Annotated in this window: 41 protein-coding genes (2 of these 41 cut by a window edge); 26 read left to right on the forward strand and 15 right to left on the reverse strand. The window is 51.0% G+C overall.

Annotated elements, in window-relative coordinates:
- From D4L85_RS24900 to D4L85_RS24910, 3 genes are all read right to left on the reverse strand, one after another.
- Nucleotides 1–1,003, reverse strand: the 5' portion of a protein-coding gene (locus D4L85_RS24900) for a hypothetical protein (protein WP_160143983.1). Its footprint begins 809 nt before the window's first position; only the first 1,003 of its 1,812 coding nucleotides appear in the window; the start codon lies at nucleotides 1,001–1,003; its stop codon lies off the left edge, out of view.
- Between the two features lie 127 nt (nucleotides 1,004–1,130).
- The gene (locus D4L85_RS24905) at nucleotides 1,131–2,558 is read right to left on the reverse strand and encodes a M56 family metallopeptidase (RefSeq protein ID WP_119756856.1); all 1,428 of its coding nucleotides are present in this window, start codon (nucleotides 2,556–2,558) and stop codon (nucleotides 1,131–1,133) included.
- Nucleotides 2,555–2,926, reverse strand: coding sequence for a BlaI/MecI/CopY family transcriptional regulator (locus D4L85_RS24910; RefSeq protein WP_119756857.1), 372 nt, complete (start codon nucleotides 2,924–2,926; stop codon nucleotides 2,555–2,557). The genes D4L85_RS24905 and D4L85_RS24910 overlap by 4 nt, the downstream gene beginning before the upstream one ends.
- 346 nt (nucleotides 2,927–3,272) lie before the next feature.
- On the opposite strand from D4L85_RS24910, the gene D4L85_RS24915 reads away from it, so the two are divergent.
- The 7 genes from D4L85_RS24915 (at nucleotide 3,273) to D4L85_RS24955 (ending at nucleotide 11,370) form a co-directional block, all read left to right on the forward strand.
- Nucleotides 3,273–3,467: a T9SS type B sorting domain-containing protein gene (locus D4L85_RS24915; protein ID WP_236849089.1), complete on the forward strand. Its 195-nt coding sequence runs from the start codon at nucleotides 3,273–3,275 to the stop codon at nucleotides 3,465–3,467.
- Nucleotides 3,468–3,884: 417 nt separating this feature from the next.
- Nucleotides 3,885–4,868 carry an NAD(P)H-dependent flavin oxidoreductase gene (locus D4L85_RS24925; protein ID WP_119756860.1) on the forward strand — a complete coding sequence of 328 codons (984 nt, stop codon included), beginning with the start codon at nucleotides 3,885–3,887 and terminating at the stop codon, nucleotides 4,866–4,868.
- A gap of 306 nt (nucleotides 4,869–5,174) precedes the next feature.
- The gene (locus D4L85_RS24935) at nucleotides 5,175–6,830 is read left to right on the forward strand and encodes a glutamine--tRNA ligase/YqeY domain fusion protein (RefSeq protein WP_119756861.1); all 1,656 of its coding nucleotides are present in this window, start codon (nucleotides 5,175–5,177) and stop codon (nucleotides 6,828–6,830) included.
- A gap of 22 nt (nucleotides 6,831–6,852) precedes the next feature.
- On the forward strand, nucleotides 6,853–8,766 hold the full coding sequence (locus D4L85_RS24940) for a tetratricopeptide repeat-containing sensor histidine kinase (protein ID WP_119756862.1): 1,914 nt from the start codon (nucleotides 6,853–6,855) through the stop codon (nucleotides 8,764–8,766).
- Between the two features lie 13 nt (nucleotides 8,767–8,779).
- Nucleotides 8,780–9,517 carry a LytR/AlgR family response regulator transcription factor gene (locus D4L85_RS24945; protein ID WP_119756863.1) on the forward strand — a complete coding sequence of 246 codons (738 nt, stop codon included), beginning with the start codon at nucleotides 8,780–8,782 and terminating at the stop codon, nucleotides 9,515–9,517.
- A gap of 211 nt (nucleotides 9,518–9,728) precedes the next feature.
- The gene (locus D4L85_RS24950) at nucleotides 9,729–10,295 is read left to right on the forward strand and encodes a LemA family protein (RefSeq protein ID WP_119758937.1); all 567 of its coding nucleotides are present in this window, start codon (nucleotides 9,729–9,731) and stop codon (nucleotides 10,293–10,295) included.
- Between the two features lie 142 nt (nucleotides 10,296–10,437).
- A complete protein-coding gene (locus tag D4L85_RS24955) occupies nucleotides 10,438–11,370 on the forward strand; it encodes a DUF1266 domain-containing protein (protein ID WP_119756864.1) in 933 nt (310 codons plus the stop codon).
- A 175-nt stretch (nucleotides 11,371–11,545) separates the two neighbouring features.
- Here the strand turns inward: D4L85_RS24955 and D4L85_RS24960 are convergent, their stop codons facing one another.
- The gene (locus tag D4L85_RS24960; RefSeq protein WP_119756865.1) at nucleotides 11,546–12,553 is read right to left on the reverse strand and encodes a WD40/YVTN/BNR-like repeat-containing protein; all 1,008 of its coding nucleotides are present in this window, start codon (nucleotides 12,551–12,553) and stop codon (nucleotides 11,546–11,548) included.
- Nucleotides 12,554–13,129: 576 nt separating this feature from the next.
- Here D4L85_RS24960 and D4L85_RS24965 point away from each other — a divergent pair.
- Nucleotides 13,130–13,651: a GNAT family N-acetyltransferase gene (locus D4L85_RS24965; protein ID WP_119756866.1), complete on the forward strand. Its 522-nt coding sequence runs from the start codon at nucleotides 13,130–13,132 to the stop codon at nucleotides 13,649–13,651.
- A 174-nt stretch (nucleotides 13,652–13,825) separates the two neighbouring features.
- On the opposite strand, the gene mnmE is transcribed toward D4L85_RS24965, so the two are convergent.
- From mnmE to D4L85_RS24985, 4 genes are all read right to left on the reverse strand, one after another.
- The gene (mnmE, locus tag D4L85_RS24970) at nucleotides 13,826–15,193 is read right to left on the reverse strand and encodes a tRNA uridine-5-carboxymethylaminomethyl(34) synthesis GTPase MnmE (RefSeq protein WP_119756867.1); all 1,368 of its coding nucleotides are present in this window, start codon (nucleotides 15,191–15,193) and stop codon (nucleotides 13,826–13,828) included.
- A gap of 47 nt (nucleotides 15,194–15,240) precedes the next feature.
- Entirely contained in the window at nucleotides 15,241–17,127 is a 1,887-nt protein-coding gene (locus D4L85_RS24975; protein WP_119756868.1) for an Nramp family divalent metal transporter, read from the reverse strand.
- 9 nt (nucleotides 17,128–17,136) lie between these two features.
- Nucleotides 17,137–17,790: a metal-dependent transcriptional regulator gene (locus D4L85_RS24980; protein WP_119756869.1), complete on the reverse strand. Its 654-nt coding sequence runs from the start codon at nucleotides 17,788–17,790 to the stop codon at nucleotides 17,137–17,139.
- A 95-nt stretch (nucleotides 17,791–17,885) separates the two neighbouring features.
- Nucleotides 17,886–19,010 (reverse strand): glycosyltransferase family protein, encoded by a 1,125-nt coding sequence (locus D4L85_RS24985; protein WP_119756870.1) that lies wholly within the window; start codon nucleotides 19,008–19,010, stop codon nucleotides 17,886–17,888.
- Between the two features lie 29 nt (nucleotides 19,011–19,039).
- On the opposite strand from D4L85_RS24985, the gene D4L85_RS24990 reads away from it, so the two are divergent.
- Together D4L85_RS24990 and D4L85_RS24995 are read left to right on the forward strand one after the other, a co-directional pair.
- Entirely contained in the window at nucleotides 19,040–19,852 is an 813-nt protein-coding gene (locus tag D4L85_RS24990) for a 2,3,4,5-tetrahydropyridine-2,6-dicarboxylate N-succinyltransferase (RefSeq protein ID WP_119756871.1), read from the forward strand.
- A 93-nt stretch (nucleotides 19,853–19,945) separates the two neighbouring features.
- Nucleotides 19,946–20,767 carry a DUF3108 domain-containing protein gene (locus D4L85_RS24995; RefSeq protein ID WP_119756872.1) on the forward strand — a complete coding sequence of 274 codons (822 nt, stop codon included), beginning with the start codon at nucleotides 19,946–19,948 and terminating at the stop codon, nucleotides 20,765–20,767.
- Between the two features lie 29 nt (nucleotides 20,768–20,796).
- Here the strand turns inward: D4L85_RS24995 and D4L85_RS25000 are convergent, their stop codons facing one another.
- Nucleotides 20,797–21,204, reverse strand: coding sequence for a response regulator (locus tag D4L85_RS25000; protein ID WP_119756873.1), 408 nt, complete (start codon nucleotides 21,202–21,204; stop codon nucleotides 20,797–20,799).
- Nucleotides 21,194–24,328 (reverse strand): PAS domain-containing protein, encoded by a 3,135-nt coding sequence (locus D4L85_RS25005; RefSeq protein WP_119756874.1) that lies wholly within the window; start codon nucleotides 24,326–24,328, stop codon nucleotides 21,194–21,196. Before D4L85_RS25005 ends, D4L85_RS25000 begins: the two co-directional genes overlap by 11 nt.
- 125 nt (nucleotides 24,329–24,453) lie before the next feature.
- Between D4L85_RS25005 and mscL the strand changes: the two genes are divergently transcribed.
- From mscL to D4L85_RS25065, 11 genes are all read left to right on the forward strand, one after another.
- Nucleotides 24,454–24,894: a large conductance mechanosensitive channel protein MscL gene (gene mscL, locus D4L85_RS25010; protein ID WP_119756875.1), complete on the forward strand. Its 441-nt coding sequence runs from the start codon at nucleotides 24,454–24,456 to the stop codon at nucleotides 24,892–24,894.
- A 261-nt stretch (nucleotides 24,895–25,155) separates the two neighbouring features.
- Complete coding sequence (locus D4L85_RS25015) at nucleotides 25,156–25,803, forward strand: hypothetical protein (protein ID WP_160143984.1); 648 nt, start codon at nucleotides 25,156–25,158, stop codon at nucleotides 25,801–25,803.
- 1,186 nt (nucleotides 25,804–26,989) lie between these two features.
- Nucleotides 26,990–31,150 (forward strand): two-component regulator propeller domain-containing protein, encoded by a 4,161-nt coding sequence (locus D4L85_RS25030; RefSeq protein ID WP_119756879.1) that lies wholly within the window; start codon nucleotides 26,990–26,992, stop codon nucleotides 31,148–31,150.
- Between the two features lie 457 nt (nucleotides 31,151–31,607).
- A complete protein-coding gene (locus D4L85_RS25035) occupies nucleotides 31,608–34,835 on the forward strand; it encodes a SusC/RagA family TonB-linked outer membrane protein (RefSeq protein ID WP_119756880.1) in 3,228 nt (1,075 codons plus the stop codon).
- A gap of 10 nt (nucleotides 34,836–34,845) precedes the next feature.
- Nucleotides 34,846–36,354 carry a RagB/SusD family nutrient uptake outer membrane protein gene (locus tag D4L85_RS25040; RefSeq protein ID WP_119756881.1) on the forward strand — a complete coding sequence of 503 codons (1,509 nt, stop codon included), beginning with the start codon at nucleotides 34,846–34,848 and terminating at the stop codon, nucleotides 36,352–36,354.
- 238 nt (nucleotides 36,355–36,592) lie between these two features.
- Complete coding sequence (locus tag D4L85_RS25045; protein ID WP_119756882.1) at nucleotides 36,593–39,154, forward strand: glycoside hydrolase family 95 protein; 2,562 nt, start codon at nucleotides 36,593–36,595, stop codon at nucleotides 39,152–39,154.
- Nucleotides 39,155–39,179: 25 nt separating this feature from the next.
- On the forward strand, nucleotides 39,180–41,147 hold the full coding sequence (locus D4L85_RS25050; RefSeq protein ID WP_119756883.1) for a glycoside hydrolase family 97 protein: 1,968 nt from the start codon (nucleotides 39,180–39,182) through the stop codon (nucleotides 41,145–41,147).
- Between the two features lie 12 nt (nucleotides 41,148–41,159).
- Nucleotides 41,160–42,359 carry an alginate lyase family protein gene (locus D4L85_RS25055; protein ID WP_174236171.1) on the forward strand — a complete coding sequence of 400 codons (1,200 nt, stop codon included), beginning with the start codon at nucleotides 41,160–41,162 and terminating at the stop codon, nucleotides 42,357–42,359.
- A gap of 5 nt (nucleotides 42,360–42,364) precedes the next feature.
- Complete coding sequence (locus tag D4L85_RS34845; protein WP_228450974.1) at nucleotides 42,365–42,736, forward strand: hypothetical protein; 372 nt, start codon at nucleotides 42,365–42,367, stop codon at nucleotides 42,734–42,736.
- A complete protein-coding gene (locus D4L85_RS25060; protein WP_228450618.1) occupies nucleotides 42,630–43,571 on the forward strand; it encodes a glycoside hydrolase family 88 protein in 942 nt (313 codons plus the stop codon). The genes D4L85_RS34845 and D4L85_RS25060 overlap by 107 nt, the downstream gene beginning before the upstream one ends.
- A gap of 30 nt (nucleotides 43,572–43,601) precedes the next feature.
- The gene (locus tag D4L85_RS25065; protein ID WP_119756884.1) at nucleotides 43,602–44,738 is read left to right on the forward strand and encodes a glycoside hydrolase family 88/105 protein; all 1,137 of its coding nucleotides are present in this window, start codon (nucleotides 43,602–43,604) and stop codon (nucleotides 44,736–44,738) included.
- Between the two features lie 526 nt (nucleotides 44,739–45,264).
- Here D4L85_RS25065 and D4L85_RS25070 read toward each other — a convergent pair.
- Entirely contained in the window at nucleotides 45,265–46,689 is a 1,425-nt protein-coding gene (locus tag D4L85_RS25070) for an alpha-L-fucosidase (protein WP_119756885.1), read from the reverse strand.
- Nucleotides 46,690–47,120: 431 nt separating this feature from the next.
- On the opposite strand from D4L85_RS25070, the gene D4L85_RS25075 reads away from it, so the two are divergent.
- Nucleotides 47,121–47,615, forward strand: a complete 495-nt coding sequence (locus tag D4L85_RS25075; RefSeq protein ID WP_472266244.1) for a PH domain-containing protein — start codon at nucleotides 47,121–47,123, stop codon at nucleotides 47,613–47,615.
- A gap of 11 nt (nucleotides 47,616–47,626) precedes the next feature.
- On the opposite strand, the gene D4L85_RS25080 is transcribed toward D4L85_RS25075, so the two are convergent.
- The 3 genes from D4L85_RS25080 to D4L85_RS25090 form a co-directional block, all read right to left on the reverse strand.
- Nucleotides 47,627–48,517 (reverse strand): 3-hydroxybutyryl-CoA dehydrogenase, encoded by an 891-nt coding sequence (locus D4L85_RS25080; RefSeq protein WP_119756887.1) that lies wholly within the window; start codon nucleotides 48,515–48,517, stop codon nucleotides 47,627–47,629.
- A 65-nt stretch (nucleotides 48,518–48,582) separates the two neighbouring features.
- Nucleotides 48,583–48,957: a hypothetical protein gene (locus D4L85_RS25085; protein ID WP_119756888.1), complete on the reverse strand. Its 375-nt coding sequence runs from the start codon at nucleotides 48,955–48,957 to the stop codon at nucleotides 48,583–48,585.
- Nucleotides 48,935–50,185, reverse strand: a complete 1,251-nt coding sequence (locus D4L85_RS25090; protein ID WP_119756889.1) for a sterol desaturase family protein — start codon at nucleotides 50,183–50,185, stop codon at nucleotides 48,935–48,937. The genes D4L85_RS25085 and D4L85_RS25090 overlap by 23 nt, the downstream gene beginning before the upstream one ends.
- Nucleotides 50,186–50,224: 39 nt before the next feature.
- Between D4L85_RS25090 and D4L85_RS25095 the strand changes: the two genes are divergently transcribed.
- The 4 genes from D4L85_RS25095 (at nucleotide 50,225) to D4L85_RS25110 (ending at nucleotide 56,563) form a co-directional block, all read left to right on the forward strand.
- Complete coding sequence (locus D4L85_RS25095) at nucleotides 50,225–50,659, forward strand: hypothetical protein (protein WP_119756890.1); 435 nt, start codon at nucleotides 50,225–50,227, stop codon at nucleotides 50,657–50,659.
- A 266-nt stretch (nucleotides 50,660–50,925) separates the two neighbouring features.
- A complete protein-coding gene (locus tag D4L85_RS25100; protein ID WP_119758939.1) occupies nucleotides 50,926–52,800 on the forward strand; it encodes a DNA topoisomerase IV subunit B in 1,875 nt (624 codons plus the stop codon).
- Nucleotides 52,801–52,847: 47 nt separating this feature from the next.
- Entirely contained in the window at nucleotides 52,848–55,739 is a 2,892-nt protein-coding gene (locus D4L85_RS25105; RefSeq protein ID WP_119756891.1) for a DNA gyrase/topoisomerase IV subunit A, read from the forward strand.
- Between the two features lie 155 nt (nucleotides 55,740–55,894).
- Nucleotides 55,895–56,563, forward strand: coding sequence for an OmpA family protein (locus D4L85_RS25110; protein ID WP_119756892.1), 669 nt, complete (start codon nucleotides 55,895–55,897; stop codon nucleotides 56,561–56,563).
- A 66-nt stretch (nucleotides 56,564–56,629) separates the two neighbouring features.
- On the opposite strand, the gene D4L85_RS25115 is transcribed toward D4L85_RS25110, so the two are convergent.
- Nucleotides 56,630–57,671: the 3' portion of a lactonase family protein gene (locus D4L85_RS25115; protein WP_119756893.1), read on the reverse strand. Its footprint extends 143 nt past the window's final position; the window shows 1,042 of its 1,185 coding nt (coding positions 144–1,185); the start codon falls outside the window, past its right edge — the gene reads right to left on this strand; the stop codon is at nucleotides 56,630–56,632.

The following is a 57,671-nucleotide window of genomic DNA, read 5'->3' on the forward strand; positions in this document are numbered from 1 at the left end:
TATCCCCGATCCCGGTGACGTTGCCTCCGATCGGCCCATCGCTCGGGCTGCTGGCCTCCTGGTTGTCGATGCGGAAATCCGAATAGTAGGCGAGAAAATCGAATTTGTCTCCGAGCGCCTGAATGACCGTGCAGGAAAGGTCCTGCGGTCGCGGAGGCATCAGATAATGAAACGCCTCACACAACGCAGCGAGCGAACCGCTCTTCGGGGTCAGACTGGACAGGTCAATGGATTGAACACGCTCACCCGCCGATAAGCTTGGGTAGATCCCCACGATGCCGTCTTTCGCTTCCATGGTCTTGTACGACATCTCGATTGAGCCGTCGCGGTGCAGGACAGCCTGAAACAGATTGGTCGTGGGGAACCAGGAGAAATCCAAATAGCCTCCGAATGGTTCGGTGAGATCCCATGTGATGACGACGCGATCAGCCAACTCCCGCACGTAGCGCGGGCCGGACATCCTGGGCTTCAGAAACACGCAGATGGCGGGTGCACGTTCGCCCAGCCTGGGGGCCACGTCAGCGAGACGGTCAAATCGTCCAACGGCGGCAGCGATTCCGCCATCAGGGCGACCGTACGCATCGACATCACCCACGCTCGGTGGCGGACCGAATCGAATGGATCCCGCCGTCCCCACGGAAAACGAACTCCACCGTTGCCCTGAAAACGGAAACGTGAACCGCTGAAGCCTGACGTCGGCACCGGTGAGTTCCACACCGTAGTGGGCGTCCCAACGTAAAGTCTCATTCGTCACACGATAGCGGGAACCGGCTGGACTAAATCGCAGCGTGCGGCCGACGAGATCAAACAGGTTCGGTTGCCCGAGCGTTGCGCTGTCCAACTCGATCACGATCAAATCGCCTGCTACCGATACCTGACCGATGGAATGTCCGGGTGTCTCCTGTCCTGCACAGGGGGAGAGCGCATTCACCATCAATCCGCACACGAGGAGCAAAGCGCGCAAGGCAACAGTTGTCCTGAGTTTAGTGCGGCGTGGGGTCATAGGATTTGTGTTGCTGGGATGCGTTGAGTTAGGAGGAACGTAAACACCGTGCTCCAAAGATTGCTAAAAAACAAATTCTCCTTACGCAATCACAAGGAGAATTATTAGAGAACGGTCTTTCCTGGTATTATTTTTCTTCGACCGTAAATTCAATATTGATCTTCCTGAGGTCTTCCAGCGGCTGCATGTTTAAACCTACTTTATCTTCTTTAAACAGCTTTGATTTCTTCAGGTTCTCCTGTGATTGAATGAGTTTCGACCGGCTGAATTTATCTCCTTTTTCGAGCTCGATCATTTTCAGAATTTCCGCAGTCGTGATTGATGAATTTCCTTTGACGATGATATCGTTGATATAAGCAACATCACCTTCGTGGATCTTCATGTTAAGCATCACTTTATTTTCAGTAACAACTTCTTCGGTATCTATTCTGAAAAAAACATATCCAAGATCCATATAAAGACCACCGATGTCTTGTCTTTTAGGATTGTATGATAAATTCCTTTCCAATTGTTTTTTATCATAAATATCCCCGGGTTTGATCGCCAGAATGTCGGTCAGATATTCATCCGTAAAAACCCTGTTGCCTTCCCAGGTTATTCCCGCGACGATTAATTTCTGCTCTGATACATTTGTCAGCTGACCTTGTTCAGAACGCTCTGTAAAAGAAAATACCGTCATCAGCAGCGCTAACAATGGTATGATGGCTACAAATCTTACTGCTTTCATTTTGTTTTGTTTTTTAATGTATAACATATTGATTCTTCTTTTTAAGTCTGCTACTGAAAACGGGTGAACGAACCGTTCTGCCTCATAATGATGAGACAACCGGACAATTAGTTTCGAGTACGCATCCGGATCCTGCATGGTATTCATCACCGCTTTGTCCGCCAGGTATTCGTGCACCTGGCATAGCGAAGTTTTTAATTTCTTCAGGAAAGGATTAAACCAACACACAATGCCTGCGATCTCCATCAATAAGAGATCATAGGAGTGTTTCTGCCGGATATGGGCCAGCTCATGCAGAAGCACTGTATTGTATTCATCCTGCTTTAGTGAATGCTTATTTTCATTAATAAATATGCATGTCATGAAAGAGAAAAAGGCAGGTCCGTTTTTTAGACGAACGATCCGGTAATCCTCTTCACGCACCATTTCGTTACTTTTTATAAGCATGTGAATTTTCCACAGACTGCGCAGCAATTTGTAGGATACAAAAAGACATCCGATGAGGTAAATCGTGAGCAGCGCAGGAAATAGAAGATCAACCAAGTCATGGGGTGATACGGCAAGGTCAGTGGTCTCTGATCTCACCGCGGTGCCATTTCCTTGACTGATCAAGGCAAGGAAAGACAGGCTCGCACCAAGGGCATGATCCGAAGGTTGCCATACGCCAATACGGAGCAGCGGGATGATGAAACTTATCACCGTGGCACTGAGCAAATAAATCCTGCTGAAATCAAAATAGGTGAGGTTTGAATACAATGCGCGATAAAGCAAATAAAAAACAGTATGGCAAATGGCAACCTGCAAAAGATACAATATGATAGCGTTCATTTCTTGCGGGTTTTAAGGTCTTGAATAAATTTTGAAATATCGTTTAACTCATCTTCGGACAACTCCTTTTCCTCCACCATAAAAGAAACTACATTTTCGAGTGATCCGTCAAAGTAATTCGTAATGAAACTCTTCAGCGCAAATTTTTTATAGGCCAGTTTAGAAACGGCAGGTGTATACTCATAGATCTTACCATACGCTTTATGCGTCACAAATCCTTTCTCTTCCAGGATCCTGACGATAGAAGAAATGGTCGTGTAGGGTGGCTTCGGATCAGGAAGCTGATCGATGATGTCATTCACAAAACCTTTTTTCATGGCCCAAAAAATGTCCATGATCCTTTCTTCTCTTTTTGTTAACAGCTCCATGTCACGAATGTGTAACTTATTTTTGAGTTATACAACTAAACATTTAATTATATAACGTATTGATGCGTAGTTTTTTGGCCATTTGATGCCTGAAAGGTAAATTCATCAGTCCAAAAACTGTGAATTCAGGCTAAATTTGAGGTTTTGAATATCGCTTTGGGAAAATCAGGGGGTTGAACTCCGGTGCGGTTTCTAATGGAGCCGCAGTCAAAACAACCCATTAAAAATTTGGCTGGGTGCGGGGGGAAGTCCGGCTTCTGTGTATCGTGCAGCCAACTGAAGTACCGCACAGGACACCTTATTCGTTCCGAATATTTTTACACCTAATGGAGACGATAAAAATCCTGTGTTCAAGGTAGAGACCACAGCAACCATAAATTCACTCGCCATCTACAATCGCTACGGCGACCAAATATTCCAGACTTCCACCGGGCAATGGGATGGAGGCGACGCTTCTTCAGGAGTATACTACTGGCGTCTGGTCTATGAAGGATGCGATAGCGAAAAAGAATTGAAAGGCTGGGTGCATTTGATCCGATGAGGCTGGCTGTGATGTTGAACTACAAGATCTTAACAATCTTCCCCAAACACCCAGAAGAATCCATTTAGTATTCATGGTCAGGTCATTTACATCAACCGCTCGGCGAATATTGTCATTGCGTATTTTTCAAGTCAGCCACAGGCGTCGTCGGTAGCGGGATACAAGCATTTCGTGTCGAAGTTGAATGCGTGCCGGGAATTGGCAAAGATCAAATAGTACGAACACAGAACTAAAAGGTAACCCTGCCTTTGCCGGATCGAATTGCCAAACGAATAATTCTTTACTATTTCAGAAAGAAGGAGCTCCAGCGTATGATCTTGATTGCGCTTAGAATGACGATGCGTGGCCCCGAAAAAGAATTCATGATCAAGAGCCATGGAGATCGCTAACATAGCGTGGCTTTGCTATATTTGACAAATGACAACCCTTGACAAGCTGCTGGGAATCCGGTATCCCATCATTTTAGCACCGATGTTCCTCATCTCGAATAGCCGAATGATTATTGCCGCATTGCGTAGTGGCGTAACGGCGGCATTTCCGGCGCTTAATTATAGGACGGATGAGGAGCTTAGAGCAGCCATTCGCGAGATCAGGCACGCATCAGATAAACCATTTGGTGTGAATCTCATTGTAAATCGCTCCAATCTTAAGTACAAATCACAACTCAAGACGTTGCTGGAGTTAAAAATTGATTTCATTATAACTTCCCTGGGTAGCCCCCAGGAAGTAATTGAGCAATGCAAGCCGTTGGGAATAAAAGTCTTTTGTGATGTTGTTGACTTGAAATACGCGAAAAAAGTTGAGGCGATGGGTGCAGACGCCTTGATTGCGGTAAACAACAGGGCAGGAGGACATGCAGGAGCCATTTCGCCTTATGAGCTTATAACACTGTTAAAGAATAACTGCAGCATTCCAATAATTTCCGCCGGTGGTGTTGCCACAGGGAAAGATCTTAAACAAGTGCTCGATTGGGGTGCAGCGGGAGCATCGATCGGAACTATTTTTATCGCTTGCGAAGAATCGGAGATCACACCTGAATACAAACAGGCGATGATCGATTATGGCGAAAAAGACATTGTCATGACAACGAAGCTCTCTGGCTCACCGCTCACGGTCATTAACACACCCTACGTTCAACAGCTCGGTACAAAAGCTAATCTTTTGGAGTTGATCCTCAATAACAACAAAACCTTAAAGAAGTATGCTAAAATGCTCATCGCTTTCCGTGGGATGAAAGCGGTTGAAAAAGCTGCGTTCGGAGCTACCTATAAAACGGTGTGGTGCGCTGGCCCTGCCATTGAACACGTAAAGCGCGTACAGCCGATAGCGGACATTATAAATACGATCACACGACAATTTGATGAAGTTTCCAATGAGACACCTAACGTGTTGCATCGCTAAAGCTAGTGCCTATGAGGCATAGGGTTTACGTCATTGAGATCTCGCGAAAAGTTTTTACTGAAAACACGAAGTTCCGGGTTGCCAATCCACAATTCAACAGAGTACTGGAATGTCTTTAAATCTGCTCAATACAGAATATCAACACGTTAGATTGGGTGCGCAACAAACTGCCGCCAAAAATAACCTAAGCATCGTTGGGAAGATATAAACAAGCCCGAAATAGACGAAAAAATCCCAAGTTACGTGGCCCCCAGCCTGTTTAATTAAGGTACAATATTCTATCTTAGCGACCTTTTAGAATTCCATATGGCCGAAGAAAAGAGTTTGAACTTCCTGGAAGAGATCGTAGAGTCCGACTTGAAGAATGGAAAATACAAGAACATTGCTACGCGATTCCCGCCGGAGCCCAATGGCTACCTGCATTTGGGCCACGCCAAGAGCATTTGCCTGAACTTTGGTCTCGCGTTGAAGTATGGCGGCAAAACAAACCTGCGTTTTGATGATACTAACCCCGTAACCGAGGAAACCGAATATGTGGAGAGCATTAAAGGGGACGTGAAGTGGTTGGGATTTAATTGGTCCGAAGAACTATATGCATCCGATTACTTCGACCAACTGTACACCTATGCTCACAGCTTGATCGATAAGGGACTGGCCTATGTAGATGATAGCACAAGCGAAGAGATGGCAGCCCAGAAAGGAACGCCTACTCAGCCGGGAACAGACAGCCCTTATCGGGGTCGATCGATTGAGGAAAACAAGAGGCTTTTCACCGAGATGAAGGATGGTAAGCACCCGGATGGATCAAAAGTCCTTCGCGCCAGAATAGACATGTCGCACACCAACATGCTCATGCGCGATCCGGTGATCTACCGCGTCAAACACGCCCATCATCACCGGACAGGTGACAAGTGGTGCATTTATCCCATGTACGATTTTGCCCACGGCCAAAGTGATTCGATCGAGCAGATTACGCACAGCATTTGCACGCTTGAGTTTGTTCCGCATCGTGAATTGTATGACTGGCTTATAGCCAAACTCGACATATACCCTTCGCATCAGTATGAGTTCGCCAGACTCAACATGACCTACACCATGATGAGTAAGCGCAAGCTTTTACAATTGGTGAATGAGAAGCATGTAAACGGTTGGGACGATCCTCGCATGCCAACGTTAAGTGCTGCACGCAGGAGAGGCTACACGCCCGAGGCTATCCGCGATTTTTGCGATCGAATTGGAGTGGCCAAACGCGACAATCTGATTGATATTGGTTTGCTTGAGTTCTGTTTGCGAGAACACTTGAACAAGATCGCCGAGCGAAGAATGGTGGTGTTCGATCCATTGAAAGTGGTCATCACCAATTATCCCGAGGGGAAATCTGAATTACTCAGGAGCGAGAATTTGCCGGAAGGAGATTCGACCCGCGAGCTTCCTTTTGGGCGAGAACTCTGGATTGAACGCGACGACTTTATGGAGGTGCCCGCGAAGAAATATTTCCGCCTTGCGCCAGGCCAAATGGTGCGTTTAAAGAGCGCGTTCATTGTCAAGTGCGAAGAGTTCATCAAAGATGCGAATGGAACGGTAACAGAGTTGCGTTGCACTTACGTGCCCGAAAGTCGCAGCGGTTCCGATACATCAGGAATTAATGTGAAGGGCGTCATTCATTGGGTGAGCGCGCAGCATGCAGTACCCGCAGAAATTCGCTTGTATGATCGCCTTTTTGTAACAGAGGACATGAATGCCATCGAAGATGATTTCACAAATCACCTTAATCCGAATTCATTGCAGATCTTGAAAACTGTTTATGCTGAACCCGAACTTGCCAAATCAAAAACAGGTGAGCATTTCCAGTTTTTGCGCATGGGATATTTCTGCCTCGACCCTGATGCTACTTCGAATAAATTGATCTTTAACCGCACCGTGACGTTAAGGGATACGTGGACGAAAGGAGCGGGGAAGTAATGGCGTTTGAACGAATTCTTGCATGAACCGCCTCGTCGCTAGAGCATACCTCGTCGCCCCGGCTCTCGGATGCCTACTGATGATCAGTCTTTTCTCCTGCCATAATCTTGACGAGAAAAAAGTGCCTGTACAGGATCGTGTGGTGTCTGAACACGACTACGTACAGGCTTTCCTGGCGATAGACACACTGCCCACGCCAAAGCGTTTAGAACAGATCAGCTTGATGCTGAAAGAATTCGACTCAACGGAATACGGGGGCAATCCATACTGCAACTACCTTCAGGGCTATAGCCTGCAACTCGAGGGCAAGCCCGACAGCGCATTGATCTACTACCGGAACATGAAGACCGATGAGCTTTCCGCGCTCTTCATACTAAAGGAATATGCCATTCTGTCCAATACAACGAACGAAGCCATCATCGCCGATTCGGAGCTCATGGCTACCGTCCTGCACTTGATCGCGAACGCTGAAAAAACCAACAACCCATTCACCTACAAATTGTATGATCTCCTTGCCAGATTCTACTACAGAAATCAGAACGGTGAAAAGGCCGCAGCGTACACTCATCTTTACTACAAAAACCATCCGTTCAAAGATCAGATTACGGTCAGGCAGCGTTATCACGCCCTCCTGTTTATACTCGCGGTGAGAGACACAGACACCAAGGCCATGCGCGTGCACCTCGACAGTTGTCGTAAGCTGGCCTTGCTGATCAACGACAGCCTCACACTCATGCGCACCTACGAGGGTGAATCGCAGCTGCAGGCACTCACCGGCCACTACACCGAGGCCGTACAGGGCTATCGAAAATATTTTCAGTATTTGAAACGGAAGGGACTTCTCGACATTGTCGCGTTCAACAACATGGCCAAAATCGTACTGGATAATAATGAGCCCGACTCGGCGGTTCATTATTTCAAGGAAGCCATACGATGGGCAAAAGAAAATGTTCCCACGGCCGACCTCTTAGGAGTTTACGGCGGACTCAATGAAACGTACTGGAGCATGGGAGATTGTCAAAATGCACACATTGCCCTCGACTCCGTATTGAAGATATATGCCCGCAACACCGAAGCCATTCAGGCTACGAAAATAGAACAGATCCACACGCGCTACGAAACGGAAAAGAAGGACCAGGCCATAGCCGCTCTGCAGACTACCAATGCCTTGAACGAAAAGATCATCACCCAGCAACGGTGGATCTTTGCCGCCGCAGGCCTGCTGCTCCTCATCGTGCTGTTGTTTATGTACAACCTATATCGCCGCCGCCTGCTCACCAAGAAGCATGAAAATCTTTTGCTGGAAAACAAACGCATGGCACTCGAGCAGAAAACCCGGCAGATGCAACTCAACCCCCACTTCATCTACAACGCCATCGCTAACTTGCAGGGACTTATTGGCGGTGGAAAAAAACAGGAGGCCAACGCCTACCTGGTATCGTTCTCACAGTTGATGCGCAATGTCCTGGAGCTGAACCGCCATGAGATGATCTCCCTGGAGGACGAGATCACATCCCTGAAGAACTACATCGAGCTGCAACAGATGCGCTTTGCCAATATGTTCGACTACCGCATTGATGTTCAGAACCTCGACACCGAAGCCATCATGATCCCGCCCATGCTCCTTCAACCCTTCGTGGAAAACGCCATCGAACACGGCTTCAAGAACATTGGCTATAAAGGTCAGCTGCAGATTTCCTTCCGCATGGAGGCGCAGCAATTACACATCGGCATCGGCGACAACGGTGTGGGCATCGAAGAGCAAGTGAAGACCCATTCCGGGAAGACCTCGCTATCGCGGATCATCACCCAGGAGCGCCTCGATATTCTGTTTAACGCCACCCACCGGAAAGCCTGGTTTGAAACACAGCCCAATGCGGCATGGGGTGGAAAAGGAACTGAAGTAAACATCTCCATACCTGTGCCTGTGGCCTGATAACCCAAACGCCATGAAAGTTTATATTCTCGAAGACGAAGTAAATATCCGCGAATACATCCTGTCGCTGGCAGGGGATATACCCTATCTGCAGGTGGTGGGCTACGCCGCCGAGATAGCCACAGCACAGAAAGAGATCCAGAAGCTGAAACCCGACCTCATCCTGGCCGACATCGAGCTGAAAGACGGTACCTGCTTCACCCTCTTCAATACCATAAAAACAGACGCCCACATTATCTTTATCACCGCCTACAACCAGTACGCCATCGATGCCCTTAACCTTGGAGCATTCGCTTATCTGCTGAAGCCCCTCGACACTGCCGCCTTCAACAACACGATAGACAGATGCTACAAAAAAATAGAAGCCTATCGTTTAACAAAACAACAACTGGAAATCACCGATAGCCACTACCAGAAAAAAGATACGCCGCGAAGAATCGTCCTCAAAAACTTCGACTTCATCCAGATCGTCGCCATGGAAGACATCGTTTACTGCCAAAGCGACAAAGGATACACCACGTTCCATCTCCGGGACGGCAGCAAGATCATCATGTCCAAAGTTCTGAAAGAATATGAAGCCCTTCTCCCCGAAGACACCTTCATTCGCTGCCACCAATCCTACATGGTAAACGTCAACTACATCAGCCGCTATTACAAAGAAGGCGAGCTTCTCCTCACAAACACCCACAAAATCCCTGTCTCGGATCGTAAAAAATCCATCGTTATAGACTATATCGAAAAACTGGCCTAGAAGCGCGAACAGAAAGTAGCAGAACGTGAGAAGGGCAGGAGACAAATGACTCCCCTTCCTCAGCGCATATCCCACAGCACCCCGCGAATATCAACCCATCCCCCGCGGATATCAATCTCCTGCATTTGACCTCATTCTGTCCCTTACTTTTACTTCACAATTGCATCGGAAGTACAAAATACTTCGAGCGAACCTCTGGAAAAAAAACGGCATGCATTACATACTCTACATCGCCCTCATCGGAACGCCTGTCGTGTTGATGGTCTATGGAATCACCATGTTCAATAGCCTCTCCAGAAAGCGCGCCCAAATCCAAAACGCCATATCGTCTGTCGACGCCCTGTTCATCGAGCGTGCAGACCTGTTGCCAAACCTCATCGCCTCCGTCAAACAATACATGGTGTTTGAACGTGAGACCCTGGAGAAGATCACCGAGCTCAGGCAACCCACCGCCACACACGCCGGCAATCCGTATCTGAGGCCCGAAGAAGGTAGCTCCATCCTGCGACAGATCATGATTCAGGCAGAGAGCTACCCTGAGCTGAGGGCAGGAAGTCAGTTTACCAAACTGCAACACAGCTTCCAGGAATGCGAGGAACAGATCGCCGCGGGAAGACGCTTCCTGAGCGCGTCTATTACCGATTACAATACAAGCACGGTGGTGTTTCCGTGGAACATCGCCGCCAAGGTATTCGGCTTCAAGCCCCATCAGTGGCAGTACGCCAGCAAGGCGCAACGGCAAAACGTGGACGCGCAGGACCTCTTTCGAAAATCTTAATCCGTCATATTATAAACAACTATAAACATAACCGTCACGCAGGGAGACCACAATATTTACCAACTCATCCCACTGAACTAAGTCAACGTAGCGTCTTTTTGTTACGTACTGGCCGTTTACATCTAATAAAAACACCATTACCATGTCTGAAGAGAAAGAAGAACCGATCAACCCGATGATGGAAGAAATGAAAAAGCAATGGGCTGCGATGGGCATCGACCCGAACCAGATGCTTTCCTATATGAACAATGCCATGGGCATGCAGCAGAACATTCAGGACCAGTTCAATCAAGCCATGGGCAGCAACCCCTTCCTGCAGAATCTGATGGGTATGGCGGGCGGTCAGGCTCCTGCTGGCGACATGCTGAATATGTTCGACGACAGTCCTGAGGTAAAAGAAGACTCTGATCTTGCGCCTGCCGAGCTCAAGGCTGTGCTCTGCGGAGCAAACATCGCATACGCGAATACCCAATACCTCAACACGCTCTCTACCTATGGCCCTGTCGAAGATATTCTTGAAGGCCTGGAAAATGCCTGGAGCATAAGCTCGCGCGAAGATCTACTGGGAACGCTCGACTGGCTGGACAAGAATGGCCACAAGGCATATTTCGATATCATCTGGACCAAGCTCAGTACGCTGCCGAAGGCCGAGTGGCGCGCCGGTATCAAAAGTCTCGAGCTGCAGGCCATGGCCGACACCAACATCGAGCCTGAGCGCCTCATGACCTATGCTACCCACATCCTGGAAGGGTATCCCGGCCTGCTCAGCCACGGAATTTTTGCCAAGGCAAAAACTCCTGATGTCACCGCCTGGGATCTCACCCGCGCCATTAACCTGTGCCGCTTTGGCTTCGACGTAGAGTACCTAACACGCGACGAAGCGTTGAAGAAGATCCAGGAGTTTGCACAGAAGCTTTACAGCACCTATGATTCCTGGAGGTCATTATCGGAGGGCTATGTGACAGGTTTCGCGATGTGGAGCGGCGAAGGTGACGACCTCGACGAACGGATACAGCAGCACGGTGTCCTATTGCAGCATCCGAAAAGCCCCTGGACGACGATCAGCTGGAAGTAACACCATGCGAGACGATTGCCATTTCGGCTGGTGTTTTTTTGAGTTTTTTCCTTGAATGAACTGGGGAAAATGCGATTATCATGAAAATGGGCGAAAAAGATTTTGGGACAATTTGCCCAAAATCTTTTTAAGCGCATCGGTTTGCCGACGAAGCCAACAAGGGTGCTCATTAACCTTAGCACCCACCGACATTACGCATCGCATAAATCACATTGCCAGAAACTGATAAGTTGAGAATTTTATGGTCATTTGAAGGAAGCAAGAGCTTCCATGTCTTTCCATGGTCCGATGAACCAGAGATGCCGTTCTGGTGGCTGCAAAATAAATTTTCACCAATCTGCACAATATTAAAAACGTAAGCAGGAAGTCCTTCATCAATAGATTGCCAGGTAATTCCGTCGTCATGCGATGTTCGTACCCGATATCTTCTTTCCGTAGACTCTGTTATAGCGGCAAACCCACCGTTGATTCGCTGTATATCCATGCCGTGTTCACCTTCACTGGTCACCAAGTTCCAGTGGTCGCCATTATCCGTAGACCGTATTATGCCTTTCTGAGTTACCCCCATGAGTACACCACCTGATTCTGCCAATTTCCTGACCCCCTTGGATGCAGAAAAGACCTGCTTCCAAGATTTCCCACCGTCGACGGGTTTAAACAAGCCGGTATTTGTTCCGATGAAAACTATGCCATTGTCAGCTTCAAAAACCGTAAGGACGTCTTTAGGCAGGAAATTCCGATGTATCGGCAACCAATCTTTTTTTCCGTTAATCATCTGCAAAACTTGCCCATCATTATAATTGAATGCCAACACTCCCGTCTCGCTAGGGAATATGCCGACTCGATTGCCGGAAAAAAAAATCTCTTTACTCCAATTAGGAACTGCGGAATTTCGTTTGTTGAAGAATAACCCATCTCCAGCGCGCAAAAAGAAGCCATCGTTAGTAGCAAAGCCTCCACCGATCATGAAGCCTTTTTGACCCGAATTGTCGGGAAGTCCTTCGGTAATGTCTTGCCATGTCCGTCCGCCATCAACCGATTTGAAAACCATTTTTGAAGTCACCGACTTAATGACAGTAGAATTCTGTTTGACACGAACGACTGAATCTGATGGCCTAAATTCGGATGCCTGATTTAATGCTAGGAGAAAGAATGCGAAAAAAATAAAGCTGTATGTCTTCATGACTTTAACTGGATTGGTGAAATAATAATGTAAGAATTTTTGGCCTTCACTAGCGCACGCCATCACGCGATATCGCGAGCTACTTTTATTCGTGAAGCACCCAAAACTAAGGCTTCCTACGCGTCCATGCGTTAAAGGCTTGTAAAAGAATGTTAATGAAATGTAAAATTACAATGTCGAATGTCGAATAATGTTGTCTCGTTATGATTTGTATGACTGAATCCAAGGGAGTTCTAAAATTGATATCCGCCTGTTATCGGAAGGGGAGGGAATGGATAGATTTGGTCGGGCACTTTTTGACCTGTTGAAAGCAGAGACAGAAGAGACGAAATGCTAATCTGCTTAAGGAGGGACTCCATAACGTGCACATGGGAAAACAAAGAAGTCGAAAAAATCGGTTTTAAAGGTCATTTCATTTACAGCGGTGATGTAAGTAAATGATCGCCAATGCGATTTTTGAAATGGGCACCCTCGCGAAGAATTCTAAAGGATAATTCAGTCGTTGATCGATCACCGTTATAAAATGCGCCGCACTCAAAATAAATTGTCCAAAGCTAAAAATAACTGCTTGAGACGATGCTCGAAATGAGACCGGCTATCTTCGATGATTATCCTGCTATTGCTAACCTTCATACCATCAGTTGGCAGCAGCACTATCGTGGAATTTTTTCGAAATATTTTTTGAATAACCAAGTCGAGCGGAATCGATGGGTGCTATGGCATCGACGGATGAGCGTTCCGCTTGAAAATCAACGCGTCACGGTCGCTATACACGACCATGCGCTCGTAGGTTTTGCTTGCTTATTTTTAGACGACGATCCGGTTTTTGGATCTTTGCTCGACAACCTGCACGTCGCCGCTTCCCATCATGGTTTAGGTATTGGTAGATCGTTGATCGAAACATGCGCCCGTCAACTATTGAGCAGCAACACATCGAAATTGTATCTCTGGGTCTTTGAGAAAAATGAAAAGGCGAAATCTTTTTATGAACGACTAGGCGGTATTCATGTAGAAAATATTGAAACAAAGCTTGAAGACGGTTCTAGTGCCGTTTCCTGCCGGTATGTGTGGCATGATGTCTCAAATTTGATTCGTTAAGTTCAGAGGAATTTGAAGCCTGATGATCGAAGAGTAGTGGATACATGCAAGTTCTTTCAATTGAGAAGCGAAGCACATTGAAGGCTGTGGCGAAGTGAACGTTTTGCACCTTGCCGATGGCGGGGCTTTCATCGCAGATTTTGTATCGACTTGATTCTGAACGACTTTCAAAATTCATTTTCCGATACAAAACTTACTGAAAATATTATCCAACAAATCATCCGTCGTAATCGCCCCCGTGATCTCACCCAGGTAATGCAACGACTGCCGGATATCCATCGCCAAAAAATCCCCCGTAACCCCTTGGCTCATCCCATCCAGCACACGCCCCAGCGAGTCATACGTCTGCAACAGATTCTGATAATGCCGCAGGTTGGTCACCATCACATCTCCCGTCTTCACTTCCCGCACCTGCACTTTCGCCAACAACTTTTCCTTGAGCACGCCCACGTTCGTGTGTGCGGCTGCTGAGATGAATGTAAAATCTTCCGTCTTCAGTTTTTCCAGCAATAGGGGATCAGCCTTATCCAACTTGTTGCCCACGTTGATGTGCGGAATACCCAGCGCAGCCAACTCCCGGCGCTGCGTATCGATTTCCTCTAGCGTGGTGTTGGCAAGATCAAAGAGATAAATGATCAGCGAAGCCTTCTTCATCCGGTCGCGCGTACGTTCCACGCCAATGGCCTCGATCACGTCGCTGGTTTCGCGCAGTCCGGCTGTATCAATAAAACGAAAGTTGATACCGCCCAAAACGATCTCATCTTCAATGGCGTCGCGTGTGGTACCGGGAATGTCCGACACAATGGCTCTCTCTTCATTCAACAACGTATTGAGCAACGTGGATTTGCCGGCATTTGGTTTTCCGGCAATCACCGTGGGCACGCCATTCTTGATCACATTCCCCTGGTCAAACGAATCGATCAAGGCGCGCAAAACGGACCGGATGCGCGTGATCAAATTTCTCAGATCATCGCGCTGTGCAAACTCCACATCTTCCTCCCCAAAATCCAACTCGAGTTCAATGAGCGAAGCAAAATGAATCAGCTCCTCCCGAAGCCGGTCAATCTCCTTCGAAAACCCGCCGCGCATCTGGTTGAGAGCCGCCTGGCGGGCGTTATCCGTTTCGGCATGGATCAGGTCTGCAACGGCTTCGGCTTGTGCCAGATCGAAACGACCATGAAAGAATGCACGTTTTGTAAACTCACCGGGTTCGGCGAGACGCGCTCCATTTTTCAGCAACGTTTTGATGATCTCTTTTACGATGAACGGCGATCCATGACACGAGATCTCCACCGCATTCTCCTTGGTAAACGAATTTGGCTCGCGGAACAAAGCCACCAACACTTCGTCAATAGTCCTGCCATTGTCGTGCAACGTCCCAAAGTGCAGGGTATGGGTGGCCTGTGAAAGCAGGTCTTTCCCCTTAAAACATTTCTGAGTAATGCCAATGGCCTCCTTCCCCGACAAACGGATCACGGAAATGGCAGCAATGCCGGGAGCAGTGGCCAACGCTACAATGGTATCTTCGGTGTGCACGGACATGGGCGCAAGTTACGGCTTGTCAACGACCCCGCAAGTCTTTCCGTTCCTCAGGCCCGCACGATCAGCACGGGAATATGCACCCGGTGCCGCACCGTATCCACCGTGGTGCCAAACACCAGGTCCTTGAAGAACTTGTGACCGTGGGCACCCATCACCAGCAGGTCGGCCTGGAACTCTGTCACCATTTCCGGGATGCAGCGGCGCGGGTTTCCATAGCCCACTTTGACCTCTACGCTGTAGCCTCGCTCCAACAGTTGTGTCCGGTAATTTTCCAGCGAGGCGGCATCGGTATACGACTCATGGTCGGCAATGTCAGCGCCGTAGACCATGGCGCCGGCGGTTTCCACCACGTGCAGCAACACATAGCGCGCGTTTTTGCCGCCCTGGGCCAGCGCACTGCGGATGGTCAGGCTGTCGATGTCGCTGAAGTCAAGGGTGATGGCAATGCGGTTGTAGACCAGGTCGTGGTTCACATCCAGCGTAACGGCTTGGCCATGCGGTCCGCGGGCATCGCGTTCGGCGGCGCGCCGTTCGATAAGAGGCTTCAGGGTGATGTAGAGGAGCAAACCGGCAGCGGCCACGCAAACCGGCACGGCCGTGATCCAGATGATCCACGCCGAGTCGCCGGCCATGACCAGCCAGCCCGTAATTTCCTGGATGACGAGCTTCACGTTCAATCCCACAATGACGGCGGCGATGACCCACGCGGCCACTTTCAGCCAGGGCTTGATCACGAAGACGCCCATCTTGCTTTTATCGCTGTTGAAATGGATGAGCGGGATGATGGCAAAGCCCAGTTGCAAGCTCAGGATCACCTGGCTGAAAATGAGCAACGCCCCGGTTTCCGCTTCGCCGTAAATGATGATGACGAGCAGGGCAGGGACGATAGCGATCAACCGCGTGATGAGCCGTCGCAGCCAGGGGGCGATGCGCAGGTTAAGATAGCCTTCCATCACGATCTGTCCGGCCAGTGTGCCCGTGATCGTGGAGCTTTGTCCTGCGGCCACAAGCGCAATACCAAATAGGAGGGAAGCCCATTTCGTGCCCAGCAGGGGCGCGAGAAATTTGTAGGCGTCCTGTATTTGCTCTACATCGTTCAAGCCCGCTTTAAAGAATGTGGCGGCCGCCAAAACAAGAATGGCAGCGTTCACAAAGAACGCCGCATTCAAGGCTACGGCCGAATCGATGAAGTTATATTTAATGGCCGACCAAATCCCTTTCTCGCTGGTGTTATAGCGCCGGGTTTGCACGAGCGATGAATGCAGGTATAGGTTGTGCGGCATCACCGTGGCGCCGATAATGCCAATGGCGATATAAAGCGCCTGCTCGTTCGGCAGCGAAGGCACAAAACCGCGCGCCAGCTCTGCCACGGGCGGTTTGGCCAGGATCATCTCCACCAGGAAGGCACCGCCGATGATGGCGACCAGGGCAATGATAAACGTTTCGATGCGGCGCATGCCATAGCTTTGCAGCACCAGCAGGAGCAGCGTGTCCAGCACGGTCAAGCTCACCCCCCAGATCAGGGGCAACCCGAAGAGGAGTTGAAGGCCGATGGCCATCCCCAACACTTCCGCCAGGTCGCAGGCGGCGATGGCAATTTCGGCCAGGATCCACAATGAAAAGTTTACGGGCCGGCTATACGCCGTCCGCGAGGCCTGTGCCAGGTCCAGTTGGCGCACGATGCCCAGACGGGCGCTCAGGCTTTGGAGGAGCAGCGCCATCATGTTGGACATCAGCAACACCCAAAGCAGCGAGTAGCCAAACTTGCTTCCACCGGCAATATCGGTGGCCCAGTTGCCCGGATCCATATAACCCACGCTTACCAGGTAGGCCGGCCCCATAAAGGCCAGCATCTTGCGCCAGCCTTTCCGTTGTGTGTCCACGGAGGCGTGGACTTCGCTGAGTGATTTTCGCTGTATAGTATCGGTTTCCATTTGCTTTTATTACGCGGTTACTAATATGTTCTCGGCCACGGTCTTGCTGATCGTCACTCGTTTGCCATCCACTTCCACTTCCATGCTTTCGTCGTATTCTTCTTTGCCGATGAGGATGATCGTCTTGCCGGGCACGGCGCCAATGCGGTTGAGGTACTTCAATAAATTCGAATCCGAATCGTGCACCGCCTCGATGGTTCCCGTATAGCCCGCGGCCAGGCCATGCAGCGGCTGGCGCAAGGGCACGGCGATCTTGCCGTGTTTGTCGGGAATGGGTTCGCCATGCGGGTCGGTGGTGGGGAAGCCCAGGAATTCGTCCAGCTTCTGGATGAGCACGGCCGACTGGATGTGCTCCAGTTGCTCGGCGATCTCATGCACCTCATCCCAGTTGAACCGAAGCTTTTCCACCAGGAACGTCTCCCAAAGCCGGTGCTTGCGGATCACCATCAGCGCTTCGCTCTTACCTTGCTTGGTGATCTTCACGCCATAATACTTCTCATAGGAGATGAGATTCTTGGCCGACAGCTTCTTGATCATGTCCGTCACCGAAGCCGCCTTGGTATGCATGACTTCGGCGATTTCATTGGTAAGCACGGCCTGCGATCCGCTGGCGGAAAGGTGGTAGATGGCTTTCAGGTAGTTTTCTTCCGTGAAGCTGGGCATGGCATGGAGATATCGATTTACAAAAATAAAAATTTAGGCTAGTCTAAAAAATAATTCAGGCAAAAATGTTTTGAACGGCCCAGGCAGGGATGCGTTCAGGCTAAAACGTAGCGAATGGCCTTGAAAAGCTTGTTTTCTTCCGTTTCCCAGAAGACGTTATGGGGCGGAACGGTATAAAAAGGACCGGCCTTCAACGCACGTAACGTGCTTTCCCCATCAAAATTTTCGGGATCGAAAACGACGGCGGCGCGATAAGGAACACACCGCGCCACCCAGGCCGGGTGGTCAATGAGCAACATGGGTAGTTGGTAGGCGAGGTATTCGTAGAGTTTGGTTGGTGTGCTGTGGATGGTAGAAGGATTGGGCGGATAGGACACGATGCCGAAGTCCGCCGTTTGAATAGCGTCCAGAATGGCCGTGTGTGGCACGAGCTGGTCGCCGCCCTGCAAGGTCACAAACGGCTTGTCCTTCAGCAAGCCCTTCAATTTGTGAAGCGTGCCCGCGTGAGCGCAATACCCGATAATGACCAACCTGATCCGGCTGTCAAGAGCGTGAAGCTTGGACGCCACGTCCACGGCCACGAAGACTCCGGTGGTTTCTGCCAGCGTGCCGCTGAACAATAAGTGGATCGTATCGCGTTCGCTCTCCTTCCGTGACGGCGGGTGTACACCAGATTGGGGTGAGCGCACCTTGTTTTCCAACACCACTTTTCGTTTCCCCAAGAACTGCAGCTCTTTTTCATAGCCTACTTCCGCGAGAATGTAAAGCGAAACCCACAGCTTCGACAACCGTTCTTTGATCCGGACAATGCCTGCGGCGACGGGACGCAGCAGGGGGGTGAACGTCGGGCTATGCAAAATATTCAGCGCGTAGTTCTCCTGCACATCATAGATCACCCGGCAGCCCGTGAGTCCTTTTGCCGCCAGCGAGATCCACAAAAGTTCATGCGTGCAAACGATCAGCACATCCGGGCGCAAGCGCAACACGGTCCACAACACGGTGAAGACGCGCAGCAGGCGGGCGACACTGATCCTCCGGAAAGGTTTAAGGGAATGGACCGCGATCGAACTCGCCCCGGCAGGCGCCTGACCTTCATACCCGATAACATGCACATCATATTCGCGGGCCAGACTCACCCCCAGCTTTTCAAACATGCGCGTGTCGTTCACGGGTTTCAACAGGGAGGCGAGGACTATTCTCCTTTTTTTTATTTCTTGCATGTCGATTTAAAGCATTTAAAGCTAATACAATGGAATTGAAAGAACGCATCGAAAAGATCTGGGACGACCGCACATTGCTTCAACAGGCTGAAAGCCAGGAGCTCATTCGCTCCGTAGTAGAGAAACTGGACAAGGGCGAGCTGCGCGTGGCCGAGCCCGTGGCCACCGGCTGGCAGGTGAACGAATGGGTGAAAAAAGCGGTGATCCTCTATTTCCCCATCCAACAAATGGAGACCATCGAGGTAGGTCCTTTCGAATTTCACGATAAGATAAAATTGAAACGCAACTACAAAGACCTCGGCGTCCGCGTGGTGCCGCATGCTGTGGCCCGTCACGGATCCTATATCAGCAAGGGCGTGATCCTGATGCCGTCCTATGTCAATATCGGTGCCTATGTCGACGAAGGGACCATGGTCGATACCTGGGCCACCGTAGGGAGCTGTGCACAGATCGGGAAAAATGTTCACCTCAGCGGAGGCGTGGGCATTGGCGGTGTGCTGGAACCTGTGCAGGCCGCACCCGTTATCATCGAAGATGGTGCGTTCCTGGGGTCGCGATGCATTGTGGTAGAAGGGGTCAGGGTAGGCAAGGAGGCCGTGCTGGGCGCCAACGTAGTGTTGACGGCAAGCTCGAAAGTGATTGATGTAACGGGCTCAAAACCAATTGAATACAAAGGTTTTGTTCCGGATCGCTCCGTGGTCATCCCCGGCACCTACGCCAAGACATTTCCCGCGGGCGAGTTCCAGGTGCCTTGTGCACTCATCATCGGCAAACGCAAAGAGAGCACCGACAAAAAAACGTCGTTGAACGATGCGCTCCGCGAAAATAATGTGTCGGTCTAGCCGTCTCTGAAGAGGAGTTGGCACACGCTTTGGATTTCATAAATCGTTTACATCACCGTACGATGTAATTGTGTAAATTTGGTTTGATAAACGATGAAGAGAGGAGCATTTAGTTTTTTTATCGTCGCCCTTCTTTCCGGCTTTGTTGCCGAGCAGAATGATGCATACCCCCCGGTAAAAAATCACAGCTTTAAGCGTGGCGAGGTCATCGAGTTCAAGATGACCTATGGCATCTTCACTGTCGGCAAAGGCAGTGTCACCGTCCATCCCAAATACTTCAGGATCAACAACCGCGATTGCTTCAAGATCGATGTCTACGGCAAAACCGTGGGCATGGTCGACTGGGTTGCCGATGTCGACGATCGCTGGGGCGCCTACATCGACACGGTGGCCCTCATACCGCACCAATTCTACCGCCGCATTCGCGAAGGACGCTACAAAAAAGACGAGTGGACCAACTTCGACCAGGTCAACAAGAAGATCGAGGTAAAAACGCTCGACAACGAGACCGGCAAATTCAAAGAGCCCAAATACTACGATGCCCCGCCCCAGGTCCGCGACATGGCGGCGGGCTTTCTTATTCTCCGCAACATGGACCTGTCGAAAACCAAGATCGGAGACACCGTCTCGGTGAAGGGCTTTTTTGAAGACGAGTTCTACAACTTCAAGATCATCTACGCCGGCAAGGAAACCGTCAAGATCAAGGTAGGCAAAGTGCGCGCGCTGGTTTTCAAACCCGTGATGCCCGCCAATAAAGTTTTCGATGGAGAGAATTCCGTCACGGCCTGGTTCTCCGACGACAAGAATCGCATTCCCGTCAAGATCAATGCGAATATGTTCATCGGCAGCGCCGGGGTGGAACTCACGGGCTATTCAGGGTTGAAGAATCCCCTCAACCTGGCGCCGGAGGACTAATCTGAAAATTTTTGTCGGTTAAAAAAGGATCAGGCGGCCGCCCGGTTCAACAGCTCGATAAATTTCTCGCGACTCACGGGCTTGATGATGTACTCCCGCACGTTCTTGTCCTGCTTGGCACGGTTCACATCGCGTGGATCGATGGAGGAGCTGACCATGTAGATGGAGATCTCTTTTTTGAGATTGATTTTCAGCGTGGCATAATCTTCCAGGAACATCCAACCGTCCACATAGGGCATGTTGATGTCCAGGAAAATATAGTCGGGGAGGGTATCGCTTTCCGAGGCGTGTTCTTTCAGGAATTGCAAGGCTTCTTCTCCGTTCTCGAACTGCAGGATCTTGTTTGTGAGATTGGCGGCACGCAGCGTACGCGACGAGGTGAGTTGAAAAACCTTGTCGTCGTCTACCAGCGCGATGATCGGAGCATTAGTTGTCATTGAAATTGTACTTATCGAAGTTAACAATAAAAGTTGTGCCTTGGTTTACCTGGCTTTGAACAGCGATCTCACCGCCCATGGCCTCAATTTGATTTTTTATCATGAATAATCCTATACCCCGGCTCTCCGGGTGGCGGTGAAAAGTTTTGTGCAGTTTAAAAACCTGGTGGCCGTAGCGCTCCAGGTTGATGCCCAATCCGTTGTCGCTCACCTCCAGCACCGTGTTGCCGTCTTTATAATACGTTTTCAGCCACACCTCCGGTTTTAGGTTGGGTCGTATATATTTCAGCGAGTTGCTGAGCAGGTTCAGGAATATGCTTTCCAGGTAGATGTTAGGGTAGGAGATCACCGGCGCCCCCGCGAAGTCGCTGTGGATCAAGGCGCCCACCTCCGCGATCTTGGCGCTGAGCATGCTCTTGCTGTTTTGCAACACATCCTCGAACGACACTTTCTGCCGCTCCAGGCTTTTGTTTTGTTTGATCTTGAGCACCTCGTTCAACTCGTGCAGCGTCCGCAACGTGGTGGCGCCCGACTCCTTGAGCAGGTCCAGATATTCGGCGCGCTCTTCCTCCTTTTCCGACGACTCGAAGAAACTCAGCAGCGTCAGGATGTTGCCCACCGGCGAGCGCAGGTTGTGCGACACGATCTGGGTGAACTCTTCCAACTGCTCGTTTTTCCGTTTCATGTCCTCGGTAATGGCCACCAACCGGGCGTTTTGCTCCAGGATCTTTTCCGCGGCCAACTTGCGCTCGGTAATGTCGCGAAACTCGGTCACGCGGATGACCTGACCTTGGTAAGGGATCTTCTTGCCCTGTATTTCCAACGCATAGCGTGTCCCGTCTTTGCGCAGACCCTCCACGTCATAGGACTTTTCAAAATTGGCCAGGATCTTCCCCATCACCTCCTGCCGGTACTCGGGGCAGACCAGCAACAAGCCGTTCATACCCACCAATTCCTCACGCGTGTAGCCGGTAATGTCGCACAACCCCTGGTTGCAGTCGATGATCATGCCCTTGTCGTGCAGGCCGATCCCACCAAACGATGCCTGCTGCATGGTGCGGAAGCGCTGCTCGCTCTCTTTCAGCTCCTCTTCGATCTTTTTCCGCTCCGTGATGTCGGTAAAGGTGCATACCACCTCTTTTAATTCTCCATCCACATTTAGGATAGGCTCTGCGTTGACATAGAGCCACACCCGTGATTTTTTCTTCGGATGATACACCCCCATCACCACGCCCAACACGGGTTTATGAGCTCGGATCACCGAATGGATCGGGTGCTGTTCGTTGGGAAAATCCGTGCCGTCTTCGTGGATCACGTTCCACTCAGGGTCAAACGACGTTTTGCCGATCAACTGGTCTTCCGAAATCCCCAGCAGTTGCAAGGCCGACTTGTTGCCCACCAGCACTTCGGCCGCGGGGCTGCGCAACAACACCCCCACATTCAGGTTCCGGATGAGGTTGCGGAACCGGTGCTCGCTATAGCGCAGGGCATCTTCGGTGCGCTTTCGCTCCGTGATGTCCCAGGCCGCGGCAATGAGCACTTCCTTTCCAAAGTAGGAGCCCTTCACAATCCTGACCTCTTTCAAAAAGGCGTCCCCATTCTTTTTCTTGCCCGACCAGTCGGTCACCTGGGGGATCCCCAGGTTGGCCAGCCGCAACACCTCGTCGGCAAAAGCGCCGCTATGCTTGTCGTCCACGCCCAGAAACGCAGGCGTCTGGCCGATGAAGGCTTCTTTTTCATACCCGAATTCGCGGCATGCACCCTCGTTCACATCGATGAAGGTGCCTTCGGAAGTGAGCACATAGATCTCCTGGCCCATGAGGTTGAAGAGCTCGCGATAGCTCTTCTCACTTTCGTGAATGCGGTTCTCATTCTCTTTTTTTGCCGTGATGTCCTGCGAGATGCCGATGATCTGGGTCACCTTTCCATGCTTGTCGTGTTGAAAAGCGGTGTCGCGTCCCATAAACCATTTCCACTCGCCGCTCTTGGAGAGCATGCGGTATTCGATCTCCTTCACTTCACCAAAAGACTCGGTGGTCCACACGGGAAAAGCCGGGAGGTCGTCGGGATGGATCAGGCGCGTGATGAAGCTGGAGCCCATGCGCTGAATTTCCTCGGGCGTATAGCCCAACAGGTTCAGCACGTTCCGGTTGATATAGACGTTTTTCTGCGTGGCCAGGTCATAGACATAGAACATGCCCGGCAAGGCGCTTTCCAGGCTTTCCTTAAAACGGTTGCTTTGCACAAGGCTTTCCTCGGTTTTCACAGAGGCCGTAATGTCCTCCATAGCCCCCAGCATCCGGTGCACTTTGCCCGTGGGCAGCGTGATGAAAAAGCCGCGGTCATGAACAAAGACGTATTCACCGCTTTTCGCTTTGAAGCGGTATTGGATGTCGAACGGTTTCAAGGAAGCTTCGGCCCGGCTCAGCTCGCGGGAGGCGTGTTCGCGGTCGCGGGGATGGATGAGGCTTACCCACTTTTTGATGTCCTTCAGGTCTTTCCCCGTATAGCCGAATACTGCCCGGATGTTGCTGCTCCAGGCGATCTTGCCAGTAGCCGTATCGTAGTCGTAGACCACCTGGCCCGTAGAAGCCGCCACCAGCTCGTAGCGCGTTTTCCAGTCTTCCTTCTCCAGCTCGTCCGTTTTTTTGTCGGTAATATCTTGAACGGTGCCCGTAAGTTTCACCGGCTTGCCCTTCTTGTTCAAGACCACGTCGCCTTGCGCTTCCACCCAACGCACGGTACCGTCCTTATGAACAATGCGGTGGCGAATGTAGTAGCGCTTGCGCTCCGACAGGGTTTCTTTTATCGTCGACAACAGAAACGCCTTGTCGTCGGGGTGGATCAATTTGAGGTAGCTTTCAAACGTGCCGTCGAAGGCTTTTTCCGAAACCGAGAAAATGCGGTGCACGTCCTGGGACCAATGGATCTTTTCATTGCGCAGGTCCCATTCCCAGAGCCCCATTTTGGCGGCCTTCAGGGCGAGGCTCAGTTGCTGCTGGCTCTTCCTCAGGGCTTTATCGGCATTTTTTGGGGAAAGGGCGGTCTTCTTTTTCTTCAGCGCCTTGCCGGGGGGAGCGGAACCTTGTCCGTCTTTTTTTCGAGCGCCCTTTTTCTTCGACATAGGATTTGCTTTCGCGGCCTAAAAGATACCAAAAATAGAAGGTCCAAAAAAGGTGGTAACGAAACCATCATTTTGTTGTTAGCTCCCTAAGGCTTAATTTCACTTTAACCTAACCCTCGCCACACATGCTGAAAGAATTCAAAGAATTTGCCCTCCGCGGAAACGTCATGGACCTGGCCGTCGGTGTCATCATCGGCGCTGCCTTCGGAACCATCGTCAATTCTGTTGTCAACGATCTCATTATGCCCCTGGTAGGCATTGTCTTCAAAGCTGACTTCAGCAACCTCTACATCCCGCTCAGCGAAAAAGTGATCGCCGCCAAAGCCGCCGAACCCCAGCTCTCGCTGGCCAAGGCAAAAGAGCTCGGGCCTGTTTTCGCCTGGGGCAACTTCCTCACCGTGGCCATCAACTTCATGATCCTGGCCTTCATTATTTTCCTGATGGTAAAAGGTATGAACGCCATCAAGCGCAAAGACGCGACTACAACACCCGCACCTCCTCCCACACCTCCGGCAGACGTGATATTGCTAACTGAAATCCGGGATTTGTTAAAGTCGAAAGCCTAGGGAAGCCTTAAACGCATCCTCGAGGATCGTTCGTGATGAACGCGGATTCCCTGTCTTACCGTATTACGGGGCGGCCCCCCTCGGAGGCCTCGGGGCCGGGCTATCCGTTCCAAGTCCTCGCCCCGCCACACTGGCTCAACCGTCGCTGTGGGCTTTCCACTACTATCCCTGGCCGGGTGACTTGCCCCAATTTTAGAGCTGAGGCAAAGTAAAGCTTCGCCCCGTCGAAGGCGCAAAGTCCTTGGGGAAACAGCTAGCGGAGTGCCAAATGTGATTGGACCGATGACCTTTGGGGAAAGGGTCAAATACATAATTGCAACTGGAAGTCAGTTATTCGGAAACTATATGATAAATTTTATAACCGGATTCTTAGCGGGTGCATTAACGCTTTTTCTACTAAGCTTTCTTTTTAGAAAGAATCGTGAAAGAAAAGATAAATCTGAAAGAGAATATCAGTCAAAATTTTTTACGACGAAAATCAGAGATACAATCAGACGTATCATCTTCGAGTACTCAATAAAAAGGATTAACAATGATTTTCTCTTAAATATAAACTTTAAGGGAAAGACCAAAATGCAGATTATGCACAGAGCACATTTTCCAGAATTGTGCGCATCAGAAGAAGATATTGAGTTTGGATTGGCAGTTTACATTCCGACCGAGTGGTTAACGGACGAGCAAGTATTTAAATTGGAATCGATATTAATTGAGGGTTCTGAAAAGTTTGATAAATCCAGACGGCCGGTCCCTTACTATGTTCTTGATTTAGGAAGGAGGGTCCGACATGGGGGACATTTAGTATCGCGGATATTGAAAGAGCTATTTAATCCAGATGACAGTGATATCAGCTTTGAATTATTTAGCGAGGGGACTCTGCCGTATTTCTATCCAGCAAATAGGACGAATTAGTTAACTTCGACAAAGTTTTGTCCTGCGATGATGCAGACGATGATAAAAATAGTAATCAGCTTTAAGATGTGGTTTGATATACATGAAGATTGATATAATGACGCTGATTTCATTTGTGGCATGGGCATCGATAATCTTGGATGTAATCGCATTAATTTTGATTTGGCGATCTAAGGAATTGAGTTTTGTTAGTAAGATGCTGTGGGTTTTGAATATTGTGATAGTTCCTTTAGGGGGTCCCGTTTTTTTCTTTGTCCACTTGTTAATAGAGAGAAATAAAGAAGAAAAAAAGTTGAAAAAACGATTCGAGAACAGAGGATAAAGACCAAGAGCCACTGAAGGTATCTATCCAGGACCTGGCAATTGCCTGCGACATGATCCCTTCGCCAATTGCTGTACCATTACATTAAATAGACAACATGCGACACATATTTTTGACATCCTTTCTTATTGTCACATTTGCAGTGAATGCTCAACGCATTGTATATGACTTGCCAAAAAGCGTTGTAAAAAAGATAGACCAACACATATCTTATTATCCCGACTCAGCAAAATTCGTCATATTGTTCGAGTCAATTGAACCAGCCAAGTATCGGATAGCCATACTGAATGACTTTTCAAATACTCCGAATTTCAAAGACATTGATGAAACTCTTGTACAACAGACAAGCAGATTTATTAGAGTCAACGATCTACTGATACCTATGATTACTTCGGAGGATTTCCTCTTCGCAGATTTTGGAACGGTATACACGCCCGAGACGAAAAGCGAAGCGCGAAAAGTTGGCAAGAAAAAGGTAGTCTTCACTAACGAAGAAAAGGGAATAACCTTTGACGCTTCTGGTCATATCTTTTAGGCCAAGGGTTTTTAGGAATTTGAGGAAATGGAATCATTGTGACTTTTACCAAGGTAAGTATGCGAGAGGAGAGAATAGCGGAAGAGTTGATTCAACAGCCTCGTATCGTAATACCAAAGGTACCATTCTGACCGCGGCCTACTCCTTGGCAGTTAGACTCATTTACAAATAGAACCGTTGCCATACCGTGTCAATGTCAGGTCAATCCCCAGTATCCATTCTTTTAGCAATGACCCCCTCAAGATTAATTTTTCTCGCTTGTTCAAATTGCTGATAAGAAAAATCACTACCGCAATCGATTTCTCGCGGCGCAATCCTTATCTTGGAATATGATTTTTCGTGACCCGCGATCGCTTTTTCTGGCTCTCCTTTTTGTCCTGCCAGGCGGCGTTCACTGGGGTTATGCCCAAACCCAGGATTTTAGCTTTCAGCACATTACCATCGAGCAGGGATTATCGCAAAGCACGGTATACGCCGTCGTGCAAGATACCAGCGGTTTTATGTGGTTCGGAACCCGCGACGGATTGAACCGGTACGACTCGCGGAAGATCAGAACCTATCGCCATGACCTTGAAAAGGAACATAGCCTTTCCGATAATACGATCTTTAGTTTGTACATCGACTCCCGGAGCCGTTTTTGGGTCGGTACAAACCAGGGTCTGAATCTGTATGACCCCAGGACGGATGGATTTACACGGATCATGCTGGAGGAGGGACAGCAGGGAGGTAAACCGATGTCACCCTTAGCCGGTAATGCTGTCGCCTGCATGCTCGAAGATCGCCAAAAGAATCTGTGGATCGGAACGCGTAATGGGTTGAATGTGCTGAAGGCGGGAAGTACTTCCTTTTCTTTTTTACGGTTCACACACGCCGACCAGGACGCGAACAGCCTCGCCCATAATGATGTACGCTCTATTTTAGAGGATGGCGAAGGGAATCTTTGGGTCGGCACATCCGCGGGCCTTTCAAAAATAACGACCGGGCAAAACGGCACCTATCATTTTACGTCCTACCAGGTACCGGAGTGGAAACCTACCGCATCAAAAACCAACGAGATCAATTCCATCGTCGGGGATGGAAAGGGCGCCTTGCTCATCGCCACCGAAAACAGCGGACTGCTATCCTTCGATCCGAAAACAGAACAGTTCCGGTCGCTGGACTGGATCGGAAAACCGGACGAAGCCGTGCGGGTAATTTTAAAAGATAAGCGTACGCAGGACTATTGGATCGGCACGATTGGCGGCGTGTACAAGATCAATCCGGAGCAGGGTAAATTCATTAGCCTGCGGAATATTCCCGACGACCCGGGTTCGGTGAGCGATAACTCCGTGCGCTCGTTATATGCCGATCGCGACGGGTCCATCTGGATCGGTACCTTCCATGGCGGTGTCAATATGTACAGCGCCTTGTCCAGACAGTTTCAGCAAGTCGTGCAAGAAGGGAAACTTCACTTTAAGGTGGCCAGCGCGCTGGTGGCCGACACCGACAATAATGTATGGCTTGGTACGGAAGGGAGTGGGCTGTTCCTTACAAACCGCCGCAGCGGCGTGACCCGGCACTTTAAACACCTGCAGGATGACCCCCACTCCTTAAGCCACAACAATGTAAAATGCTTGTTGCCCGATGGCCACAAAGGACTTTGGGTAGGGACGATCAAGGGATTGAATTATTATGATTTTAAAACGGATAAATTCACGACGTTCCACCATCAGCCCGGCCATGCCAACGCGCTCCCGGATGATGCCGTGTATGACCTGGTGCAAGACCGCGATGGCGCCATCTGGATTGCCACCTACCGGGGCGGGCTTTGCAAATTCGATCCGCACAAAAACAAATTTGAAACCTTTGTCCCCGACGCGCAAGACAGCACCACCCTGAGCTCCGACGGGGTCACGCGGCTGCTCCTGGACACGCACCAAAATTTATGGGTGGGCACCATAACCGGGTTGAATGTTAAAGCCCCGGGCCAGAATTCTTTCCGGCGCTATATCCATGACCCTGCCGATACCACCACCCTGAGCAATAACTATATTCTTTGTGTGTTTGAAGATCGCCGGCACCGGATCTGGGTGGGTACGCGCGACAACGGGTTGAATTTGCTGTTGCCCGGACAGCGCGGATTCAAACGGTTCAAAATGCAGCAGGGGCTTCCCGGCAATACGATCTACGGTATACAAGAGGATCGACACGGGTATTTATGGATCAGCACCGACAATGGATTATCGAAACTCGATCCGGTAGATTTTTCAGTGCATAACTTTGACCGAAATGATGGATTGGTCTGCAAGCAATTCAATTTCAATTCCTATTGTAAAGACGGATCGGGCACGATGTATTTTGGAGGGTATAACGGCGTGGTGGTGTTTCGCCCGGAAGGGATCTCCGAGAACCAGATCGTACCCAACGTGACGTTTGTAAATTTTAAACTATTCAACAAAGATATACCCGTCGACCCCGCACAGGGTATCCTGGAACAGGATCTGAATTACACCCGTGAGCTCACCATGGGCTATGATCAGAACATCTTCTCCATTGAGTTTGCCGTACTGAATTATATCAACTCAGCAAAAAATCAGTTTGCCTATAAACTGGCGGGGTTTGAAGAACAATGGAACATCACCCCGGAACCTGTGGCCACCTATATGAACCTGAACGCCGGGAGCTATACCCTCCTGGTGAAGGGCTCCAACAACGACGGGCTCTGGAACGAGACACCGGTCTCCATTAAATTGAAGATCCTGCCCCCGCCGTGGAAATCGTGGTGGGCCTATTCCATCTACGTTGGCATCTTTCTCGCGTTGCTCTACGCCTGGTCTCGGTTCCATAAAAAACGGATGAAGCTCGAGCACGACCTGGAGATCGAATACCTGGAGCATAAAAAACAGGAAGAGTTGCACCAGGCCAAGCTAAGCTTCTTTGCGAATATTGTCCACGAGATCCGCACCCCGCTCACCCTGATGACCGGCCCCGTGGAGAAATTACTGGAGCAATACATCGGCGATGTATTCCTGAAAAAAGAATTGTCACTGGTGCACTCCAATACCAACCGCCTGCAACGGCTGCTGAATCAATTGCTGGATTTCCATAAACAGGAAACCGGCAATGTGCGGATTAAGGTTCACGAAGAGAACATCGTCGAGTTTATTGACGAAATACAGCTTTCCTTCCAGGAGTATGCCCAGTCGCGGAAGGTGACCTTGAATTTTCATCCGCAGGAGCCGGTACTGAAACTCTGGTTCGACCGGGAGGAGTTGTCGAAAGTATTTTACAACCTGCTGGTAAATGCCTTTAAGTTCACACCCGGTGGAGGAACGGTGTCCATGGCAATAAGCAGGGAACCGGAGTTGCCCGGCACCGATGATTTTAAGGTCAGGATCACGATGGAAGATAACGGCCTGGGCATTCCCGCCTTGTACCTGGAAAAAGTATTTCATCGGTTCTACCAGGCAGAGAATTCCGGCATGAACGGAGCGGGCGTGGGGATTGGCCTGGCGCTCGCGAAAGGTATCATTGACCTGCATCACGGTTCGGTAGTGGTCGAAAGCAAGGAGGCTACCTCCGATACGACCGGGTTCACCAGGTTCACCATTCTTCTTCCATCCGGTTGCACCCACTTTAGCACGGACCAGATCGTACCGAAAACGGAAGCGGAGCGATACCGGTGTCTCGATACGGTGCCGGAAAATCAGGCATCGACCGAAGAGACCGTCGGCAAAAAACAGGCATCCCAGGATAAGCCTTTGGTGTTGGTGGTAGAAGATAATGACGAGATCAGGGCTTTTGTACGCGATACGCTGTTGCCGTACTACCAGGTAACGGAAAGCGCGAATGGGTTGCAAGGTCTCGAGATCGCCGTCGAGCAATTGCCGGACCTCATCCTCAGTGATGTGATGATGCCCAGGATGGACGGCCTGGAGCTGGTCCATAAGCTCAAAGCAGACCCGCGCACCAGCCACATTCCCGTGATTCTGCTCACCGCCCGGGGCGCGTTAAACTACAAGCTGGAAGGGTTCGAGACGGGCGCCGATGATTACCTGACCAAACCCGTTGAGATCCGGTTGCTCCTGGTGAAGATCAAAACCCACTTAAGGATCCGCGAGAAGCTGAAGGAAAAATACAGCCGCATCGTCACGCTTCAGCCGCAGGACCAGGAGGTCGAGAACCCCGACGATAAATTCCTTCAAAAATTGATGAGCGCCCTGGAAGAGAACATCACGAATGCAGAATTCAATGTCACGAAACTCGTGCGCGAGATCGGTATGAGCCGGCCGGTGCTTTTCCGCAAGGTCAAAATGCTTACCGGCCTCTCCGTGATCGACCTGATCCGCAATGTCCGGTTGAAAAAAGCGGAGATGCTGCTGAAGCAAAAGAAATTGAGCATCTCGGAAGTGGCCTTCACCGTGGGATTCAGCGACCCCAAATATTTCAGTAAGTCCTTCCGCAACCACTATGGAAAATCTCCGTCGGAATACATGGAAGAACTGAGTTGATCAGTTTTCAGGACTCCCCAATCCAACACCCCCAATCCGCAATCGCTTAAACGCGAGCCTGCATGGATACTAAAACCTTGTTTCGTGGCCACGAAACAATGCTGAACGATTTCTACCCCTGAATTGACTGTTTTTTACCCCTGAAAGGAGGGTGGGCGCTGCAATTTTAGGTAAGGTCTGCAAACGATTTAATCGTCTTGAATATGAAGAAATCAACCGGAGCGAGCCGTAAAGCCAGGATCCGGGAGGTAATCCTCCTGGCCTTTCTTGTTCTCGCGCTGATCTTCATTTTGACCTCAATTACCTAACCAAATCCTATTTGCCATGACCCCAAAATCAGAACTACGATCGGTCCCCGGTCCGCTGCCTCGTGAAAGGTGTCTCCGCTTTTTAGACGCCCGTCCACACCGGCACGCCGGCTTACTTAATTTCTCTAAACCTATTATGTGTCGGATCTATGAATAAAAAACTACTAAGCTTTAAAAACCGGCTGCAGGCTTCTCTGGGGTTCGGATTTATGCTGATGCTCTTTTGCCAGGCCTCCCTGGCACAACAAATCTCCGGCAAAGTCATCTCCGACGACGGCGAAGCTTTGCCCGGGGTGAACGTGCTCATTGAAGGCACCACCACCGGTGCATCAACCGATGGTGAAGGAAAATTTGTGCTGGCCGTCAATGACCCCAATGCCGTGCTCGTATTTTCGTTTATCGGGTATACAACAGAACGCCGGACAGTCGGAACTCAAACGACTATCAATGTCACACTGACCGCGGACCTTCAAAAGCTGGCCGAGGTGGTGGTCGTCGGTTACGGTGTGCAAAAGAAAGTGAATCTTACCGCCGCGGTAGCCACGATTTCAGCCGAAGACATGGTCTCGAGGCAATCGCCCAACACGATTTCGCTTTTACAGGGCCGCACGCCCGGGCTTCAGATCGTCCAGAATTCAGGGCAGCCGGGCCTGGAGAACAACGACATACGCATCCGCGGGCAGAGCACCTTCAGTAATGCGGGGAACAACCCCCTCATATTGATCGACGGTGTGGAAGGCCGTATGGATTTGCTGAACCCGAATATGATCGCCGATATTTCCGTTTTGAAAGATGCTGCTTCTGCTGCCGTCTACGGATCGCGTGCCGCCAATGGCGTAATCCTGGTGACTACCAAAAAAGGGAAGGAAGGCCGTTTGAATATCGATTATAGCTATACGTACTCGAGTATGAAACCCTCCATGAAGGTGGACCGGGTTACCGATGCAGTGGCGTATATGGAGTTGATGAACAAAGCGATCGATCATTCCGGCAAACAACCTACCTGGTACTACACACCCGAAATGATCCAGCCGTACCGTGACAATCCGAATTCGGCGCAATACCCCAGCTATGATTGGACGGATGCGCTCATCCGCACGGCACCGATGCACAAGCACTTTCTGAGCTTGAACGGCGGCAAAGGGGGTACCACCTTCAACGCAGGCCTGGGTATTTTGGATGAGACCGGCATGCTGTTGGCCACGGGCTACAAACGCTACGATGCCCAGATCAACTTCAAAACCGAGCTGAGCAAGTTTGTTACTTTCGGCAGCGATATCTCGATCGCCCGCGGCAAACGGACCGATACCGCGATCACGGCGGGGAGCACGATTGCAGACCTCATCGATTTTAACGCGTCGGAAGACCAGATGCTGTCGGCCTACGCTGCGCCACCCGTTGCCACTCCCTGGCTGCCCGACGGAAGCGGAAGGTTCACGGCCTACGCCTATCCGAACCATGGCGGTAACAAAAACCCGATAGCGATTGCCACCGATGGCGGCGGCAAACGAGCCGACAACACCTACCTGTTGTTCAGCCCTTACCTGAATTTCAATATCCTCCCGGGCCTAACGGCAGATGTCCGTGGCGCGTTTAAGTTCCAGGAAGAAATGATCAAAGCCCTGATCGTTTCATCGTACGGCAATGAGTTTTTCCCGGATGCCAACGGTGTTTATAAAGCGAATGCCTCTGTCTGGAACGGTGGAACCAACTCGCTGGCCCAGCGCAACGCGCGGGAGAACCAATATACCGCGTATGCCACGTTGAGATATGATAAAACGTTTGCCGGTGTGCACCATTTCACCGGCATGGTGGGATATCAGCAGGAGAACTATCGCTACGACCGCCTCGAGGCTTATCGCACCAAGCTTCCCTCCAAGACGCTATGGGATCTGTTTGCCGGAGCTGCGGCAGCGCAAGCCACCAGCAGCAATTCCTACGAATGGGCGACTCAATCCGTTTTCGGACGAATAAACTATGACTACAAAGACAAGTATCTATTGGAATTCAGCTTCCGTGATGATGCTTCTTCCCGTTTCCCGAGCGATAACCGCATCGCATTCTTCCCTTCCGTATCGGCGGGATGGCGGTTGACGCAGGAGACGTTCATGTCGAACCTGAACTGGATGGATGAATTGAAGCTCAGAGGGTCGTGGGGGCAACTGGGTAACCAGAACATCGGTAACTACCCTTATCAGAATTCTTTGAGCATATCCAGTGAGGGCACTGAACAGCTGGATTATAATTTTGGAGGTACGATCGCGCAGGGTGTTTCCAAGCGCACCACGAATAATACAAAGATCAAATGGGAGACCACCTCCGTTGCCGACATTGGTCTTGACTTCTCTTTGTTCCATTCGAAACTATTCGGTTCGGTTGACTGGTATGAAAAGAGAACCTCGGATATTCTCCGGGCGCTGCAGGTTCCTGACCACATGGGGCTGAGAGCACCTACCATCAACGATGGCATCATGAAAAATACGGGATGGGAATTTATTATCGGCCATAAAAACCAGATCGGTAAGTTCGGTTACAGCATCAGCGCCAACCTTGAAACATACAAGAATACCCTGGTTCGCTATGGCAATCGTGAAATCGTAGGTACCAATATCCGGCAGGAAGGTTTACCGTTTAATGAGTACTACCTCTTGGTTCAGGATGGCGTTTATCAGAACCAGGCAGAAATCGACAACGGACCTACACCGTCGTACACCTCAGGGCTCCTTCCCAAACCCGGCGATCTGAAATTCAAGGATATCAGTGGTCCCGATGGCGTGCCCGATGGCCGTATAGATCTTACCTACGACCGCGTGCCGGTCAAGGGCGCATTTCCCAAATTCAACTATGGGTTTAACGTTACGGCCACCTACGGAAGCTTCGACCTCACCGTTTTTATTCAGGGCGTGTATGGTCGCAAAACATTTGTAAAAGACTGGGGTGTTTCGCCCTTCAACCAGGCTGCGGCGCCTCCAAGCTGGTGGGCAACCAAGGCGTGGGATGGCGAAGGTACCTCTAACTCCATTCCTGCCGTATACGTCGACTCCCAGTATACACCCAACAATCAAAACTCTACTTTCTGGCTGGGTAACTCGTCTTACCTGCGCATAAAGAATGTGCAGTTGGGCTATACACTCCCGGCAGCCTGGAGCCAAAAAGTGAAGATGCAGCATCTCCGCGTATTTGCATCGGGAGATAACCTGCATACGTTCACCAAGTTCTTCAAGGGCCTGGATCCTGAACGTGCAGCGCAACCTATACCGTCAACCGCTTCGTCGTTCGGAAACCAATTCAACAGCACAAGCACATCGGTACCGACCCGGGCGGCAATCTTTCCTCAGCCGACGATCTACTCTTTTGGTGTAAGAGCTACCTTCTAATTCAACACGTATGAAAAAGAATATGAAATTAAAATGGTTATGCATGGCGATGGCCACGGTGTTCATGGCGTGCAGCGATTTCCTGGATAAGAACCCGCTAACACAGCTGGATAGCGACACCTTCTGGAAAAACGAGCAGGATGTGCAAGCCGCGCTCACCGCCACCTACTCGACACACCGCACGAGCATTTTTGGCTCAGTGCGTGGCGCCAACGGGGTGGCTATGGACATCGAATCGCTTTCAGACAACGCCATCACGACCTCTAGCTACGTCAGTTATGGCACCATCCTGCAGGGAGGCGTCGGCCCCAGCACCGGCGGGGCGATCAACCAGTTCTGGTCCGACTGTTACGACGGCATAGCCAAGTGTAACTATTTCCTGGATAATATCGACGATGCTAAAAGCTTTTTGACCGATGCGAATTACAACAAGTACAAAAGCGAGGCCTTGTTCAACCGTAGCTATTATTACAATGAGCTGGTGCAGAAATATGGCGACGTGCCGCTGGTACTCTATACGTCAACGATCGACAGTGTGAGCCAGCTCAAAAGCATGCCCCGTTCTCCCAAAGCAGATGTGGTTGCCAGGATGTTGAACGATATCGATCTGGCTATTGCCGGGTTACCGGCCGATCGCTATAACGATGGCCATGCCGTTAAAGGCAGTGCCATTATGCTGAAGGTTCGGATTTTAATGAACAGCCAGCGCTTTACCGAAGCGGCGGATGTAGCGTGGTCGTTGATCGGCGATCCCGCGAACCCCTACAGTCTGTACAGGAACTATTCCGGGCTTTTCTTCAAAGAACAAAGAGCGGCCGACAACAAGGAGATCATGTTCTCGGTAATATACCAGGCGCCTGCAGATTACCATCAGTTGGATCAATACGTCGGCAGCCGGATGTCCTGCTTCCCGACGCCCCAGTTGCGCGACGCGTATGAAACGAATCCCAACACCGGCCTGAAGGATCCGCGTTTGGGAATGACGATCTTCCAGGATGGAGATCCGTGGGTGAACAACACCAAAACGGGCACCTTTAAGCAAGATGGAAGCGTGGCCGAGAGTACGATTCCGTTTACGAAAATGGCCTTTAAAAAATGGATCGATCCTACGATCCGAACGCCTAATGCTTCCACCTTGAGTGATCAGAATATTGTGAAGATGCGGTACGCCGACCTCCTGCTGCTCTATGCCGAGGCTATGTTCGAAAGCGGCCAGGGTAGTGATATCCGTGCGCTGAAGGCGTTGAACGATGTGCGCGCCCGGCCCGGTGTAAATATGCCGCCACAAGTCGTGTTGACCCGCGATAACATCCGCAACGAAAGAAGGGTGGAGCTGGCGTATGAAGGCATACGCTACAACGACATTATCCGCTGGGGCATAGCCGAAACGGTGATCCCGCAAATCGTATTTGCCGCCAACGGAGCCAAGCGGAAATTCGACGGGTATTTGTGGCCTATTCCGCAAGGGCAGATGGATATTATGCAGGGTGTATGGCAAAATAATGCGCCCTGGAATTAAGATAATGGAATCGTCCGATCGTCCGTTCCTGACAAACGGTGATTCCAGATGTTTGGGTCAGTTCAGTTTAGTGCAGTCAGGTGGAGACATCTGACTGCCTTTTCTAAAAGCACTGGCTATACCGTGAAACAACCGCCCGGCACGCTATGGAGTAGGCCATGTAAAAAGAATGTAAAAGTCTGACGTGTAGTAGGGGCGTTGTATAATTTTTTAGTCTGTGAAAGGGGAAGTGATTTTAATGAAAAGACAATTGATTTTTCTGGTATCCGTGTTTTTTTTGTCGCCACTGTGCAGTGCGCAGTCTTTAAAAACGGATCCATATCTGAAACTATGGTACACACAACCCGCTTCCGCCTGGGAAGAAGCGTTGCCGTTGGGCAATGGTAAAACGGGAGCGATGGTCTTTGGCGGTATCCGCCGCGAAAGGCTGCAGCTCAACGATAACACCCTGTGGTCAGGATACCCCGATCCGGGCAATAACCCCAACGGTCGCGTCTACCTTCCGCTGGTGCGGAAAGCCGTATCCGACGGTGACTATGCCCTGGCGGCTGCGTATTGGAAAAAGATGCAGGGACCTTATTCGGCACGATACCTCACGATGGCCGATCTCTTCCTCGATTTCATAGTAAAAGATACCGTGGTCAGGAAATACAACAGGAGCCTTGATCTGAGCACAGCCACCGCTGCTGTTACCTACGCCACGGCGGGGGCAACCTATACCCGCGAAATGTTCATCAGCTACCCGGATAAAACACTGGTGATTCGGTTGTCGGCCGATAAAAAGAAAAGCATCTCATTCAAGACCTTCTTACGCAGTAAATTGAAATATACCGTCACGGCGTCAGCGAATGATCAATTGATCCTTCGGGGCAAGGCGCCGTTGCTGGTCGCTAACCGCGAGGCTGAACCGCTGCAGGTTGTTTATGACGATTGGAAAGGAGAGGGGACGAATTTTGAGGTCCTCTTGAAAATCAAAGCCGAAGGCGGCACGGTACAGAAGCAGGATACATTGCTTTCGGTGTCCGACGCCGATGCCGTCACACTCTATCTAACCGAGGCGACGAGCTTTAACGGATTCAATAAATCGCCTGGCCTGCAGGGTAAGGATGCTGCGGTGGAGGCCCAAAGAACACTCGACGCAGCAACGGCTAAAACATGGGCGCAACTGAAAGCCAGACACCTTGCCGACTACCAGGCATTATTCAATCGTGTTACACTCGATCTGGGTACCGACCCGGAAGCGATGAAACTTCCTACCGATAAACGCATGTTGCGCCTGAACGAAGGGAAGCCGGACCCCCAGCTTCAGACCTTGTATTACCAGTTCGGGCGCTACTTGTTAATCGCCAGCTCCAGGCCTGGAGGGCCACCCGCTAACCTCCAGGGTATTTGGAACGACCATGTCAAACCACCGTGGGGAAGCAACTACACGACCAACATCAATACCGAAATGAATTACTGGCTCGCCGAAAGCACGAACCTGTCGGAATGCCACGAGCCTTTATTGGATTTTATACAGCAACTGGCTGTCAATGGCGCGGAAACGGCGGCGGTCAACTACGGCATTACCGAAGGATGGTGTGCCCACCACAATGCCGATATCTGGGCCAAGACTTCCCCTCCGGGCGGATACGAATGGGATCCCCGCAGCCAGGCGCGGTGGGCTTGCTGGCCGATGAGCGGCGCCTGGCTGAGTACACACCTTTGGGAGCATTACCTCTTCACAGCGGATAAAACCTTTTTAAACGATAAGGGTTGGCCGGCGATGAAAGGCGCGGCACAATTCCTTTTGGCGTGGCTGGTGGAGTCACCCGACGGCTACTTGGTGACGAACCCTTCCACATCGCCGGAAAATGTATTTAAAGTGGAGGGCAAAGAATACCAGGTCAGCATGGCCACGACCATGGATATGGCCATTACCCGTCAGCTTTTTGAGAATTGTCTGAGTGCAGCAGCAGCCCTGGGGATCAAGGATGAATTCGTCAGAAAAATAGAAACAGCGACAGCAAAACTCTATCCCTACCACATCGGTCAGCATGGTCAATTGCAGGAGTGGTTCAAAGACTGGGATGATCCCAACGACAAGCACCGGCATTTATCGCACCTCTTTGGTCTCCACCCCGGCAACCAGATCTCACCGGCGCGTACGCCGGAACTGGCCGCAGCCGCAAAACAATCGCTGACCCAACGGGGCGATATGAGCACCGGCTGGTCCATGGCCTGGAAGATCAACTGGTGGGCGCGCTTACAGGACGGCGACCATGCTTATACGATCTTGAAAGAAGGGCTCACCTACATCGACCCGAAGCAAAAAAAAGAAACGATGGGTGGGGGAGGAACGTACCCCAACCTTTTTGATGCGCACCCGCCTTTCCAGATCGACGGCAATTTCGGAGCTACCGCCGGCATGACGGAGATGCTGCTGCAAAGCCAGGATGGAGCGTTAAGCCTGTTGCCGGCGCTCCCCGGTGAATGGAGAAATGGAAGCGTCTCGGGACTTAAGGCCCGCGGTGCTTTTGAAGTAGACATCACCTGGAAAGACGGAAAGTTGCAATCCGCCACCATCCGGTCGAAGCTCGGCGGTAACTGCAGAATACGTTCGGCCATCCCTGTGAAAATCATAGAGGTCACGGCGAAGAACGCGGAGGGCAGCAACCCGAACGCCCTTACACAGGCGGCGAAAATTCCGCCCTATAAAAAGAACGCCAACGCATCGTTGCCTGAGCTGAAAACCGGCGAGGGCTATGTGATCGACGTGGACACTGAAAAAGGAAAACAGTACACACTTGTTCCAAAATAAACTACACACTATAAAAACCGATACTATGTTTGCCAGAACGATTGCCCCCCTGGGGATTTTTATTTTACTCCTTTCTTTTTCAGCCGTGCAGACCGTGCAGGGCCAGGGATGGGATGTATCCTCACCGGATAAGAAAATTAAAGTGAGCATTGCCACAATCGGAAACCGGCTGAGCTATTCGGTTTCCTACGCGAATACGCCGGCGCTGGAGTCTTCCCCCCTGGGTATTGTGCGCGACGATCAGCAGTTCTCCGAGAACCTGAAATTTATTACGGAGACCACGGCGGCCATCGACGAAACCTATACCCTTAGCGTTGGCAGGAAACTGCAGTGCCGCAATCAGGCCAACGAAGTTACCTTGACCTTCCAGAATGAAAACAAGGAAAGCGTGCAGCTCATTTTCAGGGCGTATAATGATGGCATGGCATACCGCTACCATTTTCCGGAAACCGATAACAACCCGCACAAGATCATTCGCGAAGAATCCGGTTTTGCGATTGCCAGGGATGCCAAAGCGTGGATACAGCCATACGATATGAACGTGCGGAAGAAACCCTGCTATGAGGCATTTTATGAAAATGGAATTGCCGTCGGCAGCCCGTCTCCGAACCCGGCCGGGTGGGCATTCTCCGCGTTATTCAATACGAAAGGCCTATGGGTATTGCTGACAGAAGCTGGCCTGGACGAAACCTACCCCGGCACGCATATGGAAGACAAAGCCGGTAATGGAATATACACCGTCCGCTTCCCTGAGAAAGAGGAAGTCACAAGCGACGCAGATCCCGAACCAGTCTCCACCTTGCCGTGGACAACGCCGTGGCGTGCTGCCGTGATCGGTCCGTCGCTGGCGACCATTCAGGAAACATCGCTGGTGACCAATTTGAACCCGCCATCGGTGATCAATGACGTTTCGTGGATCAAACCCGGAAGATCGAGCTGGAGCTGGTGGTCGGCAGGAGTAACCACCCGGGATTTTGAGGTGCAGAAACAATACATCGATTTCACCGCGGATATGAAATGGGACTATGTGCTGATCGATGCCGGCTGGCCCGAAATGAAAAATGGAAAGATGGAAGACCTGGTGAAGTATGCGGATTCAAAAGAAGTCGGTATCGTATTGTGGTACCATTCCGGAATGGGCCGGGAAAAGGATACGCTGAGCTATGCCAACCTCATGGCCTTTCCGGAGGCACGGAAAAAAGAGTTTGAAAAAATTGCCGGGTGGGGAGTGAAGGGTGTTAAGGTCGACTTCTTCGACGGCGACAAGCAGCCCGTGATCAAGCGATACTACGATATCATGCGCGACGCTGCTGCCAATAAGGTCATGGTAAATTTCCACGGCTCCACGCTGCCGCGCGGGTGGGAGCGTACCTATCCGCACCTGGTGTCCATGGAATCGGTAAAAGGCGCGGAAGGCGCCGGCCGGCAGGAATTCTGCGATCGTGCACCGGTGCATAATACCATTCTTCCCTTTACGCGTAATGTCGTAGGGCCAATGGATTACACACCGGTAACATTTACCAATAAACGCGAAGCCAAACGCCAGACGACCTTTGCGCATGAGCTTGCCCTTTCGGTGGTCTTTGAATCCGGTGTATTTCACTTTGCCGACAATATGACGTCCTACCAGGCGCTGCCGGAAGGACCGAAGAATTTTCTCCGCCAGGTGCCCGTGGCCTGGGATGAAACCCGCTACGTAACCGGTATCCCCGGAAAATATGCCGTGGTCGCCCGGAGAAAAGGAGATGCGTGGTACATCGCCGGAATCAACGGTCAGGATGCCGAACAGGAGATCGCATTCGATCTTCCCTTCCTGAAAAAGAAACGCGCCCTGACCCAGATCACCGACGGTCCCGAGGCCGGAACATTTGCTACCACGACCATGAAAACCAAAGGCAAGAATATCCGCATCAAGCTGATCGCCAAAGGCGGCTTTGTTCTTTATGCTCCTGAAGACACTGTAAACACGAAACAAAATGCAGCCAGTAAATGAGAGTAGGCTAGTATGAATGCCCCCGTACGATCTCTTGCATTTCTGCTGTTGACTGTCTGTGGACTGTGGACCCACCCCACGCACGCCCAAGGCGATGTCATGAAGGAATGCGCAGCCGTACTCAAGGAGCAAATCCTGGCACAGGCCGCGTGGGCGTTGGCACAGGAACCCGTTACGATCACGGCGTCGGCATCGCCCCGGAGTGCAGGGGGCAAACACGATTTTTATTCGGAGGGAGATTACTGGTGGCCTGATCCGGACAATCCCGGCGGCCCTTATATACAACGGGATGGCCAGAGCAACCCGGATAACTTTGTGGCCCACCGTCAGGCCATGATCCGCTTCAGCAAGATCGTCGGTGCGCTGGCCTCTGCGTATTTACTGACATCCAACGAGAAGTATGTTGTGCATGCGTGGAAGCACGCCCGGGCATGGTTTGTAGATACCACTACCCGCATGAACCCCTCGCTTCTCTATGCGCAGGCGATCGGTGGTAAAGTCACCGGCCGGAGCATCGGCGTGATAGATACCATCCACCTGATGGAGGTCGCGCAGGGACTCCTGGTGATGGAACGCTCACCCGCGAATAACAAAGCCCTGTATGCTGCGATCAGAAACTGGTTTTCGGAGTACCTCGTATGGCTGACGACCCATCCTTATGGCAAAGAGGAAATGGCCGCTGAGAATAACCACGGCACCTGTTGGGTGATGCAGGTGGCTTCTTTTGCAAAATTTACCGGCAACCAGGAGTTGATCGGGTTTTGCAGAGAGCGCTATAAAACGATTCTGCTTCCCGGTCAGTTGGCGGCAGACGGAAGTTTTCCACGGGAGCTAAAGCGAACCAAACCGTATGGCTATTCGCTTTTTAACCTCGATGCCATGACCACCATCTGCCAGATCCTTTCGGATGAAAAGGAAAATCTTTGGACCTATACCACACCGGAGGGCAGGAACATCGAACAGGGTATTCGCTATATGTTTCCGTATGTGCAGGATAAAGGTAAATGGCCTTTGCCGAAGGATGTTATGTATGGGGAGCAGTGGCCGGTAGCGCACCCCTTTCTTGTTTTTGGAGCCGGGGCGTTCCATACGAAGGCGTGGTTTGAAACCTGGAAAAGGTTGGACCATTTGCCTGTAGTGGAAGAAGTAGTGCGTAATCTCCCGGTTAGAAACCCGCTCCTCTGGCTCGACGCATCGAATAAAAGAAACTAAACGATATGCGGATCAATTCCATTAGCGTAGCCCTCTTCCTCCTCTGTTCAGCGATGACGAATCGCGACAAGGTCATTTCCAGATCCTTTGTGCTGGCCGAAAAACAAGCGGCCGTGATGCTGAAAGAAGTGGAAGCCGGTGTTGAGAAAAGCAGAAGCGAGAATAAAACACCCGTACCGGTTGGGCCCCGCACCTTGAAGGGCGGTGAGCTTGTGCTGGTACCCTCGCGGGATTGGACCAGCGGTTTTTTTTGCGGGCGAGCTTTGGTATTTGTACGAATATACCGGCAAAGACGAATGGCGGAAAAAAGCGGAAGAATTTACCGCCCGGATGGAACCGGAACAATGGAACCGGAAGACGCACGACATGGGATTTAAAATGTACTGCACCTATGGCAACGGCTACCGCCTCACGAAGGATGCTTCGTACAAAGCGATCCTGATACAATCCGCAAAAACATTGAGCACGCGATTCCGGTCGGCCACGGGGGTTATTCGTTCGTGGGATCACAGCCAGGACCGGTGGAGCTACCCGGTAATCATCGATAACATGATCAATCTCGAATTGCTTTTCTTCGCCACGAAAATTACCGGTGACTCCTCGTTCTACAAGATGGCCGTAAGCCATGCGAAGACCACGCAAAAAAATCATTTTCGTTCCGATTACAGTTCTTATCACGTGTTGGACTACGATAGCGTAACCGGCAAGGTGCTCAAGAAAAACACACATCAGGGCTACAATCATGAATCGGCCTGGGCACGGGGCCAGGCCTGGGCGCTCTACGGCTACACCATGTGTTATCGCGAAACCAAAGACCGTTCGTTTCTCCGGCAGGCGGAACAGATCGAAGGGTTCATCTTTAATCACCCCAACCTGCCTGAGGATCTTATTCCCTACTGGGATTTCAATGCACCGGGTATTCCGAATGAACCGCGCGATGCTTCCGCCGCTGCCGTGATGGCCTCTGCCCTTTATGAATTAAGCCGGTATAGTACCAACGGAAAGGCGTATCGCGCCAAAGCCGATAAAATTGTTGAAAACCTGGCGGCGCACTACACCTCTCCGGCAGGAGCGAACAAAGGATTCATACTGTTGCACAGCACAGGCTCAAAGCCGGCAAACAGCGAAGTGGATGTGCCCCTGAGCTATGCCGATTATTATTTTCTCGAAGCCCTGCTGCGGAAGCAACACCTCGATGAAAATAAACACTAACAACCCCATCTCCATACCATCTCTTCTCAAATGACAAAGACTTCCATACGCGTACTGCTCGCGATTTTATTCGTATCGTCAAAATTGCAGGCACAGTCTGTTGCCGTCGCTGACCTGCAGAACTGGCCTAAAGGAGCTTCACCGCTGGAAATTGGAAAACGTGTGGCCGATCGCTTCATCGCTACGCCCCACCCGAATTTTGGACGGCCCACACCACCCAAGGTCATTACCTACCCGGAAGTTTGCGCCTGGTATGGTGCGCTTAAATTTTCGCAGGGGAGCAAAGACGAAAAATTAAAACAAGCGCTGGTAGCGCGTTTCGAACTTTTCTTTGGACCAGAAGCGAGTATGGTACCCGTGCCGGATCACGTAGATTATTGTGTATTCGGGTCCATACCACTGGAGCTCTATACGCAAACCAAAGAGCAACGGTACCTGGACATGGGAAAAAATATGGCCGATAAGCAATGGGGGCCTCCGGAAGGCCCTCGTGTAAAACCGGAGTCGCAAGGGTTTTATGACAAGGGATATACCTGGCAGACACGTTTGTGGATTGACGATATGTTCATGATCACCGCCGTACAGGCACAAGCCTTTCGCGCTACCGGCGACAGAAAATATATCGACCGGGCGGCGCGGGAAATGGTGATGTACCTCGATTCCCTGCAGCGCGACAATGGCCTTTTCTATCACGCTCCCGATGTTCCGTTTTTCTGGGGCCGGGGCGATGGGTGGATGGCTGCCGGAACAGCAGAGCTGCTTCGTTCGGTGCCGGCCGATAATCCGGATCGTCCGCGAATTATGGAAGGCTATAAGAAAATGATGGCGTCGCTCTTAAAATACCAGGATGAAAAAGGGATGTGGCACCAGTTGATCGACGACCCGGAATCCTGGCCGGAAACCTCGTGCACCGGTATGTTCGCCTTCGCCATGATCACCGGGGTGCGGAACGGCTGGCTGGATCAGAAGACCTACGGGGCCGCTGCACGGAAAGCCTGGCTTGGGTTGATTTCGTATATCGACGAAAATGGAGACATCCGGGAAGTGTGTCAGGGAACCAATAAAAAGAATGACCGCCAATATTATCTTGACCGGCAACGTATCACAGGCGATATGCATGGTCAGGCTCCGGTGCTTTGGTGTGCTGCCGCCCTTTTGCAAAAGTAAAGAGCCCAACGCCGTTGTTGGTGTTCTTCACCAACAACATTGACTGCGAATCCCTATAAATGATCGAGCCACCATGTTATGACGGTCTTGGCCAAGAACATCAATGCGGGCGGACAAATGAAAGCCGTAACCGCCGGTGTAATGTCGGCGCGCGAGCAAAGGGCTTGAATCGATGGGTGTGGATATAAAGACGTGAGACTGCTCACAGAAATCTGGACTTATTAAGGCCAAGGCGCAGCTCATGGCGCCGGTTAAGGCTGGCGCGGTGTTGTTTTGTCGGCCCCCCTCGGAGGCCTCGGGGCCGGGCTATCCGTTCCAAGTCCTCGCCCTGCCGCACCTGCCCATCCGTCGCTGTGGGCTTTCCACTGCTATCCCTGGCCGGGCGACTGGCCCATTTTTAGTTGAGACAGGGTAAGATCTTCTTTCCGTCGAAGGCACAAAGTCAAACACCCCCGACGTATAAAAAGCTGTGGCAAGAAATGTTGCTATCAAAAAACGCATTGAAAAATCAGGAGGCAGTTTCTTTTCAATCAAGTTCCCCTGCTTTCATCTTTTCCTTTTTACCGGCGACTACGCCATCCGTCATTCCTTTCAGCTCAAGTTTGATAACCGTGGCAACCGGATCAGAAGCTTTTTCAGGTAGTGTTATCACCAATCCCATTTCGTCTGTTTTTGTTTTCACGGCTTTACCATCCGCCAGAAGTTTTGCAGACGTGATCTTGTTCTTCAACCCAGGCACCACCAGGTGGCCATCTTTTGGCCATTCAAAGACGGACAGATAAAGCGTTGTGTTCCCGTTTTTCTCCTTGCGGGTGCAACGTCCCCACGGCAGTGGCGCCAGCGGACTTGCCTTCGTTGCATAAATGGATTCGCCGTTTACTTTCATCCACGCTCCGATTGCCTTCAGGCTTTCGACACTTTGGATTGGAAATTCTCCATCCGCTTTCGGTCCTACGTTCAGTAAATAGTTTCCGCCCTTTGAAGCAATGTCTATAAGATTACGGATCATGGTTTCAGAACTCTTCCATTTATCCGCATAGCTTTTATAGCCCCATGTTTCGTTCATGGTCATACAGGTTTCCCAATCTTTTCCATCCAGCTCTTTCAGGTCCGGGATGCGTTGCTCCGGAGTTTTATAATCGCCGGGAAAATTCGGGCGCTTCAGCCGGTCGTTCGTAATGATGTTGGGTTGCAACGCCAATACTTTCTGGAATTTTTCGGCATACTCATCGGTCATGCCTGTTGGTGTATCCCACCAGAGAACGGCTACGTCGCCATAGTTGGTCAGCAGTTCTTTTACCTGTGGCACGGCTACTTCGTCAATATATTCCGACATTGTTTTTGTGGTCTGCGCCGGATCCCAATGGCCGCTGTTGGCAAGCGTGTATGCATCGATCCGCGCGCTGTCCGGATTGTCCCATCCCTCTTTTGCTACCTTTCGCGCCGCTGCACCCCCTGGGTTGTTCCAGTCTTGTGCGTGAGAATAGTAAAGGCCTAATTTGATCCCGTATTTATGGCAGGCTTCCGCCAACGGCTTGATGAGGTCCTTTCCATAGGGAGTGGCATCCACCATATCCCATTTGCTGGCCTTCGAATCGAATAAAGCAAAACCATCGTGGTGCTTGGCGGTGATGACGATGTACTTCATGCCGGCATCCTTCGCCATTTTCACCCACGCCTCGGCATCGTATTTTACAGGGTTGAATTGTTTTGCAAACGCCTGGTAATCGGCTACGGGAATTTTCCCGCGGTTCATGATCCATTCGCCAATGCGGTTGATCTTCTGACCGTTATACGTACCGGCCGGCACGGCATAAACGCCCCAGTGAATGAACATTCCAAAGCGTGCCTCACGCCACCACGCCATGCGCTTATCGGTGTCCGTGGTTTGCGCAAAGAGCGCCTGGGTTATGCTGATGATGGTGATGGTAATTAGAAAAATCTTTTTCATGGGGCCATTCGTGTTGGTTCCTTGTTGAAATCAGTTTCCCTCAGATCTCGCAGATGGCTGCAGATCAAAGACAGGAAAATCTGCGATCATCTGCGGGAAAAAAATTAATACTCCTGGTGTATTAGACCCGCTACCCAGTGAGACGAAAAAAAGTGAGAACCACCCCATCCTTCTATGTAATTATTAGGGGGTATTTGGAGGGGAATTGGCCATTTATAAAATCCATTACACAAAGGGCAAAAAGGCGACACAAAGAACTTTACAGCGATCCGTATTCTATGAAGAAATTTTTTATGTCACCCTGTAAGGAGTTTACATCACGACAGATGTTTATCTTTCCAACGAAGCCCGGGCAAGAATGTCTTTGAAAAATGATACTCGAATATAGATTAAGCAATAGGCAGCGCTGGAAATATATTTTCCTTCCCTTGATGAAACTATTGGCTGTAATGGTGATGATCACAATCGTGGGTGCCCTGTGGTTTGATGTAAGAACAGATCACTTACTGTTCGTAGCTGGTTTTACGTGGTTGTGGGCCTTTGTAATGCATTTTCTGCCGTTGTTGATCATGGCAGTCCGCCATAGCCGGCGAAGTGCGGGTTCGTCGTTTGCGATCGATACGGTGAACAACACCTATCACTATGAGGAAAAGGATAGGTCGCTATCGTTTCGATCCGATGAAATCGACAAAGTAATCGTAGTGGTTTCTCCGCCGAAGTATGATCAACGGATGGATATCAGTGGCTTTGGTTATTTTTTTTATTGGAAGATTAAGCTGGCGAATGACAGGACGTTGTCAATTTCATGCATGCTCTTCGATGTTGATAGTTTTACAGGAAAGGAGCTGACGCGGGAAAAGCAATTGTTTCCCATCCCGCCATCCAATCAGGGCCTTTGGCTACCGCGAGATGGAAAGAAGGGTTGATGATAGCTTGATCACTTTTTGAATTGAGGTGCCACCACAAGCTCCTTACTGCCCGCCGCGTAAGCATAAAATCCTGTCCCGGATTTCACACCACGATGCCCGGCCTGCACCATATTCACCAGCAGGGGACACGGCGCATATTTCGGATTGCCAAACCCCTGGAACAGTACTTGTAAAATGGCCAGGCAAACATCCAACCCAATAAAATCAGCCAGTTGCAACGGCCCCATAGGGTGGGCCATGCCCAGCTTCATCACCGTGTCGATCTCTTCCACACCGGCCACGCCTTCGTGCAACGAGCAGATGGCCTCGTTGATCATTGGCATCAGGATGCGATTGGCCACAAAACCAGGATAGTCATTCACCTCGACCGGGACTTTGCCCAGGGCGCGCGAAAGCTCCATCACCGTTTGCGTCACCGCGTCGGTCGTCGTGTAGCCCCGGATCACTTCCACCAGTTTCATCAGCGGAACGGGATTCATAAAATGCATGCCGATTACTTTCCCTGGCCGTTTCGTAACCGAAGCGATCTTCGTGATGGAGATGGACGATGTGTTGGACGCAAGTAGGGCTTCAGGTGCAGCGTGGGCATCGAGCTCCCGGAAGATATTCAATTTCAGATCCACGTTCTCCGTGGCCGCTTCCACCACCAGTTCGGCCTGGGCAATGCCCGCCTTCAGATCGGTGAACGGAGTGATCAGCGACAATGCCTGTTGTTTGTTCTCCGCCGTCAACGTGGCCTTTTCCACCTGGCGCGACAGGTTCTTGTCGATAGTGGCCAACGCTTTTTTCAGGGCGTCTTCCGACACATCGATCAGCGATACCTTGTAGCCATATTGAGCAAAAACGTGGGCGATACCATTTCCCATGGTGCCCGAACCGATAACAGCAATGTTCTTCATGCAAAAAGGATTTTAGGGTGCCTGATTACGGAGGCAATATGGGCAAATGCCGCTAACGGAAAAAATCAATCCTCGATGGCAAGCTCCTTGGCCAGGCCCATGGCATTGAACCGGATGGCCAGCCGTTTGGTCCCCGGCGTGGCCGATGCACAAGCGGGGGCGGGCTGAACAAAATAGTAGAAGAATTTCTGGTTGCGCTTATACAGCTCGTTCTGATCCGGCTTGCCCAACACGGCCACGATGTCGTCCTCGCTAAGGGCCAGCAGTTTATCCTTTTGTTGTTCGATCAACGCGGCCATGGCCATGCGCTTGTCGCCGCAGGCATTCTTGTCGTCTTTCCAGGCGGCGAGATCGACACCGTCCAGGGTGGGCAACGCTTTGCCGCACGACCCGAGCAAACTTCCCACAACCACCACACTAAGCCAAAGCCATCTGCGCATATCTCTTTTGAATAAAATAAAACCAGCTGGCCGAGATCAGAAAGTAGGCAGCGGCGAGCAAATATAGCCAGGAAGCCCAGTTGTTCATAAAACAAAGCACAACCAATAGCCCCGGGAAAACAAAAATCCGCACCCACTCCAAATACTTTGCCCAGGCCCGGTTCTCGAACAAAACCCCGGCATTGACCACGACCACGCACACCAGCAAGCTGATAAACCCCTTTTCGGCCAGCGAAAACTTCCCGGCATTAAAAAGAAACAACGCGGTGCCTACCAGGCAAAGCACATATTGAAAGACCACGTAGTAATTGAGCAGGGCAGGAGCGGGGGTGTCATATTTCTTATAGGTCGATTTGTCAACCGGCGGCGCCGGCCGGTAGCCCCCGAGGTAGTCGGGTAGCCAGCCTGGCTTTTTGAAGAGGTAGCGGAACTTGTCATACCACTTCGGGATGCGTTTCAGGTCGTGCGCCATTTCCACATAATGGCTCACGTTGGCGAAGACCGGGTTCCAACTGTTGATGGGTTTGGTGATGCCATAGGTCGGCTTCTCTTCTTCGGGTTGAAAGGTGCCGAACATCTTGTCCCAGATGATGAGTGAGCCCGCATGGTTCTTGTCGATGTATTTCGGATCGCGTCCGTGATGCACGCGGTGGTGCGAGGGCGTGTTGAAAACATACTCAAACCATCCCATTTTGCCGATGGTCTCGGTGTGGATCCAGAACTGATAAAGCGTGTTTAGGGCCGATACAAGCGCAAAATGGAGCGTGTCGAACCCCAAAAAAGCAATGGGAAGGCTAAACGCAAAGGTCCACACCACCTGCAGCGAGCTTTGCCGCAGCGCCACCGACAGGTTGTATTCTTCGCTTTGATGATGCACCACATGCCCGCCCCAAAACAGGTTGATCTCGTGGCTCATGCGATGGGCCCAATAGTAGGCCAGATCCACCAAAAGGAATAAAACGAGCCAATAGATCACTTTCCCGCCGGTGGGCAGCGTCCCGAGGTTCCACGAAAAGAAGGCAAAATTTTCAAACAGGACCTGGTAAATGCCGATGGCAAAGATCTTCAAAAACAACCCCGACAACTGCGAGGTGATGCCGCAGCTCAGGTTGGCAATGGCATCGGGCAAGCGGTAAAGATCCTTGTGGGTGAATCGCTCCACCACCAATTCAATCCCGATGAGAATGAAAAAAATAGGGATGGATAAAACAATCGGGTTTACGTTCAAGGCTATTTATCCTTTAATTTGCACCCAAATTTAACAAACATGGGGTTAAAGATTTTAAAGGGCATTTGGTTTCTTTCGGTGATCGTGGTAGTGGTAAATGCCCTGTACGTTTATGCAAGCCTTCCGGAACATGTTGTTATTCAGGAGGAAGCAACGGGCATGACGGCCATTGGCCGCGACCCGTTCTTCTATGGCGCCATCTCCTTTATCATCCTCACCAACGCCCTGGTCTTCCTCATCGCCAAAGTATTTGCCCACCGGCCCGACTTCCGGACCTGGTTTTACGGCTTTATGGTGGTGCTGAATATCTTTTTTGTGATGTCATTGAGCTTTATATCCCTGTACAACAGCAACGAGAAATTCGACTACAGCCGGATCGATTTCGCGATCTATGGAAGCGTGGCCCTGATCGTGGTGTGGGCCCTGGCGTGGCCGGTATATAGCCTGTACAGGAAATTTGCAGTTAAATCTTAGATTAATACAATGTTTTTAAGTGTCTGACTATCACTAATTTATAGTGATATAGTTAATGTATTTTTACAAATTAGAAACATGAAAAACGCTGGAACTGATTTCAAAAATTGTTTTATTCGTCGCGAATTGATCCATACGTTCAGGAATGCCCCCGGAAAGATGATTTCCGTGACTTTTTAAAACGCAAGAATTGATTTTTTGAGCTTGTATCATTCTTTAACTTATTCCGGAAACGTGTTATGGGAAAAGCAGAAAAACCTTCGGCTATGCTAGAATATAATGAATCGAGTATCAAGTCGCTCGACTGGCGCGAGCACATCCGTCTCCGCCCGGGGATGTATATCGGTAAACTGGGCGACGGCTCTTCCAAGGACGACGGCATTTATGTGCTCGTAAAAGAAGTGATGGATAACTCCATCGACGAGCACATGATGGGCCACGGCAAGACCATCGAGGTGAAGATCACCGACCAAAAAGTGACCGTACGCGACTATGGACGCGGTATTCCGTTAGGCAAGGTGGTCGACGTAGTGTCCAAGATCAACACCGGCGCCAAGTACGACAGCGGCGCCTTCCAAAAGTCGGTGGGGTTGAACGGTGTGGGTACCAAGGCGGTGAACGCCCTTTCCAACTACTTCAAAGTGCAGGCTTTCCGCGAAGGCCAGGCCAAGCTGGCCGAATTCAAAAAAGGCGTGCTCACCAACGACGCGCGCGTGACCAAGACCGACGAGAAGAACGGTACCCTGGTGGAGTTCGAGCCGGACAACACCATGTTCAAGAACTACCACTTCATTCCCGAATACCTGGACGACCTCATGTGGAACTACGCCTTCCTCAATGCCGGCCTCACCGTCCTCTATAACGGAAACAAGTACTTCTCCAAAGACGGCCTGCTCGATCTGCTGAAGCAAAAGACCGACGCGGAAGATCTTCGTTATCCCATCGTCCATTTGAAGGGCAACGACATCGAAGTAGCCCTGTCGCATGGCAATCAATACGGCGAAGAATACTACTCGTTCGTGAACGGCCAGAACACTACACAAGGAGGTACGCACCTTGCCGCCTTCCGCGAAGGCATCGTCAAGGGCGTGCGTGACTTCTATAAGAAAGACTATGACGCGGCCGACATCCGCGCCAGCATCGTGGCGGCTATTGCCGTGCGTGTGCAGGAACCGGTGTTTGAATCGCAGACCAAAACCAAGTTGGGCTCGACCAACATGGCGCCGGATGGAGCGACGGTGAGAAGCTTCGTGGGTGACTTTGTTGCGAAAGAGCTTGAGATCTATTTGCATAAGAACCCGATCGCGGCCGATGCCATGTCGAAACGTATCCTGCAATCCGAACGCGAGCGGAAAGAGATCGCCGGCATTAAAAAGCTGGCCAACGACCGCGCCAAAAAAGCCAATCTCCACAACCGGAAGCTCCGCGACTGCCGCTACCACTTTGATGAAAAGAACGAAAAAGGGGTGGACTCCATGATCTTCATCACCGAGGGTGACTCGGCCAGCGGATCGATCACCAAGTCGCGCAGCGTGGAAACGCAAGCCGTTTTCAGCTTGCGGGGTAAGCCCTTGAACTGCTACGCACTGACCAAAAAGGTAGTATACGAAAACGAAGAGTTCAACCTCCTCCAACACGCCCTCAACATCGAGGACGGCCTCGAAGGCCTTCGCTACAACAAAGTGATCGTCGCCACCGATGCCGACGTCGACGGCATGCACATTCGCTTGCTGCTGATGACGTTCTTCCTGCAATTCTTCCCCGAATTGGTAAAGGCCGGGCACGTGTTCATCTTGGAAACGCCGCTGTTCCGCGTACGCAATAAGAAGGAAACCATCTACTGCTACAGCGAAGAAGAAAAACAAGCTGCTGTGGCTAAGTTAGGATCAAAACCAGAGATCACCCGCTTCAAAGGTTTGGGCGAGATCTCACCGGATGAGTTTGGAAACTTCATCGGCGAAGACATCCGCCTGCAACCCGTATTGATGGGCAAAGAAGGACACCTCAACCGGATCCTCGAATTCTATATGGGCAAGAACACGCCCGACCGCCAGGGGTTCATCATCGACAACCTGCGGATCGAATTGGATAAGGTCGAGGCCAAGGAAGAGGTTGTTGTCGCGGAAGAAGAAGAAGCTTAAGAGGAATATTGAAAAAAAGATAGTAACGAGAGAAGAAGACATAGATCATGAGCAAAAAAGAAAAACCCAAAGCCGCTCCCTACCGACCCCCCGTGCCCCCACAGGATGGAGAAGGCGGCGGTGAGGTGCACTCGGTCGCCATCGACGGTTTATACGAAAGCTGGTTCCTGGACTACGCCTCCTACGTGATCCTGGAACGCGCTGTTCCCAAGATCGAAGACGGTTTCAAACCCGTGCAGCGCCGCATCATGCACTCGCTGAAGGAAATGGACGACGGCCGGTTCAACAAGGTGGCCAACGTGATCGGGAACACCATGCAGTATCACCCGCACGGTGATGCCGCCATCGGCGAGGCCATCGTCAACATCGGCCAAAAAGATATCCTCATAGAAACCCAGGGCAACTGGGGCGATGTGCGCACCGGCGACGGCGCGGCAGCCCCGCGTTATATTGAAGCCCGGCTTTCCAAATTCGCCCTCGATGTGGTCTACAACCCGCAAACCACCGAGTGGCAACTCTCGTATGACGGCCGCAAGAAAGAGCCCGTAACGCTACCGGTAAAGTTCCCTTTGTTGTTGGCACAAGGCGTGGAAGGTATAGCCGTAGGGTTATCCACCAAGATCCTGCCCCACAACTTCAACGAGCTCATCAAAGCATCGATCGACGTCCTCAAAGGCAAGAACCCGAAGGTCTACCCCGACTTCCCAACAGGCGGCACGGGCGATTTCACAGACTACAACCAAGGGCTTCGCGGCGGCAAGATCAAGGTCCGCGCCAAGATCGAGATTGTTGATAAAAAGACGCTGATAATCAAAGAGATACCATTCTCCACGACAACCACTTCTTTAATGGAGTCGATCGTGAAGGCGAGCGAGAAGGGACAGATCAAAGTGAAGCAGGTGATCGACAACACGGCCAAGGACGTGGAGATCCAGATCCTGTTGCAACCCGGGCAGTCGCCCGAGATCGCCATGGATGCCTTGTATGCCTTCACCGATTGTGAGATCAGCATCTCGCCCAATGCCTGTGTCATCATCGAAGACAAGCCCACCTTCCTCACCGTGGGCGACATCCTCAAATACAACACCCGTCAAACGGTTGAGTTACTGAAAAGGGAACTCGAGATCCGGAAAGGCGAGTTGATGGAGAAGATCCTCTTCTCTTCGCTGGAAAAGATCTTTATCGAAAACCGGATCTACCGCAACATCGAAGAGGCCGAAAGCTGGGAGGAAGTGATCGAGACGATCGACAAAGGCCTGAAGCCCCACAAAAAGAAATTCTATCGCGAGATCACCCGCGACGACATCATCCGCCTCACGGAGATCCGCATCAAACGCATCTCAAAATTCGACTCGTTCAAAGCCGACGAGATGCTGCGCGACCTGCAGAAGGAGTTGAAGGAAACCGAGCATAACCTGAAGAACCTCACGGACTATGCCATCGCCTACTATCAAAACCTGCTGACCAAATACGGCAAGGGACGCGAACGCAAGACCGAGATCAAGAGCTTCCAGTCGGTGACCGCCGTGGAGGTGATTGCCAACAACCAGAAATTGTATGTGAACCGTGCCGATGGCTTCGTAGGCTACGGTCTGAAACGCGACGAGTACATCGCCGATTGCTCCGAGCTCGACGACGTCGTTGCCATCCGCAAAGACGGCAAATTGCTGGTGTCACGCATCCAGGAAAAAGCGTTCATGGGCAAAGACATCCTGTTCGTGGGCATTTGGAAAAAGGGCGACGAGCGCATGGTCTACAACGTGATCTATTCCGATGGAAAGAGCGGCAGCGGCTTTGTGAAACGTTTCAACTTGCCGGGTATGATCCGCGACAAGGAGTATGACCTCACTCAAGGCAATCCGAACTCCAAGCTTTATTATGTGTCGGGCAATCCCAATGGAGAGGCCGAACAAGTGGAGGTGAAGTTGTCGCAGTCCAGCAGCGCCCGGAAGAAGATCTTCAAATTTGATTTTGCAGAGTTGGAAGTGAAAGGCCGTGGCGCACGGGGCAACATCCTCACCAAGTACCCGCTGCGGAAAGTAGACTTCCTCAAGGCCGGCGGCTCCACACTGAGCAAGCTCGACCTCTGGTACGACGCCGATGCCGGTCGCATCAACAAGGAAAAGCGCGGCAAGTACCTCGGTAAATTCGAAGGCGACGACCAACTCATCGCTTTTGGCCGCAATGGCACCTACAAGATCACCAACTACGACATCACCAATCGTTACGAACCCGAGAAGACACTGCTCGTAGAACGCTTCAATCCCGAGAAACCCATCTCGGCCGTCTATGTCGATGGCGAAAGCAAGCAATTCATGGTGAAGCGTTTCCTCATCGAAACCAGCACCGCCGACAAGGAATTCGGTTTCATCTCCGAAGGCATCGGTTCGCGCCTGGTAGTCGTGACCACATCCGAAACACCCGAGGTGGAAGTGACGGAAGTGAAAGGCAAAGACAAAGAGAAAGTGACCGACACGGTGAACCTCGAGGAGATCGTGGAAATAAAAGGCTGGAAAGCGCTGGGCAACCGCCTCAGTCAAAACAAGGTAACGAACGTGACGTTGGTGGCCGAACCGGAAGAAACAGGGTTTGAAGAAGGGGATGAGGATAACAACCTCGTGGAGGCAGCGGATAGCGGCCAAAAAAAAAAGAAGTCCCTGACCACAACCAGTGGATCGAAGAAGGGGAGCAAGCCAGCCTCTTCGCCGAGCCCGAAAAGCCAAAGCACCAAGTCCCCGCAAACCAGCAAGGCGAAAGCCAGCGGCCAAAAGTCAAAGTCGAGCAGCAAGACCTCTTCGGCCAAGCCCAAGGCGGCCAAGAAAGCGCCGGCGAAGAAGGCTCCCGCCAAAAAGGCTCAGGCCAAGAAGGTGACAGCCAAAAAAGCGCCGGCGAAGAAGAAAGCGGCCAAGCCGGCGAAAGCAGCGAAGAAAAAACGCTGAGGGAAAGAGCTGAACGGGAAGGAAGAGACGGCGGCCATGAAGGTGGCAAGGCTTTTGGTGTAGGTGAAACGATTGATCTTGATTTATAACGAAGCATTCCGGTATTCACCGGAGTGTTTCGTTTCACTTTATAAAAGTTATCTACCTTTGCCCGCATGAAGACTCTCATTATTTCCTTAGGCTTGTCTATGGTGGTCACCCTCGTCATGGCACAAGAGCCCGAGATCCTCGCCGAAGGCAAGGTCACCGACTCGCGGACCAACAAAGGCATCAAAGCCAACGTCAAATACAGCAGCATCCCGACCGGAAGCATCTTCGGCCGCTTTAACGACAGCACGTTCTCGTTCCCGATCTTTGGCACCGCCAAATACCAGATCACCGCAGAAGCCACCGGCTACAACCCCCGCACCGTTATCGTCGACCCCAAAGACATCGACGCCAACCGCAAAGTGCTCCGCGACATCTCGCTCACCCCCACGGGCCAAACCATGCGCTTGACCCACCTGATCTTTGCGCAAGGCAAATCCACCATCGACCCGAAGTCGTTTGGCGAGTTGGATGAGGTTGCTCAAATGATGAAGGAGAACACCAAGATCGTGATCCAGCTCGAAGGCCACACCGACAACCAAGGGAGCAGCAAAGCCAATCTCGCGCTGTCGGAAGAACGCGTGGAAGCGGTGAAAAAATATCTGGTAAACAAGGGCATCGGGAAAGACCGCGTAAAGACGAAAGCCTTTGGCGGCAGCCAACCGCTTTCAAACGAGATGACCCAGGAAGCCCGCGCGCTCAACCGGAGAGTGGAGATGCGAATTCTGAAAGATTAATAATCTGGCTACTTTTTTTCTTAGAACACGCCTTCCGAAAGGCGCGGGGATGTTCGTGCGAATGCGCTAGAGCGTAAGCATTTTCAAACACACCGGCGAAGGCACTTTCAACGGCTTTCCCACTACCGTGAGCTTACCGGTTTTCGGATTGATCCGATAGGTAACGATCGTATCCGAATCCATGTTCGCCACGAAAATGAATTCCCCTTTCGGATCCATCATAAAATTCCGGGGCGTCTTTCCGCCAACATCCTGCGTGCCGATGAATGTCAATTTACCGGTCGTAGGTGAAATGCTGAAGATGCTGAGCGCGTTGAGTCCGCGATTGGACATGTACAAGAACTTGCCTTTCGGATCGACGTGGATATCGGCGCTGGTGTTTTGCTCTTTGAACGTCACGGGGAGCGAACGAACCGTGTCTTCCACCACCGTCCAGGCGCCAGTTGTTTTGTCTACCGCATACACACCGACCGTCGATGTCAACTCTTCCACCACGTAAGCAAATTTACCGTTCGGGTGCCAGGTCATGTGGCGCGGGCCGGCTCCAGGCGTGACGTTAACCTCCGGGGTACTGGCCGGTTGCAGGGTGCCGTTCGTTTCATCGAAGTTATAGATGTAGATCTTGTCCGTACCCAAATCGGCCACATAAAGAAATTTGTTGTCGGGCGAGATCATCGTGGAGTGCACGTGCGGGCCGTCCTGGCGCTTCACGTTCACGCTGGTGCCCACGTAGCGTTTGGCATCCGAGGGCGTGCCCAGCAGGCCGTCGTCGAACAACGGGAGCACGATCAGGTTGCCCTGGCTATAGTTGGAGATGAAAACAAATTGGCCGTTTTTGTCCACCGTGATGTGGCAGGGTCCATCGCCATAAGAGGACCGGTTGTTGAGACCGCTAAGTCTCCCGGTCTTGGGATCGATACCATAGGCACTCACCGAACCCTTTTCGCTATCGTTCACATCCGCCTTGCCGCTATTGACAGAATACAGGAATTTATGATTGGGATGGATGGCCAGGAAGTTAGGGCTCTCCAAACCGGGTACCGTCTGCAACGGTTTGAACGTGCGTTTGGCGCGGTCGAATGTGAAGGCATAGATGCCCTGGCTGCCC

Origin of the sequence: Chryseolinea soli (assembly GCF_003589925.1) — a bacterium.
GTDB classification, from domain to species: Bacteria; Bacteroidota; Bacteroidia; order Cytophagales; family Cyclobacteriaceae; genus Chryseolinea; species Chryseolinea soli.

Excerpts from the sequence above, each read along its gene's own strand:
- D4L85_RS24905 (WP_119756856.1), bottom strand. The coding sequence starts at position 2,558 with ATGAACGCTATCATATTGTATCTTTTGCAGGTTGCCATTTGCCATACT.
- D4L85_RS24910 (WP_119756857.1), bottom strand. The coding sequence starts at position 2,926 with ATGGAGCTGTTAACAAAAAGAGAAGAAAGGATCATGGACATTTTTTGG.
- D4L85_RS24925 (WP_119756860.1), top strand. The coding sequence starts at position 3,885 with ATGACAACCCTTGACAAGCTGCTGGGAATCCGGTATCCCATCATTTTA.
- D4L85_RS24935 (WP_119756861.1), top strand. The coding sequence starts at position 5,175 with ATGGCCGAAGAAAAGAGTTTGAACTTCCTGGAAGAGATCGTAGAGTCC.
- D4L85_RS24940 (WP_119756862.1), top strand. The coding sequence starts at position 6,853 with ATGAACCGCCTCGTCGCTAGAGCATACCTCGTCGCCCCGGCTCTCGGA.
- D4L85_RS24945 (WP_119756863.1), top strand. The coding sequence starts at position 8,780 with ATGAAAGTTTATATTCTCGAAGACGAAGTAAATATCCGCGAATACATC.
- D4L85_RS24950 (WP_119758937.1), top strand. The coding sequence starts at position 9,729 with ATGCATTACATACTCTACATCGCCCTCATCGGAACGCCTGTCGTGTTG.
- D4L85_RS24955 (WP_119756864.1), top strand. The coding sequence starts at position 10,438 with ATGTCTGAAGAGAAAGAAGAACCGATCAACCCGATGATGGAAGAAATG.
- D4L85_RS24960 (WP_119756865.1), bottom strand. The coding sequence starts at position 12,553 with ATGAAGACATACAGCTTTATTTTTTTCGCATTCTTTCTCCTAGCATTA.
- D4L85_RS24965 (WP_119756866.1), top strand. The coding sequence starts at position 13,130 with ATGCTCGAAATGAGACCGGCTATCTTCGATGATTATCCTGCTATTGCT.
- mnmE (WP_119756867.1), bottom strand. The coding sequence starts at position 15,193 with ATGTCCGTGCACACCGAAGATACCATTGTAGCGTTGGCCACTGCTCCC.
- D4L85_RS24975 (WP_119756868.1), bottom strand. The coding sequence starts at position 17,127 with ATGGAAACCGATACTATACAGCGAAAATCACTCAGCGAAGTCCACGCC.
- D4L85_RS24980 (WP_119756869.1), bottom strand. The coding sequence starts at position 17,790 with ATGCCCAGCTTCACGGAAGAAAACTACCTGAAAGCCATCTACCACCTT.
- D4L85_RS24985 (WP_119756870.1), bottom strand. The coding sequence starts at position 19,010 with ATGCAAGAAATAAAAAAAAGGAGAATAGTCCTCGCCTCCCTGTTGAAA.
- D4L85_RS24990 (WP_119756871.1), top strand. The coding sequence starts at position 19,040 with ATGGAATTGAAAGAACGCATCGAAAAGATCTGGGACGACCGCACATTG.
- D4L85_RS24995 (WP_119756872.1), top strand. The coding sequence starts at position 19,946 with ATGAAGAGAGGAGCATTTAGTTTTTTTATCGTCGCCCTTCTTTCCGGC.
- D4L85_RS25000 (WP_119756873.1), bottom strand. The coding sequence starts at position 21,204 with ATGACAACTAATGCTCCGATCATCGCGCTGGTAGACGACGACAAGGTT.
- D4L85_RS25005 (WP_119756874.1), bottom strand. The coding sequence starts at position 24,328 with ATGTCGAAGAAAAAGGGCGCTCGAAAAAAAGACGGACAAGGTTCCGCT.
- mscL (WP_119756875.1), top strand. The coding sequence starts at position 24,454 with ATGCTGAAAGAATTCAAAGAATTTGCCCTCCGCGGAAACGTCATGGAC.
- D4L85_RS25030 (WP_119756879.1), top strand. The coding sequence starts at position 26,990 with ATGATTTTTCGTGACCCGCGATCGCTTTTTCTGGCTCTCCTTTTTGTC.
- D4L85_RS25035 (WP_119756880.1), top strand. The coding sequence starts at position 31,608 with ATGAATAAAAAACTACTAAGCTTTAAAAACCGGCTGCAGGCTTCTCTG.
- D4L85_RS25040 (WP_119756881.1), top strand. The coding sequence starts at position 34,846 with ATGAAAAAGAATATGAAATTAAAATGGTTATGCATGGCGATGGCCACG.
- D4L85_RS25045 (WP_119756882.1), top strand. The coding sequence starts at position 36,593 with ATGAAAAGACAATTGATTTTTCTGGTATCCGTGTTTTTTTTGTCGCCA.
- D4L85_RS25050 (WP_119756883.1), top strand. The coding sequence starts at position 39,180 with ATGTTTGCCAGAACGATTGCCCCCCTGGGGATTTTTATTTTACTCCTT.
- D4L85_RS25055 (WP_174236171.1), top strand. The coding sequence starts at position 41,160 with ATGAATGCCCCCGTACGATCTCTTGCATTTCTGCTGTTGACTGTCTGT.
- D4L85_RS34845 (WP_228450974.1), top strand. The coding sequence starts at position 42,365 with ATGCGGATCAATTCCATTAGCGTAGCCCTCTTCCTCCTCTGTTCAGCG.
- D4L85_RS25065 (WP_119756884.1), top strand. The coding sequence starts at position 43,602 with ATGACAAAGACTTCCATACGCGTACTGCTCGCGATTTTATTCGTATCG.
- D4L85_RS25070 (WP_119756885.1), bottom strand. The coding sequence starts at position 46,689 with ATGAAAAAGATTTTTCTAATTACCATCACCATCATCAGCATAACCCAG.
- D4L85_RS25075 (WP_472266244.1), top strand. The coding sequence starts at position 47,121 with ATGAAACTATTGGCTGTAATGGTGATGATCACAATCGTGGGTGCCCTG.
- D4L85_RS25080 (WP_119756887.1), bottom strand. The coding sequence starts at position 48,517 with ATGAAGAACATTGCTGTTATCGGTTCGGGCACCATGGGAAATGGTATC.
- D4L85_RS25085 (WP_119756888.1), bottom strand. The coding sequence starts at position 48,957 with ATGCGCAGATGGCTTTGGCTTAGTGTGGTGGTTGTGGGAAGTTTGCTC.
- D4L85_RS25095 (WP_119756890.1), top strand. The coding sequence starts at position 50,225 with ATGGGGTTAAAGATTTTAAAGGGCATTTGGTTTCTTTCGGTGATCGTG.
- D4L85_RS25100 (WP_119758939.1), top strand. The coding sequence starts at position 50,926 with ATGCTAGAATATAATGAATCGAGTATCAAGTCGCTCGACTGGCGCGAG.
- D4L85_RS25105 (WP_119756891.1), top strand. The coding sequence starts at position 52,848 with ATGAGCAAAAAAGAAAAACCCAAAGCCGCTCCCTACCGACCCCCCGTG.
- D4L85_RS25110 (WP_119756892.1), top strand. The coding sequence starts at position 55,895 with ATGAAGACTCTCATTATTTCCTTAGGCTTGTCTATGGTGGTCACCCTC.